Source organism: Stenotrophomonas sp. 96582_Sma (assembly GCF_056480905.1).
In genome coordinates, this window is sequence record NZ_CM151122.1 from 1,519,754 (window position 1) to 1,574,712 (window position 54,959).

Sequence of the window (54,959 nt, forward strand, 5' to 3'; positions counted from 1 at the left end):
CTTGGGCATGCGCTCGATCTGGCGCATCAGGGCCTGGCCGAGCAGGGAGAAATCACGTCCCTGAACCGCACTGAGTGTGTTCATCTCGGCGATGTCGGCCCCGGCCACGAAAGCCTTCGGACCGGCACCGGTCAGCACCACCACGCGCACGTCCGGGGCGGCGGCGGCGGCGCTGAACGCCTCGGTCAGCGCCTGCAGGGTCGCGGCATTCAAGGCGTTGAGCTTGTCCGGGCGCTGGACGGTCACGGTGCGGATGGCGCCGTCGTCGGCGACAGCGATCAGGGCATCGGCCACGGGGAAACTCCTGAAACGTTAAAAAAAAGTGAGATTGAACTCCGCCAACGCAGACGGGTCTTAGCCTGCGTCGTGAGTAGCGGTTACACGTTGTGCCCGTTATCCTAACCCGTCGCCTCAGGGCGGCGCAGAACGTCCCTGAGTTACCACCCCTGGAGAACTGTTTGATGAAGTTGCGTTCTATCGCGGTCGCCGTCGCGGCCCTGGCCCTGACGGGCAATGCCTTCGCCCAGGACGTCTCGTCCGAAAAGGGCAAGCTGAGCTACTACTTCGGTTACGACTACGGCAACAACCTGGCGGAGCTGACCGGTCGTGGTGAGCAGCTGGACATCAACTCGGTGGTGAAGGGTCTGCAGGACGCCTACGCCAAGAAGCAGCCGGCGATCACCGCCGACCAGCTGAAGCCGGCCGTTGAAGCGTTCCAGAAGCGCGAGCAGGGCCGTGCCCAGGCTGCCAAGGCCGAGTACGAAAAGGCTGCTGCCGAAAACAAGACCAAGAGCGATCAGTTCATCGCGGCGAACAAGGCCAAGGCCGGCGTGCAGTCCCTGCCGAGCGGCGTCCAGTACCGCGTGATTGAAGCCGGCAAGGGCGCCAAGCCGACCCAGGCCAGCACCGTGCAGCTGGAAGTGGCCGGTCCGTTCCCGTACGGCCAGCGCCCGACTGAAGCCCGCCCGGCCCAGCAGATTCCGTCGATCAAGGTCAGCGAAGTCGAAATGAAGGCCATGCGCGAGACCCTGCTGCAGATGCCGGCTGGCTCGAAGTGGGAAGTCACCCTGCCGCCGGACCAGGCCTACGGTGCCGACCCGCGCACCCCGTTCCCGCCGAACGTGGCTGTGCAGTTCGAGATCAAGCTGGTCAGCGTCAAGTAAATCGAAGCGGTAAACGAAACGCGCCGGTGATCCCACCGGCGCGTTTTTGTTTGCGCGGAGCGCGACGCTGCCGTGCACTGCATATTGACCCCGCGCAAATTCAGCCCGATCGCGCTACTGTTGTCGGGTGCAAACAATGGAAAAAACGGCGCGTGTTGTCGCAAGTCCCTGCATCGGAGTGTGCACGCTGGATCCGCACCGGCAATGCACCGGCTGCGGGCGGCATATCGATGAGATCGCGCGGTGGTCGTCGATGAGCAACGAGGAACGCAGCCGCATCCTGCATCGCGTGCAACCTCTGCGTGAACAGCTGCAGCAATCACTGCGCGGCTCGCTGGCTGATCACGAGCGCCTGATGCGCGCGCTGCATCCACTGGCCGAGCCGCCGGCCGGCGACGGCTGGAACCGCAGCGAACTGAGTGACCTGCTGCCGCCGGGGCCACCCGTGGAAGCTGCCGTACTGGCCGGCATCGTGCCACGCGCCAACGGCGCACAGGTCATCCTCACCCGTCGCACCGAAACCCTGCGCCAGCATGGTGGCCAGGTCGGCTTCCCCGGTGGCCGCACCGAACCCGATGACCGCGATGCGTTGGCCGCTGCACTGCGCGAGAGCCAGGAGGAAATCGCATTGGCGCCCGGCCAGGTGCAGGCGCTGGGCTATCTCGATCCCTTCGTGACGATCACCGGCTACCGGGTCACGCCGGTGGTGGCCGTGGTCGATCCGGACTTCGTGCCGGTGCCGCAGCCCAGCGAAGTGGCCGAAGTGTTCGAAGTGCCGCTGGCCTACCTGATGGCCGCAGACAATCTGCGCCAGGTCGAAATCAATCACCGCGGCCGCATCCGCCACGTCCTCGAGTACGGCTGGCCCGGCCAGCGTATATGGGGCGCAACCGCCGCCATTCTCTACAACCTGCGTCGCCGACTGGAGCAAGTGCAATGAAGCCGATCGATCCGCCGTGGACCACCCTGGTCGATGTCACCACCCTGGCCGCAGTGTTGGGCGAAGGTGTGCGTGTGGTCGACGCACGTGCCACCGCCAGTACCGCCGTACGCGTGGTCGATGCACGTTCCTCGCTGGCCGATCCGCAGGCGGGTAACGGCCAGTATCTGGCGGGGCATGTTCCGGGCGCGGTGTATGCCGACCTCAATCGGGACCTGTCGGATCTGACCCGCAGCGGCCACGGCCGTCACCCGCTGCCGGACAGCGATGCCTTCGCCGCGAAGCTCGGCCAGTGGGGCATCGGTCCCGACACCCAGGTGGTGGTCTACGACGGCAGCGATGGCAGCATGGCCGCCTCGCGCCTGTGGTGGCTGCTGCGCCTGATCGGGCACAGCAAGGTGGCCGTGCTTGATGGTGGTATCGCCGCATGGCAGGGCGCAGGGCATCCCTTGGCGACGGGGCAGGATGAGGTGACCGCGCTGCCGGCTTACCCAGGCCGTTTCGACACCACTCAGATCGCCAATGCCGAGGAAATCAGCGCACGCCTGAAGCACGCGCCGGGCTGGTTGGTCGACGCACGCGCAGGCGAGCGCTTCCGCGGCGAAGTGGAGCCGCTGGACCCGGTCGCCGGCCACGTGCCGGGCGCGGTCAACCGTCCGTTTGCGTTGAACGTCGCCGACGGCCGCCTGCGTGATGCACAGGAACTGCGCGCCGAACTGCAGGGCGTGATCGGCAACCGTGATCCGCAGCAAGTGGTGCTGATGTGCGGCTCCGGCGTGACCGCCTGCCACCTGTTGCTGGCGATGGAAGCGGCCGGTCTGTCCGGCGCACGCATCTACGCCGATTCCTGGAGCGGCTGGGTCAGCGACAGCAGCCGCCCGGTGGCGACCGGCGCCTGAGGCGCGCGGGGGCGGATCCGTTTTCCAACGGAAAACGGCTCTGACCCCCCTCGTGCCCGATTCGCACGCAAAGAGCAGTCGAGCGTGGCTCGACTCTACAAAGGCACCCTCCGATCGATTCGATCCCGTGCCGACCAACGGTCGGCACCCACCAACAGCAGCGGGAATCTGTCGAAGGCGGGGTGGGTCCGGTTGCGGGGGCGTGAGCGCCATGGATGGCGCGACCGAGCTTACATGGGTGAGGGCGCTCTGTTTGCGAAGCACTGCTTCGCAAGCGCCCGAACGCCCAGCCGCCAGCGGCTGGGCCGGGCCCCGGAGGGGGGACTTGCAGCGCCCCCCGCAACCGGACCCACCTCGCCTCCCCTCAGGAAGTCAGGTTCTGCTGTTGCTCTGGCTTAGGCTTCTGCAGGTGCAGGGCGCAGCCCTGCAAACCCTCACCCAACCGGCTGCAACGGCACCTTCGCCAGGATCCGCGCCCACGGGAACAACGGCCCCGGATCACGCTTGCGTGCCACCGTCAGCGTCGCATCGTCGCTGGCCGGCACCTGGTCCAGGTCCAGCTGGTCATGCCCGGCAATCCGCCGCAGCGACGGATAGTGCGCCACCAGCGCCTGCAGCAGGCCTTCCAGCGCCTGCAGCTGTGCCTCGGTGTAGGGCTCGTCCATCGCCTGTTGGCGGCTGTCGAACCAGTGCGGGTAGCGCCCGGTGTTGACCAGCTCGATGCCCAGCGTATACGCGTTCATGCCGCGCACGTGATGCGCCACGCGCTCCGGCGCCACGTACTGCACCACGCTGCCATCGCGGTCGATGTAGAAGTGGCCGCTGTTGCCGGCACCGCTGTCGTACAGCACACGCTCACCGTACTCGCGGGCCATCGCCAGGTCGGGCAGCTCGGTGCAGTGGATCACCACCATCTCCAGCGTGGCCGGGTCGCGCAGTGGCAGACGGTCTTCGTAGGGCAGGGGCTGCAGTTGCAGGCCGGGCAGGAGCGGGTTGGGCATCTGGCGATGCTAGCATTGCGGCATGAACCTGCCTTCCCTTTCCTCGTTGGCCCGCGCCCACGGAGCACGCGCATGAGCCGCGGCCACTGCATCCTGTCCCATGGCTTCGAGAGCGGCCCGGAGGCGACCAAGGTCACCGCGCTGGCCGACGTGGCGCAGCGCCTGGGCTGGACTCATGAGCGCCCGGACTATACAGACCTGGACGCGATGAGCGAGGTCAGCCGCGTAGGTGACGTGCCGACCCGCCTGCGCCGCCTGGTTGAACGCACCGCCATCGCCGCCCGGCAGGGTCCGGTGGTGCTGGCCGGTTCCAGCCTGGGCGCCTACATCTCCGCCATCGCCTCGTTGCAGGTCCCGGTCGCCGGCCTGTTCCTGATGGTGCCGCCGACCACGATGGGCCCGATGCCGGCGCTGGACGCCGCCGCCGTGCCGACCACCGTGGTCCAGGCCTGGCATGACGACGTGGTGCCGGCCGCTGGAGTGATCGCCTGGGCCCAGGCGCGCTCCGCGCAGCTGCTGCTGGTCGACGACGGCCACCGCCTGGAGCACCACGTGGAGGCCTCCGCGCAGGCCTTCGAGCGCCTGCTGCGGCAACTGTGAAGCCCGGGCGCACGGCGCGCCCGCCCGCATTGACTACAATGGCAGCCCCGCCGCCCCCGGCGCGGGCTTGCCGGCCGTGCCTACGGCCCTCCTTTCCGACTGGCCCGGCCCCAGTGCCGCGCCCGACCACCTGCGAACCGATCCTGTGAAATTCTTCGTCTCCTGCGCCAAGGGCCTGGAATACCTGCTTGCCGATGAACTGTCGGCCCTGGGCCTTGGCAAGGCCACTGCCACCATTGCCGGCGTCAACGCCGAGGGCGAACTGGAGCAGGCGCTGCGGATCGTGATGTGGTCACGCCTGGCCAGTCGCGTGCTGTGGCCGATCGACGAATTCGAGTGCCCGGACGAGCAGGCCCTGTATGACGGCGTGCGTGCGCTGCCGTGGCACGAGCACCTCAAGCCGGAGATGACCCTGGCGGTGGACGCGCACGTGTCGGGCGACAAGATCACCCATGCCCGCTTTGCCGCGCAGCGGATCAAGGACGCCATCGTCGACCGCATGCGTGATGAAGGCCTGGAGCGCCCGTCGGTCAACACCGACCTGCCGGATGTGCGGGTCAACCTGTCACTGCGCAAAGGCCGTGCCTCGCTGTCGATCGACCTCGGCGGCGGCCCGTTGCATCGCCGTGGCTGGCGCGGCGCCGCTCACGAGGCACCGCTGAAGGAAAATCTGGCCGCCGCGCTGCTGCTGCGCGCGCAGTGGCCGCGGCTGCACGCCGCCGGTGGCGGCCTGCTGGACCCGATGTGCGGCAGTGGCACGCTGCTGATTGAAGGCGCGCTGATGGCCGCCGACGTTGCTCCCGGCCTGATGCGCCACGGCAGCCTGCCGCCGAGCCGCTGGCTGGGCTTCGACAAGGCGGCCTGGAAGACCATCCAGAGCGAAGCACGCGATCGCGAGGCCGCTGGCCTGGCCGCGCTGAAGCCGGTCATCCACGGCAGCGACATCGACCCGACCGCGATCCAGGCGGCACGCGAGAATGCCGAGGTGGCCGGTGTCGCCCACGCGATCCGCTTCACCCGCGCCGATGTGGCCGACCTGGCCGCGCCGGAGCAGGAGATCGGTGCGGTGGTCTGCAACCCGCCGTATGACGAACGCCTGGCCGCCGACCCGGCGCTGTACCGCGCACTGGGCAATGCCCTGCAGAAGGCGGTGCCGCAGTGGCGCGCCAGCCTGCTGTGCGGCAACGACGAACTGGCCTTTGCCACCGGCCTGCGTGCGGGCAAGAAGTACCAGATGTTCAACGGTGCGCTGGAATGCGCGCTGATCGTCTGCGACCCGATCGCCGTGCCGGGCCGTGACCCGGCGCAGCCGCGCGAGCTGAGCGAAGGTGCGCAGATGGTGGCCAACCGCCTGCGCAAGAACCTGAAGAAGTTCAAGAGCTGGCGTGCCCGCGAGGATATCACCTGCTTCCGCGCCTACGATGCCGATCTCCCGGAGTACGCGGCGGCCATCGATGTCTACGAGGAAGACGGTGGCAAGCGCCGTACCTTCCTGCATGTGCAGGAGTACGCGGCACCGGCGGCGATTCCGGAGAACGACGTGCGCCGTCGCCGCAACGAACTGCTGGCCGCTGCACGGGAAGTATTCGGCGTGCCGCCGGAACAGGTGTCGATGAAGTCGCGCGAGCGCGGCAAGGGCGGCAGCAAGTACGGCCGTTTCGAGCAGCGTGACGAGTTCATCGTGGTGCGCGAGAACAACGCGCTGCTGCAGGTGAATCTGTTCGACTACCTGGACACCGGCCTGTTCCTCGACCACCGCCCGCTGCGCCGGATGATGGCCGAGCAGGCGCGTGGCAAGCGTTTCCTCAACCTGTTCTGCTACACCGGCGTGGCCAGCGTGCAGGCCGCCGTGGCCGGTGCGGCCAGCACCACCAGCGTCGATCTTTCGGCGACTTACCTGCAGTGGTGCTACGACAACCTGGCGTTGAACGGGCAGGGCGGCAACCAGCACCTGCTGGTGCAGGCCGATGCGATGGCGTGGTTGGAAGGCGACCGTGGCCAGTACGACGTGATCTTCTGCGATCCGCCGACGTTCTCCAACTCCGCACGCGCCGATGACTTCGACGTGCAGCGCGAGCAGTTGAAGCTGCTGCGCGCGGCGGTTGCGCGGCTGGCACCGGGCGGCGTGCTGTACTTCTCCAACAACTTCCGCCGCTTCAAGCTGGAAGAGAACGCCATCGCCGAATTTGCCCAGTGCCGCGAGATCACCGCACGCACCATCGGCCCGGATTTCGAGCGCAACGCGCGCATCCACCGCGCGTGGGAACTGAAGCGGTTGGGGTAAGTCCGGTAATGCCGGCCGCTGGCCGGCAACGGTGTCAGATCCGCAGAGGGTTCATGGGATGCCGGCCAGCGGCCGGCACTCCCCATCTCTGGCCGGTACATCCACGCCATGCGTGGAGGGCTGTTCAGTAGATCCACGCCATGCGTGGATGGCGGTTACAGCAACGCCACCAGCAGCCCGGCCACGGGCAGCGCGATCGCCAGCGGCGCGATCCATTTCGGCCGGTACGGGTACAACCCGAACGACAGCACCACGCCGCCCACGGTCATCACGCCCAGCCACAGCACCGGGCCCATCGCCCAGCCGTGGTCGACCACGCACAGTGCGAACGCTATCGTCAGCAGGGCCCAACCCAGCACCCGCCACTGCGTGCGCCGTGCCGGGGTGGCTGCAGCCTTGCCGTGCAGGTCGTGCTGGTGCTTCTCCATCGCCAGCGACAGCGCGGTGAACGCAGAGAACGACAGGGTCAACGCGAGCAGCATCATGCGCTGGCCTCCGCTTCGGCGGTTTCTGCAGCGTCCACCGGGGCCTTGGGCGCCGCCGCCGCCGCTGCACGCTTCTTCTTCTCGGCCGCGCTCAGCGGTGGTGTCCAGCGCTGCATGCGCCAGCCGCACAGCGCCAGCATCGCGCCGAACGCGATCATCGACAGATCAAAGCCAGCCAGCACCCAGTCCCCGTTGCGCAGGGTGTTGCCCAGATGCGCATGCGTGGTCAGCGCATTGACCACCGGCACCAGCGCGAACGCGGCTGCGCCCAGGTACAGCTGCCAGGCCCACATCATCCGCTTCGGCCAGATGAAGGCGGCCAGCAGTGCCGCGCCCCAGGCGTAGAAGAACACGTTGGCCTCGGCGCTGGAGCGCTCGGCGATGTCCAGCGGCAGCAGGCGGTTGCCCCAGAAGTACGCTGCAAAGGCGATCGGCAGGCCGGCCACGGTACCGATGTTCAACGCATCGACCAGGCGCAGGCCGAAGCCTGTGCGGCCACTCTTGGCGTGCTTGGGCCGTTCCTTCACCGCCCACAGCACCACGCCGCTGGCCACCATCAGGCAGCCGACCAGTCCGGACAGGAAGAACAGTGCACGCAGGCCCCAGTCGGCGAAGCGCGCCAGGTGCAGGCCGTACAGCACGCCGCGGGTGGCGGTGGCGCCACCGGAAGGCGGTGTTTCTTCCAGCAGCGTGCCGTTGACCATGTCGTAGCGCACGGCCGGGGTGTCGGTGGACAGGCGCTTGCCGTCACGCTGGCGGATGTCGATCACTGCATTGGCCGCGCCCGGGTTGGACACGGTGAAGCCGGCCACTTCCACGCCGTGCCAATGCGCTCGCGCGCTGTCCAGCAGCTGCGCGATCGGCAGCGGCGTGGCGCGGCCTTCGGCCGGCGCGGTCACCTCCGGCATGCCGCCGAATGCTTCGCTGAAGAACTTGTCCTCGTCCTGAGGGTAAGCCACCTTCACGCCCCACGGCAGGTACATGATCATCAGGGTGACGATGCCGGTGTAAGTGATCATCGCGTGGTAGGGCAGGGCCATCACCGCGCTGACGTTGTGGAAATCGAGCCAGGAACGCAGGCCCTTGTCCTTGCGGAAGGTGAAGAAGTCCTTGAAGATTTTCTTGTGGGTGATGACGCCGGTGATGATTGCCACCAGCATGAACATCGCGCAGAAGCCGACCAGATAGCGCGCCCACAGCACCGGGATGTAGTGCAGGTCGAAATGCAGGCGGTAGAAGAAATCACCGCCGCGGGTCTCGCGGGCCTCCAGTGCCTGCCCGGTGTTCGGGTCCAGTGTTGCGTCGCCGAAGCCCCCTCGACGGCCACGGCTGGGGTCGGCCAGCTCCGGCGGCAGCCGCCAGAACATCTGCATGGCGGGGTTGCGCGGTTGTGGCAGGGTGACGAACCAGTTCTCGGCCTGCGCGGCGTCGGCCTGCAGGTAGTCCACGGCACGCTGCGCGGCCACATCGATGCTGACGTTGCTGGAGGGCAGTTCCGGGCGCATCCAGCGGCTGATTTCCTCGCGGTAGTAGCTGGCCGTGCCGGCCATGAAAATCAGCAACAGCAGCCAGCCGACCAGCAGGCCGGTCCAGGTGTGCAGCCAGGCCATCGACTGGCGGAATCCGTTCTTCATGCCCAGGCCCCCAGCATGCGCGCGATGACTGCCATCAGCAGGGTGGGGGCGAGGATGCCGACCCACGCACGCAGCGCACTGCGGGTGGCGAACGCCCACAGCGCCGCGCAGGCGGCCACCAGAATGGCCAGCAGCATGCCGGTCAGCACGGTCTGGCCACGTGCGCCGGGCAGCGCCACCGCGCAGAATACGCTGGTCACAGAAGCCAGCGTGTAGCCGCCGAAGATCGCCGCCAGCGAGCGTGACAGCACGCCCCAGCGCGGGTTGGAGAAGAAGGTGCGGGGGCTGGCGGTTGCGGGCGAGCGGTCCACGGCGTTCCTGCAGGTTTCAGTGAAAAGGAACCGGCGCACCGCAGCGCGCCGGGGTTGGCCATCCGTGGCCGGGCACCGGTCGCAGAACCGGTGCCATCCATCGAGGGTCAGAGCTTCCAGCGCAGTGTCATCGTCACATTGCGCGGTTCGCCCCAGAACACGCCGTCATAGAAACCGACGCGGTTGTAATACTTCTTGTCCAGCAGGTTGTTCACGTTTACCTGCGCGGTGAAGTTCTCGTTGAAGCGATAGCCCGCCGACAGGTTGAGCAGGTAGATGTCGCCCTGTTCGATTGCCACGCGGTCGCGCTTGCCGCTGGTCAGGAAATCCGCACGCGGCTTGTTGCTCAGGCTCCAGATTCCGCTCTGCCAGGTGGCGCCACCGCCCAGCCAGAAGCGGCCTTCAGCACCGCCCGGTCGCCAGCTGGCGTTGAGGCGGAACAGATCGACCGGGACGACGGTGTTCTGGCGCACGCCCTGCGCATTGCGGCTGACGGTGTGGGTGAAGCCGGCCGCCAGGTTCCAGTTCTCACCAAGGCTGCCTTGTGCTTCGATCTCCCAGCCCTTGACCTTGTTGCCCTTGCCGGTGGAGCGGTAGGCACTGACCCCACCCGGCAGCGAGTTTTCCGGCACCGAGTCGTCGAGCTCGGCAACGTTGTCCTTCTGGCCCTTGAACACGGCCGCGGAAGCATTCAGCAGACCGTCGAAGAACTCGGCCTTGACGCCGGCCTCCCACATGTCACCGACCACCGGTTCGAGGTAGTTGTTGTCCCGGTCACGGTAGTTCTGCGGCTGGAAGATGTCGGTGTAGCTGACGTAGCCGCTGAAGTAGCGGTTGAAGTCGTAGATGAAGCCGGCATACGGAGTGAGCGAGTCGTCCGGCTTGTAGCCGCCGCGACGCGTATCGGTCAGGCGACCGGCGGCGTCATGGGTGTAGTTCCAGGTGCGCGTTTCCCAGCTGCCGTAGCGCGCGCCGAGCACCGCGGTCAACGGATCGGCCAGCTGCAGGCGCGTCGCCAGATAGGCCGCGCGCTGGCGCAGTTCGTCTTCAGAAGCCAGATAGCCCAGGCGGGTGACCTGCAGCGGCGCGACGTCGCCGTTCCAGCGATGCCAATCCGGTACACGGGTGTAGCTGTCCGGGTAGGCAGCAGTGTCGGTGGCAGGCACTTCACCCTTGCGCACGGATTGGCCGAAACCGAGCACCAGCTCGTGTTCCCGGCCGAACAGCCGGAACGGACCGCCAACGTTGAAGTCGAACACCTGCATGTCGCCGTTCTCGCCGAAGCTGCCGACGAAGGCGCTGATGCCGCTGCCATCGGCATTCGGGTAGCCGGAGGCCCCGTACCACACCGCACCGTCGGTTTCGCGCTTGGAGCGGGTATAGGCGGCCTTGGCGGTCCAGCCGTTGCCCAACTGCTGCTCAAGGCGTGCGAATGCGCTCTTTTCGATGATCGGCCAACTGCTCCAGCGGGCGGACAGGTTGGTCGAGCGCGGCAGGTTGGCGGGCTGGCCATCGGACCCCCAGTACGGCACCACGCCCCAGGTCACGCCTGTGGTGCGCGGCGACTGGTATTCGTAGCCGGCCTCGAGCAGGGTCGTGTCGGTGATGTCGGCCTGGACGATGCCGTAGAACACGTCCTTGTCCAGTTTGTAGACATCGCGGAACGAGTCACTCTGTTGTTTGGCCGCCACCACGCGCGCGCGGATGCGGCCGTCGAGCGCAACCGGGCCACCGAGGTCGGCCTCCAGGCGCTGGTTGCCCCAACGCCCGAGGGTCAGGTTGGCGCTCATCTGGAAGCTGTCGGTAGGACGCTTGCGCACGAAGTTGATGGTGCCCGAGGGATCGCCGGCACCGGTGGTCAGGCCGGTTGCGCCGCGCACCACTTCGATGCGGTCATAGATCACGCTGTCGGTGTTGGTCTTGATGTACCCACCGAAGGTGTTGAGCATCCCATCGACCTGGAAATTGGTGATGTTGTAGCCGCGCGAGACGTAGTTGATGCGCTCACTGTCGGTAACCGATACCGCCACGCCGGTGACCTGACCCATCACATCGGACAGCGAGAACAAGCCCATGTCATCCAGGCGCTGGCGGGTGACCACGGTCATCGACTGCGGCGTCTGGCGCAGCGACAGGCCGAGCTTGGTGGCCGTGCTGGCACGCTTGACCGTATAGCTGTCGACGATATCGCCGTCAGCGGTGACCTGGACCGTATCCAGCGTGCGCGCGGAAGGATCGGCAGTGCCGTCGGCGTGGGCCAGCGGGGCGATCATCAGTGCGGTCACGGCCAGGGCCAGCAGAGTGGGATGAGGGTGGTTCAGCGGCATTGCCATCGGTGCGATTCCATGCAGAACGAAACAGGCGATGGAATGCGCAGACGCAGCAGCCATGCGCTTCGCGCACGTCGCCCAGCGAGTCCCATCGACGGTGCGCCACCCGCTTGGTGCGGGCGACCCGTTAGTCGGGGGATGTACACGGGCGAAGGGGCGGGTAGGTGCGTGCTTCCGTGCCCCGCTTGGCTAAGCGTACAACCGATCGGCAAATGATAGGCATTCGCATTTCGTTAATCAAGCGTGACGAATTCCGTCTCCACGCAGGGCGTGGATCGACTGCCGGATGGGGTCCTAGAACCTGAACACCACCGTCGCGGCGTGCAGCAGCAGGCCGATCAGGCCGCCCACCAGGGTGCCGTTGAAGCGGATGAACTGCAGGTCGCGGCCCACGCTCAGTTCCAGCTGTTCGACCAGATGCCGTTCGTCCCAGCTCTTCACGGTCTGCGCGATGTGCGCGGTCACGCCTTCGCGCAGGCGGCCGGTGAGGCGCTGGGCGCCCTCCAGCAGATGCTGGTTCAGCGCGTCGCGCAGGGCCGGGTCGGCCTGCAGGCTGCTGCCCAGTGACGCGAGGCTGCGATGCAGGTGGCCGACCAGCGCAGAATCCTCACGCTGCAGGTCGGCACGCAGGCTGGCATGGATGCGCGCCCACAGCCCCTGCACGTACTCCTGCAGGGCAGGGTGGTCGATCATTTCCTGTTTGAGCTGTTCGATGCGCTCGGCCAGGGCCGGGTCCTCGCGCAGGCGCTGCACGTAGTTCTGCAGCCAGCTCTCGTAGTCCTGGCGCAGCGGATGCTGCGGCTCGGCCAGCACCTGCTGCAGTTCTTCCAGCACCGCCCGCGCCAGTCGCTCGGCCAGGCTATCGCCGATCTCGTCGATCGGCTTGACCCAGTTCACCGTGCTCGACAGCGTCGGCCACTCGCGCTGGATGTAACGCACGATCAGCTGCGAGGCGCGCTCCTTCACTTCCGGCTGCTCCAGCCAGCGCCCCAAGCGCTGCAGGCCCTCGTCCAGCACGCGCTGGTGGCGCCCATCGGCGGTCAGCAGGGCCAGCAGCTCACCGGCGGTGGCGGCGGCATTCCACTGCCGCAGTTGCTGCACCACGAAGGCGTGCAGCTGCCGGCGCACCGCGGTTTCGTCGAAGAAGTCCAGTGCCTGCAAGGCCCAGCCGCGGGCCATGTCGGCCAGCATCCGTGAGCGCGCCGGATCGGCCAGCCAACTGCCGAGGCGGCTGGCCGGATCGAACACCTGCAGCTTGGCCAGCAGCACACCCGGCTCCAGGAACTGGTCGCGCACGAACAGCGCCAGGCTGTCGCCGATGCGTTCCTTGCTGCGTGGGATGATTGCCGTATGCGGGATCGGCAGGCCCATCGGCCGCCGGAACAGCGCGACGACCGCGAACCAGTCGGCCAGTGCGCCGACGGCCGCTGCTTCGCAGAAGGCCGAGACCCAGGCCCAGATGCCGCGCTCGCCCTGCCAGTGGCTGACCGCGAAACCGGCGAGCATCAACAGCAGCAGGCCCAGCGCGAGGGCTTTCAGGCGCCGCAGCTGTGCGCGGCGCGGATCGTTGGCAGACGTCATGCCGGAAGTCTAACCGGCAGGGCATGAGCATCTGGTAGTGCCGGCCGCTGGCCGGCATCCGCAACGCACCCGGAACGTCCATGGGGTTGCCGGCCAGCGGCCGGCACTACCCGTTGGTTCAGAGCGCTTCGAGCTGCTTGCGCAACGCAGCCAGCTGCGCGCGCAGGGTGTCGTTCTCGCGGGTCAGCGCGACCACGCGGCGGCGCAGCGCCGGGGCATCCTCGCCCAGCTGCTCCAGTGCCGACAGCACCTCGGCGTCGCGGCTGGCGATCTGCTCTTCGTCCGCTTCCTCGAAGTCCATCTCGGCTGCTTCCGGCTTCGGTGCACGCGGCTTGCGCTTGGACTCGCGCACGCGCTTGGCGGCCTGCTTCAGCTTATCCTTGCCACCGGCGGCAGCGGCGCGCTGCTCGTCTTCCGGCAGGTCGGCCACGGCAGCAGCAGCGCTGATCGAGATCACGCCGGCCTTCACCGCTTCCACCACCTCGGCCGCGGCCTGGGCGTGGATGCGTTCGATCATGCCGACCTGGCTGGTGCTCAGCTTGGCCTCGCGGGCCAGCTCGGCGCGGCTGATCTTCGGTGCCGGTTCCCACGGCGGGCTGTCCTCACCCGCGTCCTCGATGGCTTCGGCGGTGCCGTCGCTCTCGCGCTGCAGCTGCGCCTGCTCGATCTGCTTGCGGGCGGCCAGGATGTCGCGCTTGCGCAGCGCCAGCACGCCGCGCTGGAAGTCGGACACGCTGCGGCGGCCCAGGTGCTGCTCGATCATCCACAGGTGCACGTCTTCCATGCTCTGGAAGCGGGTGTTCTGCACGGTATTGAAGGGCAGGCCATGCTTCTGGCAGATGCCGAAACGGTTGTGGCCATCGACCAGCACATCACCCCACAGCACCAGCGCATCGCGGCAGCCTTCGGCCAGGATGCTGCGCTCCAGCGCGTCATGTTCGTCCGCGGTCAGCGGGTCGATGTAGGCCTTGAGTTCTTCTTTGACGACGATATCCATGGGCACGGCAGCGAGCAGGAGCGGAACCGCCCATTGTACCCGCTCGCCACCGCCGGCCCGGGCTCAGGCGGTGGCCCGGATCATCTCGCCCAGGGTGCCGGTGATCTGGTCGATCTGTGCCTTGTCCACGATCAGAGGTGGCGACAGCGCGATGATGTCGCCGGTACAGCGCACCAGCAGCCGGCCGTCCTGGAAGCAGCGCCGGAACACCTCGTAGCCACGGCTGCCGGGGGCATCGCGGCGCGGCGCCAGCTCGACCGCGCCGACCAGCCCGAAGTTGCGGATGTCGATCACGTTGGGCAGGCCCTGCAGCGCGTGCAGCCGTTCCTGCCAATATTCGCCCAGTTCGATGGCACGCTCGAACAGGCGCTCCTCGGCATAGACCTCCAGCGTGGCCAGCGCTGCGGCGCAGGCCAGCGGATGGCCGGAATGGGTATAGCCATGGAACAGCTCGATGGCCTGCGGCGGTGCCTGCATCAGGGTTGCATGCACGGCGTCGCTGGCCAGCACGCCACCCAGCGGTACCGCGCCGTTGCTGACCGCCTTGGCGAAGGTCAGCAGGTCCGGGGTGACCCCGAAGCGCTGCGCGGCGAAGGGCATGCCGACCCGGCCGAAACCGGTGATGACCTCGTCGAACACCAGCAGGATGCCGTGGTGGTCGCACAGCTCGCGCAGGCGCTGGAGGTAGCCGGGCGCGGGCAGGATCACCCCGGCCGAACCGGCAATGGGCTCGACGAACACCGCCGCGATGGTCGAGGCATCGTGCAGCGCGATCAGCCGTTCCAGGTCGTCGGCCAGCTCCGCGCCCTGGCGTGGCAGGCCCTTGCTGAACGCATTGCGCGGCAGGTCCAGGGTATGCCGCAGGTAGTCCACGCCGCCCAGCTGCAGGCCGAACGCCCTGCGGTTGTTGGGCAGCCCACCCAGCGCCATGCCGCCGAAACCGACCCCGTGGTAAGCCTTCTCGCGGCTGATGAAGCGGGTGCGCTGGCCCTCGCCACGTTGGCGGTGATAGGCCAGCGCGATCTTCATCGCGGTATCCACCGCCTCGGAGCCGGAGCTGGTGAAGAACACATGGTTGAGCGGGGCAGGCGCCAGTGCGGCCAGCCGCTGCGCCAGCGCGAAGGCCGGCGGCGAGCCCATCTGGAAGGCCGGCGAGTAGTCGAGGGTACGTGCCTGCTCGACGATGGCGTCGACGATGCGTGGGCGGGCGTGGCCGGCGTTGCAGCACCACAGGCCGGCAGTGCCGTCGAGGATCTGGCGGCCGTCGACGTCCTCGTAGTGCATGCCTTCGGCGCGTACCAGCAGGCGCGGCGCGGCCTTGTACTGGCGGTTGGCGGTGAACGGCATCCAGTACGCGTCCAGTGACTCGGGACGCTGGGTGGCCAGGTCGTGCAGGTCGCTTTCGGGACGCTTCATGCCAGCTCCATCGGGTCCGATGCGACGAATGTAGCGCAGCCGCGTCACGGTGGAGTCGCGGCGGTCCCGGTATAACCAAAGCTCGTTGACCGCTGGAGCTTCCCATGGCCGATTTCCCCGACCGCAGCCACTGGCAGGCGCTGTCCCTTCAGCTCTCGATGCCGGGCCAGGCCTTCATCGATGGCCGTTATGTCGATGCCGCCAGCGGCGCCCGCTTCGACTGCATCAGCCCGATCGATGGTCGCGTGCTGGGCGCGGTTGCCGACTGCGACGCGCAGGATGTCGAACGCGCGGTACTGGCCGCGCGGCGCAGCTTCGAGGCGGGCCACTGGTCGCAGGCGAGCCCGGCGCATCGCAAGCGCGTGTTGCTGGCGCTGGCCGCGCTGGTGGAGAAGCACGCCGATGAGCTGGCGCTGCTGGAAACCCTGGACATGGGCAAGCCGGTGCGTGACGCACGCCGTATCGACCTGCCCGGCGTGGTGCGGTGCCTGACCTGGACCGCCGAAGCGGTGGACAAGCTGTATGGCGAGATCGCGCCGACTGGCCCGCACGAACTCGGACTGGTCACCCGCGAAGCCGCGGGCGTGGTGGCGGCCATCGTGCCGTGGAATTTCCCGTTGCTGATGGCCTGTTGGAAGATCGCGCCGGCGCTGGCGATGGGCAACTCGGTGGTGCTCAAGCCTTCGGAGCGGTCGCCGCTGAGTGCGCTGCGGCTGGCGGCGCTGGCCGCCGAGGCGGGCCTGCCGGAGGGCGTGCTGAACGTGCTGCCGGGCCATGGCGCGCGCGTTGGCGAACCGCTGGCCCTGCACATGGACGTGGATGTGTTGGCGTTCACCGGTTCCACTGCCACCGGCGCGAAGTTGCTTGAGTATTCCGGGCGATCCAACCTCAAGCGGGTCTGGCTGGAATGCGGCGGCAAGAGCCCGCACGTGGTGTTCGCCGACGCTCCCGATCTGGACGCGGCGGCCAAGGCCGTGGCGCAGGGCATCTTCTTCAACCAGGGCGAAGTCTGTACCGCCGGGTCGCGCTTGCTGGTGCAGCGCTCGATCCGTGAGGATTTCGTGCACCAGGTGGTTGCTTATGGCCAGCACATGCAGCCGCAGCATCCGCTGGACGCCGACGCGCCGATGGGCGCGCTGGTGGACGCCGCGCATCTGGACAAGGTGATGCGGGATATCGCACGCGCCGAAGCTGAAGGTGCCCGCCTGCTGCTGGGGGGGCATCGTGCCGAGGTGGAGGCGGGTGGCAGCTATGTGCAGCCCACGGTGTTCGACCAGGTGCGCCCGGAGCAGGCCTTGGCACGCGAGGAAGTGTTCGGGCCGGTGCTGGCGGTGCTTGGCTTTGACGACGAGGCCGAAGCGGTGCGCCTGGCCAACGACAGCCGCTACGGACTGGCCGCCGGTCTCTGGACACGCGATCTGGGCCGCGCGCATCGGGTTGCGCGCCAGCTGCGCGCCGGCAGCGTATGGGTGAACGGCTGGGATGGCGGCGACATGACCGCACCGTTTGGTGGTTACAAGCAGTCCGGCAACGGCCGGGACAAATCGCTGCACGCCTTCGATAAGTACAGCGAGATCAAGGCCACCTGGATCCAGTTGTAACGACGTGGCTGCTTGACCGCTGTTCGCTCTTTGTAGAGTCGAGCCTTGCTCGACTACTTTTCGTTCTTCGGTAGAGCCGAGCCATGCTCGGCTGCTTCTCGCGAAGAGCAGTCGAGCATGGCTCGACTCTACAGAAGGCAGACAGCTGTCGAGCTACCGGCAGCGGGTACTCACCTGCAGCACTGCCGCACGCAGCATGTCGCGGTCGGCTTCTTCGACGGCGTTCTGGAAATACTCCATGTCCTGCTTGCCCAGCTCGCAGGGGTCGACAATGTACCCCGGTGGCCACAAACCCAGCAGTTGCGCTACGCCATGCACGATCTGCTCCGGCGTCATCTGCCGGCGGATCCGGAAGTAATTGCGGCGCGGCGCGAATGCCGGGTGTATCTCGCGGCGACCAATAAGGCGCGGAGCGACACCCGCAGCGCTGATGCCGTCGCCACCGTCGATGCTGCCCGCCGGGAGGCCCAGGATCAGCGGCGCCGCAACGGCCGTTTCCTCTGCGGCTGGTAGGGTGGAATCTGTCTGGGCAGCCGGGGCAGGACGTGGCATCGCCGAAGCGGCCGGACGCGTCACCTGTGCGGAGCGCAGGGTAGGCTGTTGAGGCGCCAGCGTCGGCGGTTCCGGCGGCAGCCAGCGCAGCGAGATCCTTGCGTCGTCGTTACTGCGCAGCATGATCCTGCCGCTGCCCAGCAGCCACACTGCCATCAACCCATGCACCAGCAGCACCACCAGCCATGCCGCCATGCGCGGCAGCTTCGGCGAATCGGACCACGACAGCGCGACTGCAGTCATCGGCAAAGCATCCATGCAGGGACCGGTGGCGCAGCCTAGCGGGTGGCCCGAAAAATTCCGTTGGCATCGGTGTCGGCTGAAACCATCGCCCCGTGCGGCCACCGGCCCGTGGCAGAATCGGGCGATCCGCCGTTACCCGTGTTGCCGATGTCGACGATCACCGCTGCCGCGCCGTCCGTGAATTCCCCCAGTCGAGTCCTGCTGGCCAGCCTGATCGGCACCACCATCGAGTTCTTCGATTTCTACATCTACGCCACGGCCGCGGTGCTGGTGTTCCCGCACCTGTTCTTCCCGGACAGCAGCGAACAGGCGGCGCTGCTGCAGTCACTGGCAACGTTCGCGGTCGCGTTCATCGCGCGTCCGGTGGGCTCGGCAGTGTTCGGCCACTTCGGTGACCGTATCGGCCGCAAGGCCACGCTGGTGGCCGCGCTGCTGACCATGGGCCTGTCCACGGTGCTGATCGGTTTGCTGCCGACCCACGCGCAGATTGGCCTGTGGGCCCCCGCGCTGTTGGCGCTGTGCCGCTTCGGCCAGGGCCTGGGGTTGGGCGGCGAGTGGGGTGGGGCAGTGCTGCTGGCCACCGAGAACGCACCGCCGGGCAAGCGCGCCTGGTACGGCATGTTCCCGCAGCTGGGTGCGCCGCTCGGCTTCCTGCTGTCGGCCGGCATTTTCCTGGTGCTCGGCCGCTGCCTGAGCCAGGACGACTTCCTGCAGTGGGGCTGGCGTATCCCGTTTGTGGCCAGCGCACTGCTGGTCGGCCTCGGCCTGTGGGTGCGCCTGAACATCCACGAGACGCCCGATTTCAAGAAGGCGCTGGAGCGCAAGGCGCCGGTGCGGCTGCCGATGTGGACGGTGCTGCGTGACCATCCGGTACCGATGCTGCTGGGCACGCTGGGCGCGTTCGCCACCTTCGTGCTGTTCTACCTGATGACGGTGTTCAGTCTCGGCCATGGCACCGCGGTGCTGGGCTACAGCCGCGAGCAGTTCCTGCTGATGCAGATGGCCGGCATGCTGTTCTTCGCGCTGGGTATCCCGCTGTCGGCGCGCTATGGCGACCGTTGGGGCACGCGACGCACGATGATCGTCGCCAGCATACTGATCGTCGGTTTCGGTGTGCTGTTCGCGCCGCTGTTCCAGCCGCACAGCCCGTGGCTGGTCACTGGCTTCCTGTGCCTGGGCCTGTTCCTGATGGGCCTGACCTACGGCCCCTGCGGCACCTTCCTGGCCGAGATCTACCCGGTGGAGGTGCGCTATACCGGCGCGTCGCTGTCATTCAACCTGGCCGGCATCCTTGGCGCGGCACCGGCGCCGTACCTGGCCACCTGGCTGGCCGAACGCTTCGGCCTGGTCGCGGTGGGTTACTACCTGTGCCTGACTGCGGTGGCGACCCTGTGCGCGCTGGTGGCACTGCACCGGCGCGCCCTGAGGCTCAACCAAAGAAGCGCTTGAGCGTACGCCCCAGCCAACCGCCCCCTTGGTGCTCGCGGGCGAACTGGTTCAGGTGCGCCTTGACCTGTTCGGCATAGGCCTGGTCATCACCGCGTATGTGATTGAACAGCCAGCGTGAGAGCATGGTGCGCAGTTCGTCGCTGATGTCCTCGCCGGCCTGGAAGCGCATGCGGTATTCCGATACCCGCTTGATGAAGACCTCATGCACGCGCTTGTGCGCGGCACAGAACGGGTAGCCCGCTTCTTCCATCAACTCTTCTTCGAACGCGAAGTGCGACATGGTGTAGTCCACCACCTCGTCGATCACTTCACCCACCGCCGCACGCTGCATGCTGGCCTGGGCCACGTGCAGGTGGTTGAGCATTTCGATGATGCGGCGGTGTTGTTGGTCGATCACATCGATGCCGATGTTCAGATCGTCCTGCCAGACCAGTAGTGCCATCCCCGGCTCCCCTTCATGCGTATGTCGGGGCCGACTGTAGAGCCGCCGCGCGGGTGCGGCGTTGATCTGGATCAAAGCGGGCCGGTCAGGGCAGGGCCGGCTCGCGCGGGCGCAGCGGGCTGGCCACCGTGGTGCAGCTGACCCGGTTGCGGCCACCGGCCTTGGCCAGGTACAGCTGGCGGTCGGCCTCGGAGATCAGCCGGTGCAGCGCATCACGCTGCGGGCGCAGGCAGCACAGGCCGATGCTGACCGTCATGCGAAGCGTCGCGGTGCCAATGTCCACTTCCAGTGCGGCGATGCGCTGTCGCAGTTCCTCGAAGTACTGCAGTGCCTCGTCCTGTTCCATGTCCGGCACCAGCAGGCAGAACTCCTCGCCACCGAAGCGTGCGATCAGGTCCTGGCTGCGTGCATGCGCGGCCACCGCACCGGCCACCGCACGCAGCGCATCGTCGCCGGCCTCGTGGCCGTGGGTGTCGTTGATGTGCTTGAAGTGGTCGATGTCGATCATCGCCACCGCCACGCACTGGCCATGCAGCTGCAGCTGTGGCAGCTGGCGCTGGCTCTGTTCCAGGAAGCAGCGGCGGTTGGGCAGACCGGTAAGGAAGTCTCGGGTGGCCAGATCCTGCAGGGTGCCGATCAATTCCAGCTGGTCCACGTTCTGCGAGACCCGGCAGAAGAATTCCTCGCGCGAGAATGGCTTGCGCAGGAAGTCGTTGGCACCGTTCTTCAGGAAGCGCGGGATCAGCGAGGCGTCGGTGTTGCCGGAGATACCGATCACCGCCACCTTGTCGCGCGAGCGCAGGGTGCGCAGGCGGCGGGTGAATTCCACGCCCTGCATGCCGGGCATTTCCTGGTCGACCACCGCCAGGCGGATCGCCGGATGCGCCTCGATCGCGGCCAGGCCCTCGTTGCCATCGGCCGCTTCGTGCACCTCATGGCCGTACATGCGCAGCAGGGCGGCGGCATAGCCGCGCGCGGACGGCGAATCGTCCACCACCAGCGCCGCGATGCGGCGGTTGCGTTCCAGCCGCTGCACCAGCCACACCAGGTAGTCGATGCTGCCGGGGGTGTTCTTCAGTACGTAGTCGATGATCTGCTGCTGCAGCACGCGCTTGCGCAGGTCCTCGTCGTACACGCCGCTGACCACCACGGTCGGCAGGTCGCGCTTGAGGAAGAACTCGACCACCGCATCGCGGTCGCCGTCGGCCAGCACCAACCCGGTCAGCACCAGGAACCAGCCGCCACCCTCGCTCAGCAGGCGATCGGCCTCGGCCAGGGTGGAGGCGATCACCACCGGCAGTTCCAGGCGCTGCTCGATGGCCTCGCGCAGCATGCCGGTGAACGCACGGGAGTTTTCGACCAGCAGGATCCGCTGTGGCAACGGATCGGCCAGGTCGCCATCGACGGCGGCCTGCGGCAGGACGGGCATGATGCGGTGGCTCACGAAGGAGGGCTCGGCACGGATAGCGGCGGTTTCGGGTGTAACTTTAGGACGAAAACGTCCGTGCTCGTCGTTTAGCCTATTGCTCAGATGGGAAGCGGTTAGTATCAGCTGGAGGTTCTCGACTTCAACTTCGACCTGGAGGTCACTGTGCGATTTTCATGTTTTGGTGCGGCCACTGGATTTCTGATGCTTGCCGCTGCCCCGGCAATCGCGGGCGGTCCCTCGGATTTTCATGGGAAGCCATTGGCTACGGCTGGGTTGGGGCAGGCCAGTCCGGCTGCAGTCAATCTCAGCCAGGATCCCAGCTGGCAGCTGTATGGATTCCAGCGTGACGGCATCACCTATTTGCAGGTGAACGACCTCCTCGGAAACGTGCAGTTGATCATCGGCAACGCAGGTGGGGCCTACTGGGTGCTGCCGGCAGGCAACAATGTGGCTAGGGTTTCGCTGCCCCAGCAGAAGATCCAGATACCGGCAGGCGCCAGCCGCTCGCAGATCTACAGCGGCAGCGATTTTTCGCTGGTGCGTTATCGTAGTGGCGGCGAAGTCATCTGGTCGGTTGAAACACCGTAAAGGCGCAGAAGTGCGCAGCGGCGTCGGGATCTTCTGCGCCGCTGCGCTTGCCGCGATGAACGCGGGCAGAGGGCGATTATGGTAAGGCCGGCCTTTTGGCGGACACCGGCCATCAGATCTGGGTCTGCGAGTTTCCTTGTCCGGAGGTCGTCACGTGATCCATAGCGTTGAACGACGCAATGCCGATGGCGGCGGAGTCCCCCGTTTCCACCATCGCCATTCGTATCCGATTCCGATGGCACTGCACTGTTCCGCCATAGGCGATCGTTCGGCCAGCCAAGCGCTCGACAGTGGCGGTGACAGTGGACGGCGACAGGCTGCGGTATGAATCCAGCAGTGCGACCGTCATCAGGATGCCGCGGCGTCCTCCTCTCCTGCCGCAACGCACGCGGATGCTGATCTGGCCGGATTCACTGTTGATCAACAGCGAAACGGCATCGGTGAGGGCGCGATAGGCGGCCAGCTGCAGGCCGACACTGAGCTGACAGGGATCGCCGAGCAATCGAGGGCGCATCACGCGATGGCTCAGGTCCCAGGTTTCGCGTACGCCGCCGGCCTGTAGGGCGACGTAGAGCCCAAGATGTTCCAATGCTGCGGGGTAGACCATGCTGGTTTGTTCGCGGAATTGTCGCGAATGGACCGAAGCCATATGCAGGAGACTGTTCGCTATCGTGGGATGGCCATGCGCATTGAGCCAATTCACTACCTCGCCGAGCGAGGTGTCGATGCCGTCCCCCAGCTTCCTCAGGTGCCGCGCGCGCTCACGGAGATCAAGCTCGCTTGCGACCAGTGAATTCCGCGCGTGCTTGAGCGCATCTCTTTCACCCACTTCGCCCAATCGCGAACGGTGGTAATAGTGGGTGATGCGCGACCCTAACACCAGCAGTGCAGCGCCGGTGACCGCCATGATCTGCTGGGTCGCGAACGCAGCTGGATCGAATGCACCCGTATAGGGGCTTGGGGTGGTCAGGCCAATGATCAGGTTGAGCGACGGTACTCCGATCGCCGCACCTCGCCAGCCATACAGACAGGTGAGCACGACGACCGGCAGAGCCATCAGCAGCTGCATCGATGTCTTGGCGTTGGCTTCATCCAGGGGGAGCTGTGCGGCATACAGGCCAATCATCGCCATCAGCGTCAGGGCAGCGAGTGCAGGCGGGGCGAAACCTGATGTCCAACGGGCGTTGCCGGTCCGGCGTGTCCACAGCAACGCAAGCGGTGCAAGGGTTAGTATGCCGATGAAGTCGCCAACGACCAAGCGCGCGATGCTGGCAAGCACCGGCATCTCCGGCGGTGTCGGCCACAGAAGGTGCGCCAACATCAGATTGAGCGCTGTGACGACCATGGCCGAAGCCGCCGCGACTGAAATCAGCCACGCATTCTTCGTGGTCACCATCATTTTCCGGTGCAGATGCACGATCAGCATCACTGCAGGCATCAGCAGTGCCGAACCAAGCACTATCCAGGCCAGTCCATACTTCTCGATCATTGGCACGCGCATCTGTGCAAAGTAGGCGTATTCGCCCAGCAGCAGATACGGCCACCATCGAGGGGGAAACAACAGCACCGCAGCCACGCGGACGCCGGCGGGCAGGTAGAACTGGTCGAGCGACAACTGGCGAGACGCCCAGCATGCGATGGCGTACAACAGCGCAAGGACCAGCCCCGCCGGGCGGATACGCAACTTCAACTGCAGGCCTTCATTCCACCAGTTCAATCGCACATCTCCCTCTAGTACGTTCCCTGTCAGTATCCATTCGCCGCGGGACCCGGTTCTGAGGGACGGTATCGGCATGAAATAGATAATGCAATTGCCGATGCGATCTGCCGATCAAATGAGAATTCCGTCACGCCCTCCTGGATGAGTGCTCTTCACATGCCGTGGAGGACCAGGAATTGCCGGTTCTTCGGAATCTCTCCGTGTCAGCTCACTGCTTCACCACAACGCATCCCGCAATTTGTACCAGGACATCGCCGCCACCAGCAGCGGCGTGCGCAGCAGCCGGCCACCGGGGAAGGGCGCATGCCGCAGGCGCTGGAACACGTCCAGACGCTCGCTCTGGCCGGCAATGGCGGCGGCGATCACCTCGCCGGCCAGCCCGGCGGCGGCCACCCCATGGCCGGAGAACCCCTGCGCGAAGTACAGGTTGCCGTCCAGCCGGCCCCAATGCGGGGCGCGGTTGCGGGTAATGTCCACATAACCACCCCAGACCTGGTCCAGTGCCACGTCGGCCAGCTGCGGGAACACCTGGTGCATGCGCCGCTGCATCACCCCGCGCAGGCCGGGTGGGGGCAGGGCCGAGTAGCTGGCGCGGCCGCCGAACAGCAGCCGGTGGTCGTGGCTGAGGCGGAAGTAGTCCAGAGCCCATGCGGTGTCGGCCACGGCCATGTTGTTGCCGATCAGCGCCCGGGCGCGTTCAGCACCCAGCGGTTCGCTGGCGCCGATATAGGTGCCGACCGGCATGATCCGCCGCTCCAGCACGGGCAGCAGGCCCTGCAGCCAGGCGTTGCCGGCCACCACCAGATGCGCAGCGCGCACGCTGCCCTGAGCGGTATGCAGGGAAGGCTGTGGTCCCCGCTGCACGCGGGTCACCGCGGAGTTCTCGTGGATCACCACGCCGGCGGCGCGCGCCGCATCGGCCAACCCGCGTGCATACGCCAGCGGTTGCAGGTGCGCGCTGAGCGGGTCGAACATCGCGGCGCGGTAGCGTGGGCTGTCCAGCTGCGCGCGCAGGGCATCACGGTTCCACCATTGCATCGGGTAGTCGTAGTGGCGCTGCAGGTGCTCGCAGTTGGCCAGTAGTTCACGCTCATGCCGTTCGCGGATGGCGACGCTGGCATGGCCTTCCACCCAATGGCAGTCGATGCCGTGGCGATCGATGCGGGTGCGCATCGCCTGCACCGCGTCACGCGACCAGTCGAACAGGTGGCGCGCATCGTCGCGGCCGAGCTGGCGCTCCAGCTCGCCCACCTCGCAGCCATAGCCCACCAGCGCCTGGCCACCGTTGCGACCGGACGCGCCCCAACCGATCCGCTGCGCGTCCAGCACCACCACGCGCTGGCCACGCGTAGCCAGTTCCAGTGCTGCGGTCAGGCCGGTGTAGCCCGCGCCAAGCACTGCGACATCGGCCTGCACATTCCCCTGCAGCGAGGGAAGTGCGGGCGGCTCGGGCAAGCTGGCGGCGTACCAGCTGGGCGGGAAGGCGGCGCTCATCGCAGGCCTTGCGGGCGCAGTACGGACGGGCGGAGCGGGGGAGGGCGATCAGCGTTCACGCGCTTAGTTTCGCCGATGCGTGACGGCCATGGTGTGACGGCGACGACTTGCCGCGTTCGCCGGGCGACGGGTAACGTGTCGGCACGCCAAGGAGTTTTCCCATGCGCCGCCTGCCCTGGGTGGGCCTGCCCACCGACAGCACCGTGCTCGGCCATCACCGCTTTGCGGTGGCCGGCGAGAAGTACGTGCGCGCGCTGGCCGAGGCGGCCGAGGTGACCCCGGTTGTGTTGCCGAGCCTGCGGCCTCCTTTGCCGGCTGGCGAATGGCTGCAGGGGCTCGATGGCCTGCTGTTGACCGGCGCGGTCAGCAACATCGAACCGCAGCACTATGAGGGCGGCCGCAGCTGGCCAGGCAATCCGCACGACCCGGCGCGCGATGCCAATGCCTTTGCGTTGCTGCACGAGGCGCTGGCGCTGGATCTGCCAGTGCTGGCGATCTGCCGCGGCTTCCAGGAAGTGAATGTCGCGCTCGGTGGCAGCCTGCATCCGCAGGTGCATGCGGTGCCGGGCCTGGCCGACCACCGCGAAGACCCGCAGGCGCCGGTGGAGGTGCAGTACGGGCCGGCCCACACGGTCACCCTGGCCGCTGATGGCTGGTTGGCGCGGTGGAGCGGCAGTGACCGGACGCAGGTCAATTCGGTACACGGGCAGGGTATCGCCCGCCTGGCGCAGGGGCTCCAGGTCGAAGCCGTGGCCGATGATGGCCTGGTCGAGGCGGCACGCAGCCTGCACCATGGTTTCGTGCTCGGCGTACAGTGGCACCCGGAGTGGCGTGTCATGGATTCGCCGTTCTATCACGCTATTTTCCGTGCGTTCGGCCAAGCTTGCCGGCAGCACCAACAGAACCGACTGGATTCCCGATGAGTTCCCGAACGCGCCCGCGCAAGACGGCTACGCCCCCCGCACCGCAGGAAAGCAGTCTGCTGCGTTGGCTGAAGGAGCGGCGCATCACCGAGGTCGAGTGCCTGGTGCCGGACATCACCGGCAACGCGCGCGGCAAGATCATTCCGGCTGACAAGTTCTCGCACGACTACGGCACGCGGCTGCCCGAAGGCATCTTCGCCACCACCGTCACCGGCGAGTTCCCTGACGATTACTACGACCTGACCTCGCCGTCGGACTCGGACATGATGCTGCGCCCCGATCCGGACACGGTGCGCATGGTGCCGTGGGCGGCCGATGCCACCGCGCAGGTCATCCACGATTGCTACACCAAGAGCGGTGAGCCGCACGAGCTGGCACCGCGCAACGTGCTGCGCCGCGTGCTGGCGGCCTACGCCGAGCTGGGCCTGCGCCCGGTGGTGGCGCCGGAGCTGGAGTTCTTCCTGGTGCAGAAGAACACCGACCCGGACTTCCCGCTGCTGCCACCGGCCGGCCGCTCCGGGCGTCCGGAAACCGCGCGGCAGTCGTACTCGATCGATGCGGTCAACGAATTCGACCCGATTCTCGACCTGATGTACGACTACGCTGATGCGATGAAGCTGGACGTGGACACGCTGATCCACGAATCCGGCGCGGCACAGCTGGAGGTCAACTTCACCCATGCCGATGCGATGGACCTGGCCGACCAGGTATTCCTGTTCAAGCGCACCATGCGCGAAGCGGCGATGCGCCACGGGGTGTATGCCACGTTCCTGGCCAAGCCGATGGAAAACGAGCCGGGCAGCGCCATGCACATCCACCAGAGCCTGGTGCGGGTGAGCGATGGCAGCAATGTGTTCGCCGGTGAGACCCATGCCGAGGGCGAGTTCAGCCCGGTGTTCGGCCACTACCTGGGCGGCCTGCAGAAGTACGTGCCGCAGGCGATGGCCTTCTTTGCGCCGAACGTGAATTCCTATCGCCGGCTGGTGTTCGGCGAGGTCTCGCCGAGCAACGTGCACTGGGGCTATGACAACCGCACCTGCGGGCTGCGTGTGCCGCTGGACACGCCGGAGAACATGCGCGTGGAAAGCCGTTTCGCCGGGTCCGATGCCAACCCGTACCTGGCGATGGCGGCGACCCTGGCCTGCGGCCTGCTGGGCATCCGCGAGCGGCTGGCACCGGATGCGCCGGTGACCGGCAGCGCCAAGGAACTGGGCTACAACCTGCCGCGCTCGCTGGGCGAAGCGCTGGACGGGCTGGAGCAGTGCAGCGAGCTGCAGGCCCTGCTGGGCGAGCGCTTCTGCCGTGCCTACATCTCGGTCAAGCGCAAGGAATACGAGACCTTTTTCCGTGTCATCAGTTCGTGGGAGCGCGAGTTCCTGCTGCTGAACGTCTGAGCATCTGGAATAGAAAAATCCGCCGCCGGGGGGTAGGCTGGCACCCGTTGCCGGCCCCGCCGGCCCCCCTTCCCGCATTCTGGAGCACCCGATGAAGCTGCGTATCCTCACGCTCGGCCTGGCCTCCGCCATGCTCGCCGCCTGCAGCGGTGGCAACGGCGGCGCGCAGGACAGCCAGGTCCTGAACGTCTACAACTACAGCGATTACATCGCCGAGGACACCATCCCGACCTTCGAGAAGGAGAGCGGCATCAAGGTGACCTACGATGTGTTCGACAGTGATGAGATGGTCGAGACCAAGCTGCTGGCCGGCAACAGCGGCTACGACGTGGTGGTGCCGACCCTGAACTTCTTCGGTCGCCAGATCCAGGCCGGCGTGTTCCTGCCGCTGGACAAGAGCAAGATCCCGAACCTGGCCAACCTCGATCCGGCGGTGATGAAGCGCATCGCCACCCAGGACCCGGGCAACCAGTACGGCGTGCCGTACATGATCGGCACCACCGGCATCGGCTACAACGTGGAGATGCTGAAGCAGCGCTTCGGCGGCAGCACCGACATCGCCAACAGCTGGGACCTGGTGTTCAAGCCGGAGAACATCAGCAAGATGAAGGACTGCGGCGTGACCATCCTGGACACGCCGGCGGACATGATTCCGATCGCGCTGCATTACCTGGGCCTGGACCCGCACAGCGGCGACCCGGCCGAGCTGCAGAAGGCGGCCGACCTGCTGAAGTCGATCCGCCCTTACGTGCAGAATTTCCACTCCTCGCAGTACGTGGGTTCGCTGGCCAATGGCGGCACCTGCCTGGTGGTGGGCTGGTCGGGTGACATCATCCAGGCCCGCGACCGCGCCGAGGAAGCCAGCAATGGCGTGCACGTGGCCTACTCGATCCCGAAGGAAGGCGCCCCGCAGTGGTTCGACATGCTGGCGATCCCGAAGGACGCCAAGCATCCGGAAGCCGCGTACGCCTTCATCAATTACCTGCTGCAGCCGAAGGTTGCCGCGGCCAACACCAACTTCATCCACTACGCCAACCCGGTGCCGACCGCGACCCCGCTGGTGGATGAGGCGATCCGTACCGACCCGACCATCTACCCGCCGGCCGACGTGGCCGACAAGATGTTCACCTATTCGATCAATACGCCGGAAACCGACAAGCTCTACACCCGGCTGTGGACCGAGGTGAAGACCGGCCGTTAAGCCGGTCTGGCGCCGCCGGGCCATGCCCGGCGGATTGCTTCATCCTTGGCCGGGCGCGGTACTGCCGCCCTGGTCAAGGTGCCGCAGGATCGCCGGCAACAGGTCACGTGCATCGCGACCGCCGTTGCACAGGAACGACGAACTCATCCGCTGCAGGTTGTGCATGCCGATGAAGAACAGCCCCGGATGCGGTGAAACGCCGAACTCGCCGAGCGGATAGCCATGTGCGTCCAGCACGCCCTGCACGTCGAGCCACGGCCATTCGGCGACGAAGCCGGTGGCCAGCACCACCGAACGGATGCCTTCCGTCCGCAGATCCAGTTCACGCGGGGCGGCGTCCGGCTCCCAATGCAGATAGACCTCGTCGGGAATGTAGCGGGCATCGTCGGTGCGCGGTTCGGGCCGCGTGGCGTAGTACGCGCTGGCCAGCGAATCGAGATAGGCATATTCGGTCCGTGTCGCCTCGATCGCGGTGCGCAGCTGCGGGCGCACATCGGCGAAGCGGGCGACGTTTCCATCGAAGCCCTGCAACCGACCCAGCAGCCTGATGCCTGCGCGGTGCATCGCCAGCAGGCTGATCGAGCTGCCCAGGCCGGCACGCCCCTTGCCGGAAATCAGCGGGAATTCGGCGGTACGGGCCTTGCGCAGCGCATCCGGTTCTCCGGCCAGGACGGCGGCCGCTTCACTCACATGCTGGTGGATACGCCCGGCCATGTCCCACCAGGTCATCGAGTCCTTGCCGCGCAGCCGGCGGGTATGCGAATGCCGCTGGGCCAGTGACCAGTGCACGCTGCGACCGCTGTCGCGCAGGTCCTGGGCGATCTGCGCGCCGGACTGGCCGCCACCGATGACCAGCACGCCGCCGTCGGGCAGCTGGCGGGGGCTGCGGTAGTCGCCGGAGTGCAGCACCGTCAGACCCCGCGCGGGCGCGAACGGGACCCGGGGCATCCGCGCGCGCCGGTACTCGCCGGTGGCGACCACAACCGCCCCAGCGCGGATCAATCCGTGGCTGGTTTCGATGGCATAGCCGCCCGATTCGGGCGTGACCCGCTGAACCGCACAACCTTCGCTGATCGGCAACGAACGTTCGTCGGCATAGTCGCGCAGCCGCCGGATCACCTCCGGGGCCCCCATGAAACCTTCCGGGTCGTCACCCGCATAGGCATGGCCGTGCAGGGCCATCGTCGCGTTGGCGGTGTTGGTCTGGAACGAATCCCAGCGCCGCTGCCAGCTGGCGCCCACGGTTTCGGCCTCCAGCACGCGATGCTCGACGCCGGCTTCCTGCAGGAGCGCGCTGAGGGACAGCCCGGCCTGGCCGGCGCCGATGATGACCAGCGGCAGCGTTGCAGGCAGGGAGCCCGGCATGCGGGGCGGGAAAGGGGAGGGGCGGTCCGGGGAAGTCACCAGGATGGGTCCATGCAGGGGCTTGATCCGGGCCATTGCGCGGGGAATGCCCCGGGCCTTCAACAGATCCGGTTCTGAAAAACGTTGCAGATCGAGGCGTCGCCTGTGGTGTCTGGCCGGGACGACCGCAGGGGCGTCCAGGGGAGCCCGGGCCTTTGCGCGGACAGGCCACCATGGCGGGGGAAAACCGACACTCCCAGGGCCCCCGGGGCTGGCCAGCGGCCGCTTCCGCCTGCCGCCGTCATATCCCCTGGGCCCCCCGGCCGTTAGAATGGCGGCCGCTGTCCACCGCCCGCTCCCGGAGCCCCCATGCCCGTTGAAGCCCAGCCGGTAGCCACCGTCGTCGACACGACCGGTGCGCCCGGCTATCTCTCCATTCGTGACCTGCGCAAGGAATTCGACGGTTTCGTCGCCGTCGACGACGTCAACCTGGACGTGCGCAAGGGCGAGATCTTTGCCCTGCTCGGTGGCTCCGGCAGTGGCAAATCGACCCTGCTGCGCTGCCTCGGCGGCTTTGAGACGCCTACCAAGGGCAGCATCACCCTCGATGGCCAGCGCCTGGACGCGCTGCCGCCGTACCAGCGGCCGGTCAACATGATGTTCCAGTCCTACGCCCTGTTCCCGCACATGACGGTCGAGCAGAACATCGCCTTCGGCCTGAAGCAGGATGGCCTGGGTAAGGACGCGATCAACAAGCGCGTCGGCGAGATGCTGGACCTGGTGCAGATGGGGCACCTGGGCAAGCGCAAGCCGCATCAGCTGTCCGGCGGCCAGCAGCAGCGCGTGGCGCTGGCGCGGTCGCTGGCCAAAGGGCCGAAGCTGCTGTTGCTGGACGAGCCGATGGGCGCGCTGGACAAGAAACTGCGCTCGCAGATGCAGCTGGAACTGGTCAGCATCATCGAATCGTCGGGTGTGACCTGCGTGATGGTCACCCACGATCAGGAAGAAGCGATGACCATGGCCACCCGCATCGCGGTGATGGATGCCGGCTGGATCCAGCAGGTCGGCAAGCCGGACGAGGTCTACGAGCAGCCGGCCAACCGCTTCGTCGCCGAGTTCATCGGTTCGGTCAACCTGTTCGACGGGGTGATCGACGAGGACCTTCCCGAGTACGTGACCGTGCGCTCGCCGCTGTTCCCGGCGCCGATCTACATCGCCCATGGCATCACCGGCTATGAAGGGCAGCCGGTCGCGTTCGCGCTTCGCCCGGAAAAGGTGATGATCGGCAAGGACGAGCCGGAAGGGCACACCAACAAGGCACAGGGCGTGATCGAGGACATTGCCTATTTCGGCAGCCACTCGGTGTACCACGTGCGCCTGCCCAGCGGTGCCAAGGTGCTGGCCAACTTCGCCAACTCGCAGCGCTGGGCCAGTGATGGCCTCACCTGGGGCGACGAGGTGTGGGTGCACTGGCGCGACAACGACGGCGTGGTGCTGACCTCATGAGCGTCGCCGGCCTGAAGCGCTGGTTGCCGGGGCTGCGTGCCACGGTGATCGGCATTCCGTATCTGTGGCTGCTGCTGTTCTTCGCAGTGCCGTTCCTGATCGTGCTGATGATCAGCTTCTCGCTCAGCCGGGTCGGCTCGCCGCCGTACACCTGGCTGCTGCAGTACGCCGATGGCGGCTTCTCGCTGAAGCTGAACCTGGAAAACTACCTGGCGCTGTTCCGCGATTCGATCTATGCGCAGGCGTTCCTGAGCTCGATCAAGATCGCGGCGATCTCGACCTTCCTGACCCTGCTGATCGGCTACCCGATGGCCTATGCCATCGCCCGCCTGTCGCCCGCCGCACGCAACGTGGCAATGATGCTGGTGGTGCTGCCGTCGTGGACCTCGTTCCTGATCCGCGTGTATGCATGGAAGGCGATCCTGGACCGCAACGGCCTGCTCGACCAGTTCCTGCAGTTCACCGGCCTGCAGACGCTGATGACGTCGATGGGCCTGCCGAAACTGCAGCTGATCGACACCCCGACCGCCGCCTATATCGGCATCGTCTACTGCTATCTGCCGTTCATGGTGCTGCCGCTGTACGCCAATCTGGTCAAGCATGACCACCGCCTGCTGGAAGCCGCCTACGACCTTGGTGCCAAGCCGTGGCAGGCGTTCCTGCGCATCACCCTGCCGTTGTCCAAGGCCGGCATCATCGCCGGCTGCATGCTGGTGATGATTCCGGCCATTGGTGAATTCGTGATCCCGGAAATGCTGGGTGGCTCGGAGACGCTGATGGTGGGCCGCCAGCTGTGGAACGAGTTCTTCAACAACCGCAACTGGCCGGGCGCCTCGGCGATGGCGGTGGCGATGATCCTGTTGCTGCTGGTGCCGATCCTGCTGTTCAACCGTTCCCAGCAGCGCCTGCTGGAAGGGAAGCAGGCATGAGTCCGCGTAGCGCAAAGGGCCTGGGGCTGGGCGTGCTGCTGCTCGGCTTCGCCTTCCTGTACCTGCCGATCCTGCTGTTGATGTTCTATTCGTTCAACAGCTCGCGGCTGGCGATGGTCTGGGCCGGGTTCTCCACCCGTGCCTACAGCGACCTGTTCGCCGACCGCGCGCTGATGGATGCGATGTGGACCAGCCTGGTGGTGGCGTTCTGGACCGCTTGTACCGCCACCGTGCTGGGCACGCTGGCGGCGATGGTGATGACGCGCTTCAAGCGCTTCCGTGGCAAGCCGCTGTTCGGCGCGCTGGTCACCGCGCCGCTGGTGATGCCGGATGTGATCCTGGGCTTCTCGTTGATGGCGCTGCTGGCCTCGATGGGCGCGATTCCCGGCTTCCCGGCGCGCGGCCTGACCACCATCTGGATCGCCCATGTCACCTTCACCCTGTGCTTCGTCACCGTGGTGGTGTCCTCGCGGCTGCAGGAAATGGACCTGTCGCTGGAAGAGGCGGCGATGGACCTGGGCGCCAGCCGGTTGACTGTGTTCGGCCGCATCACCCTGCCGATCATCGCACCGGCGCTGGTGGCGGGCTGGCTGCTGGCGTTCACTCTGTCGCTGGATGACGTGGTGGTGGCCAGCTTCGTCGCCACGCCGGGCTCGACCACGCTGCCGATGAAGGTGTTCGCCTCGGTGCGCATGGGCATCAGCCCGAAGATCAACGCACTGGCCACCCTGCTGGTGTCGGCGGTGTCGATCGCCGCGGTGATCGGCTGGTACATCAACGCCCGCGCCGAGAAACGGCGCCAGCGCGACCTGCAGCTGGCGCGGCAGGAAAACGGCTGAGCACACGGTTTGTCGACAGCGTCGGCAACATCCGGCTCACGGCCGGCGGCGCACAATGGGGGTCTTCCAGATGGAGATCCCCCATGACCGTCGAGATTGTCGACCCGGCCACCGGCCAGGTGACCTACCGCCATGAACTGATGGGTGCTGCCGACATCGAGCAGCGCCTGCAGGCTGCTGCCGATGCCTTCCCCGGCTGGGCCGAGCGCTCGCTGCAGGAGCGGGGGGCGATCCTCAAGCAGATCGCTGGCCAACTGCGTGCGCGCCGCGATGATCTGCAGCAGGCGATGACCCACGAGATGGGCAAGCTCAAGGCGGAGGCGCTGGCCGAGGTCGACAAGTGCGCGGCGACCTGCGAGTTCTACGCCGACCACGCCGCTGATTACCTCAAGCCGCAGCTGATCGACACCGAAGCACAGCGCAGCTATGTGCGCTACGAGCCGATCGGCTGCGTGTTCGCGGTGATGCCATGGAATTTCCCGATCTGGCAGGTGTTCCGTTTCCTCGCGCCAGCCTTCATGGCTGGCAACGTGGCCCTGCTCAAGCACGCCAGCAACGTGCCGCAGTGCGCCGACCTGATCCTGGCGGTGTGCCGTGACGGCGGCCTGCCTGATGGCGTGTTCGACGTGCTGCACATCGACAACGACCAGGCCGCCGACGTGCTGCGCGACGCACGGGTGAAGGCGGTGACGCTGACCGGCAGCGAGCGGGCAGGGCGCTCGATCGCCTCCAATGCCGGCAGCCAGCTGAAGAAGTCGGTGATGGAGCTGGGTGGCAGCGATGCCTTCGTGGTGCTCGACGATGCCGACCTCGACAAGACCGTGGCCGCGGCAGTGAAGTCGCGCTTCGACAACAGCGGGCAGACCTGCATCGCGGCCAAGCGCTTCATCGTGGTCGAGGCGGTGGCCGATGAATTCACCCGTCGCTTTGTGCAGGCGGCGGGCGAGCGCCAGTACGGCGATCCCGATGAGCGCGGTACCACGCTGGCGCCCATGGCTCGCGCCGACCTGCGTGACGAACTGCACAAGCAGGTGCAGGCCAGCGTGGCCAAGGGCGCGCGGGTGCTGATCGGTGGTGAGCCGATTGCCGGCACCCATGCCGGCTATCCGGCCACGGTGCTCGACCAGGTCGGCCCGGGCATGCCGGCGTATGACGAGGAGCTGTTCGGGCCGGTGGCCGCAGTGATCCGGGTCAAGGATGAGGCCGAGGCACTGCGCGTGGCCAACGACACCCGCTTCGGCCTGGGCGGCAGCGTGTGGACGCGCGATCCAGTGCGCGGCGAACGTTTCGCGCAGCGCATGGAGTGTGGTGCAGCGTTCGTCAACGCCATCGTCAAGAGCGACGCGCGGTTGCCGTTCGGCGGCAGCAAACAGTCCGGTTTCGGCCGGGAGCTGGCCGACCACGGCATCCATGAGTTCATGAACATCAAGACCGTCTACGTGGCTTGATGCCGCTGCTTCTGTAGAGTCGAGCCATGCTCGACTGCGCTTCGCTCGATTCTACGGAATGCGTCGTATAGCAAGTCGAGCATGGCTCGACTCTACAGAAGGCGGGTCATGCGCCACGGCCAACGGTCGTGGCCTACCTGCGCGGTGGGTATCGACCGTTGGTCGATACGCCCTACAACCACTTCGCGCGCTTGAACAACCGGTACAGCCCCACGCACACACCGCCCACGCCCACGATCATCAGCGGGTACGACCACGGCTCGCTCAGCTCAGGCATGTGGCTGAAGTTCATGCCGTACCAGCTGGTGATCAGTGTCGGCGCCGCCAGCAGCGCGGCCCATGCACCCAGCCGCTTGACCGTCTCGCCCTGCGCCAGCGTCACCAGCGACAGGTTCACGCTCAGCGCGGTGCCGAGCATCTCACGCAGGGTGTCGATCACATCGCTGATGCGTACTGCGTGGTCGTGGACGTCGCGGATGTACAGCTTCACTTCGTCGGGGATCAGCTCGCCCTGGTAGCGGCGCAGCTGCGCCAGCACATCCTGCAGCGGCGCCACCGCCATCCGCATCTTGTTCAGCTCGCGCTTGAGCTCGTACAGCCGCACCACCGTGCTGCGCTTGTAGGTGTCGGCGAAGATGTCCTTCTCCAGCAGCTCCAGGGTGTCGCGGAAGCGGTGCACGATAGGCAGGTAGTTGTCGACCACGAAGTCGGTCACCGCGTACAGGCAGTACGACGGGCCCATCTTCAGCAGCTGCGGCTCGCGTTCCACCCGCGCACGCACCGGGGCATAGGACAGCGACGCGCCATGGCGTACCGTCACCAGGAAGCGCGGGCCGAGGAAGGCATGGGTTTCGCCGTACTGGATGCGCTCGTCGACCATCTGCGCGGTGGTCACCACCACGAACATCGAATTGCCGTAGGTCTCGACCTTGGGCCGCTGGTGCGCGTTGCGCGCATCCTCGATGGCCAGGTCGTGCAGGCAGAACTCTTCCTGCAGTTTCAACAGCACATCGTCGTTGGGGTCGTACAGGCCGACCCAGACGAAGCCGTTGCCACTGGCAATGACATCGCTGATGGCATCCAGGGTGATGTCGTGGCGTTTGCCCTCGTCATCGTAGTGGACGCAGTTGATGACGCAGGCGGGGTTGGCCGAGGCGGGCGCGGCAGCAGAGGCGGGCAATGACATGCCCGCCATCGTGCGTCAGGGCTGTGTTTTGGACAAGTGAGGAGTACGCCCCAGCACCCATGCCAGCGCGACGTGGACGGGCAGCAGCAGCACGATCCACTGCACGTTGTACTGTGCCTGCAGGCTCAGCCAGTGCAGTACCAGCGCGGCCACCGCCTGTACCGCCAGCAGCCACAGCACGATCCTGAACATGCGGCCCGGCACGCGACGACGCAGCAGGGCGATTGCACCCGGCAACAGCAGCACGGCCAGCGGCGAAAGCAACAGCAGGTTGCGATTGGCCCACGCGGCGTAGTGGATGCTGAAGCCCCACAGGAACACCAGCACGCCACCAAACAGGGCGCACAGCAGCCAGAACGGCAGGGCCAGCCCGGCCAGCAGGCGCGGGCGGTTGCGCAGCTCCAGCACGCCGCCGGCCACGATCAGCCCGAGCAGCAGCCACGGCCACCAGCGGCGCGCGAATTCCTTCGGCTCCGGATCGATACGATGCGGCAGCAGTTCCTGTTCGGACTGCACCAGCGGACGGCCATCGCTGTTGCGTGCCTGGCGCAGCGCATCGGCCAGGCGCATCGGCACGAAGGCTTCCTGCCAGCGCGACAGCGGCTGGTCGGCGAACGGCCCAAGGCCGACATCGAAGCCCAGCCACATCCACGGTGCCGGCGACGCCAGGCGGACCGATTCACTGCGGTAGGTGTTGCCGCGCGAGCGCCCCGACAGCTGCGACTGCAGGCCGCCACCCAATGCCTTGTCCACCGTGTCGCGCACCATCGTGGCGCAGTTGGCGGTGTAGTAATCGTAGTGGTAGCGCGCGTTTTCCGGCTTGGCCCGCTCGGCCAGGTCGGCGGCCAGCGCACGCGCCTGGTCCGGGCGCAGGTCCAGCCACTGCACGCTGGCGCCACGGCCGGTCTCGTCGTAGTAGGACAGGTCCTGCTGCAACGGCAGCGCCACCAGGTAATACATCATGTCGCCGCGTGCGAAGCGGCTGATGAAATCGTCCTCGGACGGATCGAAGTAGCCGAAGTTGTACGAGGTTGCCTCGCCGCTGACCGGATCGACCACGACGATGGCGTCGTGGCCGAAGCGTTCGAAGAACACGGTGCCCGGCTGCATGGTCACCACGCCGATGCGCGGGGCAGGGGCTTCAGCGTTGGTCGCGGGTACGGCAGGTGTGGCTGCGACCGGCTGCGCGAAGGCGGCCAGCGGCAGGGCCATGGCCAGCACGCACAGTGCCAGCCACACCATGAGGATCAGGCCGCGGCGCTTCAAGCGTCGTCCTGCGCGTCCGGCGGCAGCACGGTCACGTGGAAGGCCTGTACCCGGCGCGCATCGGCGCGGGCCACGCGGAACATGAAGCGATCCAGCGCCAGCTCGTCACCGACTTCCGGCAGATGGCCCACGGCCTCGGTGACCAGGCCGCCGATGGTGTCGTAGTCCTCGTCGGAGAACGTCGCGCCGAAGCGCTCGTTGAAGTCGCCGATCGGGGTCAGCGCGTCGACCACGTACTGGCCGTCGGACTGGATGGCGATCTGCGCCGAGGGATCTTCAGCCTCGTCATGCTCATCGTCGATCTCGCCGACGATCTGTTCCAGCACGTCCTCGATGGTGACCAGGCCGGCGACACCGCCGTACTCGTCCACCACGATGGCCATGTGGTTGCGCGACAGGCGGAATTCCTTCAGCAGCACGTTGAGCTTCTTCGCTTCCGGGATCAGCACCGCCGGGCGCAGCAGCTCGCGCACGTTGGCCGGGCCGTTGTCGGCAACCACGCCGCGCAGCAGGTCCTTTGCCAACAGGATGCCAAGGATGTCGTCCTTGTTCTCGCCGTGTACCGGGAAGCGCGAATGGCCGGATTCGACCACCTGCTTCATCAGTTCCAGGAAGGGCGCTTCAACCGGCAGCGAGACCATCTGCGAGCGCGAAATCATCACGTCGCCCACGGTCAGCTCGGCCACCGAAATGGCGCCTTCCATCATCTTCAGGGTATCGGCGGCGATCAGACCCTCTTCCTGCGCGGTGTGCAGGACAGCGACCAGCTCGTCGCGGGTATGGGGTTCGCCGGAGAAGGCGGAGGTCAGGCGTTCAAGCCAGCCGCGCTTCTTTTCACTGTGCTCCGCAGGGGAGCTACTACTGTCGTCTTCTGACATCTCTGGAAAAAAGGCACCCGGCAGGCCGGGCGTTGACCCAAGTCTAGCAGGATGTGACGGCCTGTCAGTGACTGCCGGTGGCCGGGGTTGGGGCGGCCGGGGCCGGCTCCTCCTCGGGCAGGTCCAGGCTGTAGGTGCAGCCGGCCAGGGTCTTGCCGGGGTGGGAGGCCACGGTGGAGACGCTGAGGATGATCGACTCGATCTGGGCCTCGCCGGTCTTCGGGTCGGTCACGTCGCGGCTGACCAGTTCGCGACCGGCCATGAACTTGCCGTCCTGGTCGTAGCCGGTCTCCAATTCCAGCCGTTTGGCCAGCGGGCGTGGGTCGGCCTGGTCGAGCACCGCCATGATGCTGGCGCCGGCCACCGCCACCCGCTCGGTCTGTTGGCCGAAGACGGTGATCGGGCTGGCCAGCCGGAACTCGCTCATGAACTGGTTGCCCTGCGGCAGCGGCTGCAGGCCCTGGGCCACGGCCTTCAGCGGATCGGCCAGCAGCGGCGCCAGCGCGGCCTGCTCGGCCACGCCCTGGCGGCATTCGATCAGGGCCGGCAGGTCCAGGCTGGTGGCGAAGGCGGCGGGAGCGGCGAGGGCACAGAGCAGGGGCAGGCAGCAGCGCAGTGACACGGTCGGTTTCCGCAGGCGAAGGGCCGCCATCATAGCCCCGGCGAGCGCCTGAACAGCCCGGTGAGAAGGCGCAGGAAACCAGTCATGGCACGCCGCACGACCATCAGTGAGAGGGTCAGCACGACCGCAAGCATGGCGACCTGCATCGATTGCCCCGCGATGCGCGCCACCGCCGGCCATAGGCCCGGGCTGGTCAGCCAGGGCATCAGTTCCGCTGCGGCGGTCCTGCCCACTTTCATGTAGATCACAGCCAGCACGAACAGCACCAGCAGCGAGGTACGGCTGGCGTGGAAGAACGGGAGTGCGTTCACGGAGCGGCCCAGGCGGCGGTGCACGATCATCCGCCACAGGAGCGGAAGGGTCAGTGCACCCACCAGCGTCAGCACCATCGACGTTTCAAGCAGACCGGGGAGATGGGCCGGTTCCAACCGTCCGCTGAGGTGCGGGCCGATCATGCCGATCGCCAGCCCGGCCAGCAGGCACACGGGCGAGAGCAGGGCCAGGCTGCGCAGCAGCCAGTGCCTGCCGCTGGGTTCGTGGGCGCTGATGCGGCGCACGGCATACGCGCCCAGCACCAGCAGCATGGCGAACAAAGTGGCGCCGATCACAAACATCATTGAGCTGTTTCCCGAGGTCATCCTTGTTCCTCTCGTGTTCCTGGCGACGGGCGGTGGCCCGCTCAGCGCTCGCCCGCGTATGGATCGTCGATGCCCAGCTCGGCCAGGATTTCCCGCTCCAGCTGCTCCATCGCCTCGGCTTCCTTGTCGTCCTCGTGGTCCCAGCCGAGCAGGTGCAGCACGCCGTGCACGGTCAGATGCGCGTAATGGGCATTGAGCGCCTTGCTCTGTTCGTCGGCCTCCCGTGCCACGACCGGAGCACAGATCACCAGGTCACCCAGCAGCGGGAACTTGACGCCCTTGGGCAGGCCTTCGGGCACTTCGGCCGGGAAGCTGAGCACGTTGGTGGCGTAGTCCTTGCCGCGGTAATGGCGGTTCAACGACTGTCCTTCCTTGGCATCGACCACGCGGATGGCCAGATCGGCCTCGCGGATGCGGCCCTTCAACGCGGCGGCCACCCACTTGCGGAAGCTCACTGCCGCCGGCAGGCCGGCGCGCGGCAGGGCATAGCTGACGGCGACGTCCAATCGCACGGGACCACGGGTCATGGAGTTGCTCCAGGTTGGATCTGATGCAGGTCGCGGCGGTCGTACGCGCTCACGATGCGCGCGACCAGCGGGTGGCGGACCACGTCACGGGATTCGAAGAAGGTGAAGCTGACGCCCTCGACCTCACGCAGCACGTCGATGGCGTCGCGCAGGCCGGACTTCACGTGCTTGGGCAGGTCGGTCTGGGTCAGGTCACCGGTGACCACCGCAGTGGAACCGTAGCCTAGGCGGGTCAGGAACATCTTCATCTGCTCGATGGTGGTGTTCTGTGCTTCGTCCAGGATCACGAACGCATCGTTGAGCGTGCGGCCGCGCATGTAGGCCAGCGGCGCGATCTCGATGACGTTCTTCTCCAGCAGCTTGACCACCTTTTCCACGCCCATCATCTCGTACAGGGCGTCGTACAGCGGTCGCAGGTAGGGATCGACCTTCTGGCTCAGGTCGCCGGGCAGGAAGCCAAGCTTCTCGCCGGCCTCCACCGCCGGGCGCACCAGGATCAGGCGCTGCACCCGCGATTCATTCAGGGCTTCGACCGCGCTGGCCACGGCCAGGAAAGTCTTGCCGGTGCCGGCCGGGCCGATGCCGAAGTTGATGTCGTGGGTGGCGATCTGGTGCAGGTAACGGCCCTGGTTGGCGCCGCGGCCGCGCACTGTGCCGCGCTTGACCTTGATCGCAACCTCCTGCGCTTCGTAGGAGCGCTCGGCGATCTGCTCGACATTGGCCTGCGCCAGGCGCAGGTGGATGGCGTGGTTGTCGAAGGTCGTTTCGCCGGCTTCGGCGTACAGCGCTTCAACCAGCTTCTGCGCCTCGACGATGGCTTCGTTGGGGCCGCTGATGCGGAACACGAAGCCACGATTTGCGATCTCCACGCCGAGCTTCAGCTCGATCTGGCGCAGGTGCCCGTCGAAGGGGCCGCACAGGTTGGCCAGTCGCTCGTTGTCTTCCGGCGACAGGGTGAAGTCTCGATGATCGATGCTTTTCATTGCTTGGGGTGGGGCGGACGCCTTCCACCGCAGTGTATTCAGGGAGGACAAGGGTAGCGCGCGTGCGGGGCACACGGCCAGCAGACGGTCGATACAGCGTTTTCCACACCCGGTGTGGACGGGGCACGCGGAAACCTGTGGATAGACCTTCGCAATGCTTGTGCCACAAGGCCCATGAGGTCCTGGTGAAAAAAGCGTCATGGTCGCCGGTCGCTACGGCAGCACTGCCACGGGTGGCCTGCGCGGGGGGCATTCATCGTGATGGCAGTGCAGGTTTCGTTGCCCGGCGAGCAACAGCGCCAGGTCGTGCCGGATTTCCACAACGGTTGTGGAATGATGCCGAATCAACCTGTGGATAGGTGGTGGGGAGCCTTGCAGCAAAAGGCTTGCCCACGCGTGGTGAAAAAACCGTCAGGGCTGATTGGAATCATTGAGGGTGCACGGGGCACATGGCACCGTGTCGCCGTCGCAGGAGGGGATGGCATGGGCATCGGCAACGGGATGCGTGGAATCGGACTGGCGGGCATCGGCCTGCTGGTGGGGTGTGGGCAGTCAACGCCGACTGCGCTGGGCACGCTGGAGTGGGACCGGATCACGGTGCCGGCACCGGCGGCCGAAGTGATCGCCTCGGTGGAGGTGCGCGAGGGCCAGCAGGTCAAGGCCGGGACCGTGCTGATGCAGCTGGACCCGGCGCGGGGAGACGCGCAGTTCGCCGCAGCGCAGGCTGATACGGCGCGTGCGCAGGCGCAGCTGGAAGAACTGCAGATCGGCCCACGCCAGGAGCAGATCGCTCAGGCCCAGGCACAACTGGTCGCGTTGCGCGCACAGGCTGCCGAAGCAAGTGCCTATTACCGACGGGTCCAGCCGTTGGCACAGCAGCGCTTGATTGCCGCCGCTGAACTGGATCGAGCACGCGCCGCCGCCGGCAATGCCGAAGCCAGCGTGCGTGCTGCCGAGCAGGCCTGGCTGGAGCGGGTGCACGGCAGCCGTGTGCAGGATATCGCCCAGGGCCAGGCGGCCGCCGATGCCGCACGGGCACAGCAGGTGGTACAGAGCGTGAACCTGCAGAAGCTGCAGTTGCGTGCACCGCGCGACGGGGTAGTCGATGCATTGCCCTACCGGCAGGGTGACCAGGCACCGATCGGTGCGCCGCTGGCAGTGATGCTGGTCGGCGAGCGCCCCTATGCGCGCGTCTACCTGCCGCAACCGCTGCGTCTGCAGGTCAAGGTCGGGCAGGCCGCGCAGATACAGCTGGAAGGCGGCAACACCGTGCTGAAGGGGCATGTACGTGCGATCCGTAGCGAACCATCGTTCACGCCGTACTACGCACTGACCGGCGATGACGTCGAACGGCTGAGCTATCTGGCCGAGATTGAAGTGGACGGGAACAGCGACATGCAGAAACTGCCAGCGGGTCTTCCGGTACAGGTGCGCTTCTGAACACCGGTGCGGACATCGCGGTGCATGCGCAGGGCCTGACCCGCCGCTTCGGCGAGCTGCTGGCCGTGGACAACGTCGACCTGACCGTACCGCGCGGACAGGTATACGGTTTTCTGGGCCCGAACGGGTCTGGCAAGTCGACCACCATCCGCATGCTGTGCGGCCTGCTGGAACCCAGCGCAGGGCAGATCGAGGTGCTGGGGTTGGCGGTGCCGGAGCAGGCAGAGGCGCTGCGCCGGCGCATCGGCTACATGACCCAGCGCTTCTCGCTGTACGAAGACCTGTCGGTGCGCGAGAACCTGGAGTTCCTCGCCGCTATCCAGGACCTGCCGCGTGCGCAGGCCCGGCAGCGGATCAAGGCGCTGCTGCAGCAATACCGGCTGCAGGACCGCCAGCCACAACTGGCTGGCACGCTCAGTGGTGGCCAGAAGCAGCGCCTGGCCCTGGCCGGTGCCGTGGTGCATTCGCCCGAACTGCTGTTCCTGGACGAGCCGACCAGTGCGGTCGATCCCGAATCGCGCCGCGATTTCTGGGAAGCCCTGTTCGAGCTGGCCGATGCCGGCACGACGGTGCTGGTGTCGACCCACTACATGGACGAGGCCGAGCGTTGCCACCGGCTGGCGATCCTCGATCGAGGCGCGCTGGTCGCCGACGGCACGCCGGCCGAACTGTGTGCACGGCTGGACGGCCGCACGCTGCAGGTCACCTCGACGCAGCCGCGCCAGGCCAGCCGCGCACTGTCTGAGCTGCCCGGCGTGCTGAGCGTGGCGCAGATCGGCACCCAGCTGCGGGTATTGTGCAGCGAGGATGTCGCGGACGCCGCCGCATTGCGGCGCGCGCTGGCCAGCGCCGATCCGCAGGCCCGCATCGAGGCGGTGGCACCGAACCTGGAAGACGTGTTCGTGGCGGCCACCCGCGGCCGTGGCCGGGAGCCGGCGGCATGAACCTGCGCCGCCTGTGGGCGATCATGCTCAAGGAGCTGCGGCAGCTGCGCCGCGACCGCATCACGCTGGCGATGATCGTCGGCATTCCGGTGATGCAGCTGCTGCTGTTCGGCTACGCGATCAATCTCAACCTGCGCCATCTCAACGCCGGTGTCGCCGACCAGGCCAACAGCGCGGCGTCACGCGCGCTGGTGCAGGACATGGTCGCCACCGGCGTGATCACGCCGCGCAGCGAGGCGTACACGCCCGATCAACTGATGCAGGCGCTGCGCCGTGGCGAAATCAGTGTCGGCATCGTGGTGCCGGCCGACTTCGAGCGTCGTCGCTTCGATGGACGCGAGGCGGTGCAGGTGCTGGTCGATGGCAGCGACACCGTGGTGCAGAGCGCGGCGATCCAGCTGGCGCAGGTGCCGCTGGATACGCGCCCGACCAGCAACACGCGGCCGCTGCGCGAAGGCAGCATCGCTGGTGGTCCGATCAGCGTGACCAGCTTCTACAACCCGCAGCGGCGTTCGGCGGTGAACATCGTGCCGGGCCTGATCGGGGTGATCCTGACCATGACCCTGGTGATGTTCACGGCCGTAGCGGTGGTGCGCGAACGCGAGCGCGGCAACATGGAACTGCTGATCGCCACACCGGTGTCGCGCAGCGAACTGATGGTCGGCAAGGTGCTGCCCTATGCGGCCATCGGTCTGCTGCAGACCACGCTGGTATTGGTGCTGGGCACCTGGCTGTTCCAGGTGCCGATCCGCGGCAGCCTGCTGGACATCTATCTGGCCGCGGTGCTGCTGGTGCTGGCCAACCTGGCGCTGGGCCTGCTGATCTCAACGCGCGCGCGCTCGCAGTTCCAGGCGATGCAGATGACGTTGTTCCTGTTCCTGCCGTCGATCCTGCTGTCGGGCTTCATGTTCCCGTTCGCCGGCATGCCACGGCCGGTGCAGTGGCTGGCCGAAGTGCTGCCGCTGACCCACTTCCTGCGCCTGGTGCGCGGCATCATGCTGCGCGGCGCCTCGCTGTGGGAGCTGTGGCACGATGCACTGGCGCTGCTGGCCTTCATCGTGGTGATGATGACCCTGGCGATCCTGCGCTTCCGCAAACGGTTGGATTAGGGCATGCCATCCGGTAGTGCCGGCCGCTGGCCGGCATCAACTCCGGTGGGTGCCGACCGTTGGTCGGCACACCCTAACCTTATTCCGCCACCACGCGCGCGCGCAGCGAATTGGTCAGCGCTTCGGTGATCACCACGTCCACGAACTGGCCGATCAATCGTGCCGGCGCCGGGAAGTTCACCGAACGCATGTTCTCGGTCTTGCCGGTCAGCTCGTTCGGGTTCTTGCGCGAAGGGCCTTCCACCAGCACGGTCTGCACGGTACCGACCATCTTCTCGGAGATGCCGGCGGCATGCGCATTGATGCGTTCCTGCAGGCGCGACAGGCGCGCGTGCTTCTCGGCATCGCTGATCGTGTCCTCCAGATCCGCAGCCGGTGTACCCGGGCGACGCGAATAGATGAAGGAGAAGCTGTGGTCGAAGCCGATGTCCTCGATCAGCTTCATGGTCTTCTCGAAGTCGGCATCGGTCTCGCCGGGGAAACCGACGATGAAGTCCGAGCTGATCGAGATGTCCGGGCGCACCGCGCGCAGCTTGCGGATCTTCGACTTGAATTCCAGTGCGGTGTAGCCACGCTTCATCGCCGACAGCACGCGGTCGCTGCCTGCTTGTACCGGCAGGTGCAGGAAGTTGGCCAGCTGCGGCACGTCGCGGAACGCGTCGATCAGCGAATCGCTGAACTCCAGCGGATGCGAGGTGGTGAAGCGGATGCGGCCGACGCCATCGATCTCGGCGATGGTGCGGATCAGCAGGCCGAGGTCGGCGAACTCGCCGTCCCCATAGGGCCCACGGTAGGCGTTGACGTTCTGGCCGAGCAGGTTGATCTCACGCACGCCCTGTGCAGCCAGCTGCGCCACCTCCACCACCACGTCCTCGAACGGGCGGCTGACTTCGGTACCGCGGGTGTAGGGCACCACGCAGAACGAGCAGTACTTGGAACAACCTTCCATGATCGAGACGAAGGCCGAAGCACCTTCGGCGCGTGGCTCGGGCAGGCGGTCGAACTTCTCGATCTCAGGGAAGCTGATGTCCACCTGCGGGCGCTTCTGCTCGCGCCGTGCACGGATCAATTCCGGCAGGCGGTGCAGGGTCTGCGGGCCGAACACCAGGTCGACGAACGGCGCGCGCTTGATGATTGCCTCGCCTTCCTGCGAAGCGACGCAGCCGCCCACGCCGATGATGACCTCGCGGCCCTTGTTCTTCAGGCTCTTCCATACGCCCAGCTGGCTGAATACCTTCTCCTGCGCTTTCTCGCGGATGGAGCAGGTATTGACCAGGATGACGTCGGCGTCGTCCGGGCTGTCGGTCAGTTCCAGCCCATCGCTGGCGGCAAGCACGTCGGCCATCTTGGCCGAGTCGTACTCGTTCATCTGGCAACCGTGGGTCTTGATGTACAGCTTGCCTTTCACCTGGTCGGGCTTGCGCGGACCGGCGGGCAGGGCAACGAGCGGGGTACCGCCCGGCGTGGCGGGCGGAAAGACGTCTGGCGTCCCGGTCATGGCGCTTAATCCATTCGGGTGGCGGGAAAGCGGGCAATTCTACCCGCATCCCAGCGCGCGCGCCGGCCCAGTAGAGCCAGGCCATGCCTGGCTGCTTTCCGTCCCGCAGGCACGGCGGGCGGGTCATGCACGCATGGCGTGGATCTACTGGAATTCCGGGTCCCCCCCGGTAGCGCCCGGCCGCGCCCGTCGGCATGCCTCAGGCCGCTGCCAGCTCCGCATCGATCTGCCGCGAACGGTCGAAAGCGGTCATCGCACTCATCCGTGCAATGTAATCAGCCGTTGCCGGCGCCGGCTGCACCAGGCCAAAGGCGGTGGTCCAGGCCAGCGCATTGCCCCACAGCACGTCGGCGGCGCTCATCGTCTCGCCGAGCAGGTACGGCCCCTGCGCCAGCTGGGCTTCGATCACCTGCAGCACCGTCTCCGCGTCGTTGTAGGGCGACATCAGGCGCGGCGGCGGCTCGCGATGCATCGCCTTGTCGATCATCGCCGGCTCGAAACAGGCGCCGTAGAAGGCCATCCAGCGCAGGTAGGGGCCGCGCAGGGCGTCGCCGATCGGCGGGGCCAGCCCGGCTTCCGGGTACAGGTCGGCCAGGTACAGGTAAATCGCCACCTGCTCGGTCACCAGTGCGCCGTTGTGGACGATGGCCGGCACCTTGCCCATCGGGTTGATGGCCAGGTAGGCCGGGGCCAGGTTGGCGCCGGCCTTCAGGTCCAGCACCTGCATGCGGTAGTCGGCACCCAGCGCTTCGAGCAGGGCCACGGCGCCGCTCGAGCGTGAACGGGCGGCGTGGTACAGGGTGATCTGGCGGGATGTCATGGCATTGCTCCTTGCGGTGGGTGGTGAACTGGAGCTCATCCTGGGGCACTATTGCGGACGACTTCTGTCCTCGATCCTTCATGCGCCATACCGCCCATCGACTGTTGCGCCTGATCGCCCTGCTGCAGGCCCGCCGCCAGTGGTCCGGGGCCGAACTGGCCGAGCGCATGGGTGTGGACCGGCGCAGCATCCGCCGTGACATCGAGCGCCTGCGCGAGCTGGGTTACCCGGTACAGGCCTCGGCCGGCGTTGGTGGCGGCTACCAGCTGGGGTCCGGCGCGCCGGTGTTGCCGATGCTGCTGGACGAGGAGGAGGCGACCACCCTGGCCATCGCGCTGCGTGCGGCCTCGGCCACCGTCGCCGGGATCGACGACACCGCGCGTGGCCTGCTGTCCAAGCTCGACCCGCTGGTGCCGGCCCGCCGTCGCCAGCAGGCAGGCGAGGTGCATGCAGCGACGGCTACCCTGTCCGATCTTCCGTCAACCGATGCACGCCTGCTGGGCCGGCTGGCCCTGCATTGCCGGCAGGCGGCGCGGCTGGCCTTCGAGTACCGCAGTGCGCAGGACGCGGTGACCCAGCGCGAGGTCGAGGCCCAGCATCTGGTCAATTACGGGCGGCGCTGGTACCTGCTGGCCTGGGATCTGGGCCGCCAGGACTGGCGCACCCTGCGCGTGGACCGGATGGGCGCGGTACGCGAATGCTCCGAGCCGGGCATGCACCGACGCACCCCGGCACCGCCGGATGTAATGGTGCGGCAGGCAGTCAGCCAGGCCCCGTTCGCGCTGCAGGCGATCCTGCGCCTGGCCGGCAGCCGCGCCGAGCTGGAAGGGCGCATTCCGCCCTGGTGCGGGGTGCTGGAGGCGGACGGCGCCGAGCACTGCCTGCTGCGCATGGGTGCTGAGAGCCGGGGCATGATGCTGGCGCAGATCCTGAGCCTGGACCGCGTGCCGGTGGCGCTGTGGACCACGCCGCCAGGCCTGCGCGACGAACTGGCCCAGCGCCTGGCCGGGCTGGGCCAGGTGCTGGCTGTGCCGCCGGTCACAGGCTGAGCCACATCGCTTGGCAAGCCCCGGCGAAGCTGGGACACTCGCCGCCATGAAGGGGATACTGGGGACAACGGCGATCATCATCGCTGCGCTGACCGCTGCGCTGACCGCTGCGCCGGCCAGCGCCGGAACCCTGTACAAGTGCCAGGGCCCTGACGGCGTCACCAGTTATGTGAGCAAGCGGGTGGCGGGTGCGCGCTGCAGTACCATCAGCTACAGCCGCGACCCCCGTCCGGCGCCGCGCCCGGTGGTGGCCGCGCCAAGGCCGACGCCGACCGCAGTGGCCAGCATCGAACGCAATCCGGTGGCCGTTGCCGCCAGCGCCGCAACGCCGGCAACGGTCGCACCTGCGTCCGTACCCGCATCCGCACCCGCAGCTGCTCCAGCACAGCCGGTCGCCCTGCGCGCCGGACGCATGGTCAGCGGCCAGGTCTATTCCTTCATGAAGGACGGCGTGCGCCACTACACCAGTGCGCGCCCGACCCAGGTCGCCAATCTCGGCCCGGTGCGGACCATCCGCTACAGTTTCATGGAGCGCTGCTACGCGTGCGGGGTCAATCCACGCGTGGACTTCGGCACCGTGCGCCTGAACACCTCGGCCTTCCAGGCCGAGATCACCTCGGCCGCGCGCGAGTTCGGCGTGGAAGAGGCTGTGGTGCGCGCGATCATCCACGCCGAGTCGGCCTACAACCCGACCGCGCTCAGCCGCGCGGGTGCGCAGGGCCTGATGCAGCTGATGCCGCCAACCGCCGCGCGCTTCGGGGTCAGTGATTCCTACGATGCCGGGCAGAACATCCGTGGCGGCGTGCAGTATCTTGCGTGGTTGTTGAAGCGCTTCAATGGCGATCTGACCCTTGCCGCAGCTGGCTACAACGCTGGCGAAGGCGCGGTCGACCGCCACGGTGGCGTACCGCCCTACAGCGAAACCCAGTACTACGTGCGCCGGGTCGGGCAGCTGGCCGAGCGTTACCGCACCGCATTGACGCACCAGTAGTGCCGGCCGCTGGCCGGCAACCCCTGGGCAATGGCCGGTACCGACCGGCCGCTGGCCGGCAACCCCGCAATCAATGTTGTTGCAATGCGTTGTGTGGCGCGCGACGGTTCCGCTACACTCGACCGTGATTCAATGCGGCTCTGGCCCCCACCGGATCCGCTGGCAGCCTTAAAGCTACCTAATCAATATCGGAGTGCCGGATGGCCAACGATGGGGTACACGATCCAGTCAACACCGGACGTCGGCGTTTTCTTTCTGCCACCACAGCCGTGGTGGGCGCCGTCGGCGTCGGATTCACCGCAGTTCCTTTCATCAAATCCTGGAACCCCAGTGCCCGCGCCAAGCTTGCCGGCGCACCGGTGGTGGCCGACATCAGCGCCCTGCAGGAAGGCCAACGCCTGATCGTGGAATGGCGTGGCCAGCCGATCTGGATCGTCAAACGGTCCAAGGCGATCCTCGATGCGCTGCACGGGCTGGACGGCCGTCTCAAGGACCCCGAGTCCGGCGAGAAGGACCAGCAGCCGGAGTACGTGCTGAAGCAGAACCCCGAGCTGCGCTCGATCAAGCCGGACATCTCCGTGCTGGTCGGCCTGTGCACGCACCTGGGCTGCTCGCCGGAAATGGTCGCCGAGATCCGGCCTGAACCCTACGACCCGCAGTGGAAGGGCGGTTACTTCTGCCCCTGCCACAAGTCGCGCTTCGACATGTCCGGCCGCGTCTTCAAGGACGTGCCGGCGCCGATCAACCTGAAGGTGCCCGCGCACCACTACCAGGACGACAACACCATCATCATCGGTGTCGATCCGCAGGGGGCTGCCTGATGGCCAATATCCTCAGCCGTACCGCCAGCGGCGTGGCCGACTGGGTCAATGCCCGGGCACCGGGCCTGATGCCGGTGTACCGCAAGCACGTCAGCGAGTACTACGCGCCGAAGAACTTCAACATCTGGTACTACTTCGGTTCGCTGGCGCTGCTGGTGCTGGTCAACCAGATCGTCACCGGCATCTTCCTGACGATGCACTACAAGACCAACGCCGCCGAGGCGTTCGGTTCCATCGAATACATCATGCGCGATGTGGAGTGGGGCTGGCTGATCCGCTACATGCACTCCACCGGGGCCTCGCTGTTCTTCATCGTGGTCTACCTGCACATGTTCCGCGGCCTGCTGTACGGCAGTTACCAGAAGCCGCGCGAGCTGGTGTGGATCCTGGGCATGCTGATCTACCTGGTGCTGATGGCCGAAGCGTTCATGGGCTACGTGCTGCCGTGGGGCCAGATGTCGTTCTGGGGCGCCAAGGTGATCATCTCGCTGTTCGGCGCCATACCGGTGATCGGCAACGGCCTGACCGAGTGGATCATGGGCGACTACCTGCCCAGTGACGCCACGCTCAACCGCTTCTTCGCGCTGCATGTCATCGCTTTGCCGCTGGTGCTGTTGCTGCTGGTGGTGCTGCACCTGGGCGCGCTGCACGAAGTGGGGTCGAACAACCCAGACGGCGTGGAGATCAAGAAGGGGCCGAAGGGCAACCGCTGGTCGCCGAACGCGCCGGCCGACGGCATCCCGTTCCACCCGTACTACACGCTCAAGGACGGTGTCGGCGCCGGCTTCCTGCTGATCATCGCCGCCTTCATCATCTTCTTCGCGCCCGGTTTCGGCGGCCTGTTCCTGGAGCACGACAACTTCACCGAGGCCAACCGCCTGGTGACCCCGGAGCACATCAAGCCGGTCTGGTACTACACGCCGTACTACGCGATGTTGCGCGTGGTGCCGAACAAGCTGGGCGGCGTGCTCGTGATGTTCTCGGCCATCGCGATCCTGTTCCTGGTGCCGTGGCTGGACAAGGCGAAGGTGAAATCGGTGCGCTACCGCGGCTGGATCTCGAAGGTGATGCTGGGCGTACTGGCGGTGTGCTTCGTCTGGCTGGGCGTGATCGGTTCCGGCCCAGGCACCGACGTGCACGAGACCTACATCGGGCGGGTGCTGACCTTCCTGTACTTCGCGTTCTTCATCACCATGCCGCTATGGACAAGGTTGGACAGGACCAAGCCGGTACCGGAGAGGGTGACCACCCATGACTGAACGCTGGATGGTCCGGCTGGCCCTGACGGCCGCCTTGATGCTGGGCAGTTTCCTGGCCTCCGCCGCCGAGGGCGGCACCAAGCTGCTGCAGGCCGGCAACGATCTCGGTGACCGCGCCTCGCTGCAGCGCGGCGCGCAGCTGTACATGAACTACTGCTCCGGCTGCCATGCGCTGAAGTACCTGCGCTATTCGCGGATGGCGCAGGATCTGGGCCTGACCGAGGAAGAGGTGATGAACAACCTCAACTTCACCGGCTCGGCGATCGGTGACCCGATTCCGGTGGCGATGCCCAAGGAGAATGCCGAGAAGTGGTTCGGCAAGATGCCGCCGGACCTCAGCCTGATCGCGCGCGTGCGCGGTAGTGACTGGGTCTACACCTACCTCAAGTCGTTCTACCTGGACAGCAGCCGGCCGCTGGGCTGGAACAACGCGCTGTTCGCCAACGCGTCCATGCCCAACCCGCTGTGGGAAATGCAGGGCCTGCAGCATGCCGTGCATGGCAAGCCGGAGGCGCCGGGCATGGACCCGCCGGTGACCGGCCTGCGCCTGGAAACGCCAGGCAACGTCGATGCCGGACAGTACGACCAGGCCGTGCGTGACATCACCAACTTCCTCGAATACGCCGGCGAACCGGCCGCGCTCAAGCGCCAGCAGCTGGGCGTGTGGGTGATCCTGTTCCTGGCCCTGCTGACCTTCCTGCTGTACCTGCTGAAGAAGGAATACTGGAAGGACGTTCACTGAATCTGCCGCCGACCATCACACGGGCCTATTGGCTTTTGTGATGGTCGGTTGCACACTCGGGGAGGAGTCGATCGCTGGCACGGTGCCGGCGGCGCCGATGCGGCAGGCGGTCTCCTGTCGTGGGAGAGCCTTTGATGGCGGCGAGCGTACGCATGCGCAATACACTGACGCTGTTTTCCTCGAACGACGACGTACTGTGCCACCGTGTACGCCTGGTCCTGGCGGCCAAGGGTGTGACCTTCGACTTTGTTCCGGTCGATCCACAGAACCCGCCTGAAGACCTGATCGACCTCAATCCGTACCACTCGGTGCCGACCCTGGTCGAACGCGAACTGGTGCTTTACGCCGCGTCGGTGGTCAGCGAATACCTCGATGAGCGCTACCCGCATCCGCCGCTGATGCCGGTCGATCCGCTGTCGCGTGCCCGCATCCGATTGGCCATGCTGCGCATCGAGCACGACTGGGTGCCGCAGGTGCAGGCCATCCAGCTGGGCAACAAGACCCAGGCCGAGGCCGGTCGCAAGCGCCTGAAAGAACTGCTGACGGCCTCGTTGCCACTGTTCAAGGCCAGCAAGTTCTTCCTCAACCCGGAAATGAGCCTGGCCGACTGCGCGATGGCGCCGATCATCTGGCGCCTGCAGTCGCTGGATGTGCCGCTGCCGAAGGACGGCAAGGCGATTGAAGACTACGGCAACCGCATCTTCCGCCATCCGGGTTTTGTCCGCAGCCTGACCGACCAGGAAAAGAAGCTGCGCGATCTGCCGGGCTGATCCCGTCTTGCTTTACCCGTCTGCACGCCGACCGGCGTGCAGACGATCTGCCCCGGCGGGGCGCCGGGCGCGTACACTTCACGCATGACCGAAGACTTCTTCCACATGACCAGCCACCGCCCGTACCTGCTGCGGGCGCTGGTGGAATGGATCAACGACAACCAGCTGACTCCGCACATCCTGGTCGACGCCGGCGTCCCCGGCGTGCAGGTCCCGCCTTCGGCGGTCAAGGATGGCCGGGTTGTGCTCAACATCGCCGAACGCGCTGTCGTGCGGCTGATGATCGACAACGAGATGGTGAGCTTCTCGGCGCGCTTCTCCGGCACCAGCTACCCGGTGCAGGTGCCGATCAGCGCCGTGCTGGCCGTCTACGCCCGCGAGACCGGGCAGGGCATGGCACTGCCGGATGACATTCCGGGCAGCGAAACTGCGCCGACCAGCGACGAACTGCTGCACGAGGAAGGCACGCCGCCGGACGATACCCCGCCGGCCAGTCCGCCGCCCAAGGGTCGCCCGAACCTGCGCGTGGTCAAGTAATCCCTCTGACGCCGCCCCGATGGGCGGCGTTTTCCTTTACAGGATTTACCGGCGGGTGCCGACCGTTGGTCGGCACTCAAAGCCCTTAGACATCCTCGGCATCCTCCGCATCCGGCCGGATCTGGCTGATCCGCGCCGCGCCCGGGCCAGTGAACGAGATCAACTGGTCGCCGCGCAGCACCATGCGGCCCACGTGGCGATCGATGCCATCGTAGGAATACTCGAACTTGAACGTGCGCTCGAAACCGAGCCGGCCATCCTCGCCGCGCGACAGGCGCAGGCCGGTGGCATGCACCGCCTGGTCCAGCCATTGCACGTCGGCTGCGCGGCAGGCATTGCGTCCCAGCTCGACCGCGCGCTCGGCGGCCGAACGCGCAGCGTTCCAGAAGAAGTAGATGATTCCGCCGGCAATCAGCAACAGCAGCAGGGTGGGCATGGCGTCAGCCGTCAGAGGTCGATTCCGCAAAGATGGCGGCGAACGTGCGCTGGATCAAGCGCTGGATTCACCGCCGCGGCTGCGGTTCGCTGGATACCGGTTGCGCGGGCACGATGACCGGTTGCGGTGTCGGGGCGGGCTGCATCGGCGTCGCAGTGGGAGAGGGCATCACCAGCGGTGATGTGGCGATCAACTGCAGCAGCGCTGCCCAGTCCTGCCGGTTGAAGCTGCATTCGTCCTCGCGGCCCGGCGTGCAGCTGGGGTCGATGCCGGTGCTGTTGCGTTCGCGCGCGGGCGGCAGCTTGATCAGCCCGGTGCGGTCCAGCGGCAGCAACCGCATCGCCACGGTGTTCATCACGTTGCCACCGACCAGGTACAGGGTCTGGTCGCCGCCAAGATTGGCCGCTACCACCACTTCGCAATGTGATTTCCAGTGGCCCACCGAGCCATTGCCCAGTGCCTGCACCAGCCCGCTGTAGCTGAGCGTGGTGCTGCGGTCGCGCAGGAAGCACAGCAGGTCGCCCGGTGCGGGTTTTGCGGACGCGGGATCGACCAACCGGTACGGCACGCCCGAGGGGCCGCCCTGGTACGCGCCACGGATGTAGTCGATGTGGCGTGGCGAGGTGTTGAAGCCAGGAACGCCGGACTGCACCATCACCCAGGAAATGAACGCGGCTGACCACGGGTTGTCGACCAGGAAGGCGCGGCAGTCGCTGTCGGTGTAGCGCGTACCCAGCGGTGCCAGGCAGCTGCTGGCGCCGGCGATGCTGCCCATTGCGTTGAGCGTGCCGCTGTTGCGCCAGTAGCCGGCCACGCGCTGCCAGGCGATCAGGCCGTTGTCGGCCAGGTGATCGCTTTCGGCCTCGGTGACACTGAGGCTGGCGGCGCGGCCATCGCGATCAATGAAGGGCCGGAACCACAGCCGGTGCTCGTTGCAGGCGGTATTGCGGATGGCCACCGCCAACGGGCTCAGGCCGAAGCGGGGCGGCACATCGCAGGCTTCGGCGGCCGCTGCGGACAAGGGGGCTGCGGCCAGCAGCAGGCAGGCAGGCAAGAGCATCCGGCGCATGCGCGGCTCCTGTGGGGGATGACCGCAGCGTCGCAGCGCTGTCGTGAACGCCGGGTGTGAGAACCGGGTCAGGCCTCAGCCCGGCGGCGGGCCCAGCTTCAGCGACAGATCAATCGCCTGCACGTGCTTTGTCAGGCCGCCAATGGAGATGCAGTCCACGCCGTCCTCGGCGATCGAACGCAGGCCACCCAGGCCCACGCTGCCGGACACTTCCAGCGGAATGCGGCCCGCCGTGATGCGCACCGCCTCGCGGCGCAGGTCGGGGCTGAAGTCATCCAGCAGGATGCGTTCGCAACCAGCTTCCAGCGCCTGGCGCAGCTGCGCAAGATCCTCGACCTCGACCACCAGCGGCAACCCAGGCCATTGCCGGCGTGCGGCAGCCACGGCTGCGGCCAGTGAACCGGCAGCGCGGATGTGGTTTTCCTTCAGCATCACCGTGTCGTACAGGCCGAAACGATGGTTCTCTCCACCGCCGCAGCGCACCGCGTACTTCTGCGCCAGGCGCAGGCCGGGCAGGGTCTTGCGGGTGTCGAGGATGCGCGTGCCGGTGCCGGCCACGGCCGCCACGTAGCGCGCGGTGGTCGTGGCGGTGCCGGACAGCGTCTGCAGGAAGTTCAGCGAAGTGCGCTCG

52 protein-coding genes (2 of these 52 running past the window's edge) are annotated in these 54,959 nt (G+C 66.8%); 25 read left to right on the forward strand and 27 right to left on the reverse strand.

Translation table 11 applies throughout. The features are described 5' to 3' along the window. On the reverse strand, window positions 1–294 hold the 5' portion of the coding sequence (locus tag ACZK2R_RS07030) for an enoyl-CoA hydratase-related protein (RefSeq protein ID WP_180838442.1). Its footprint begins 489 nt before the window's first position; 294 of the gene's 783 nt are visible here — the first part of the coding sequence; its start codon is at window positions 292–294; its stop codon lies beyond the left edge, outside the window. 167 nt (window positions 295–461) lie between these two features. Between ACZK2R_RS07030 and ACZK2R_RS07035 the strand changes: the two genes are divergently transcribed. The 3 genes from ACZK2R_RS07035 to ACZK2R_RS07045 all read left to right on the forward strand — a co-directional run bounded on the left by ACZK2R_RS07035 (window position 462) and on the right by ACZK2R_RS07045 (window position 3,002). Beyond that, a complete protein-coding gene (locus tag ACZK2R_RS07035) occupies window positions 462–1,163 on the forward strand; it encodes an FKBP-type peptidyl-prolyl cis-trans isomerase N-terminal domain-containing protein (protein WP_032127896.1) in 702 nt (233 codons plus the stop codon). 136 nt (window positions 1,164–1,299) lie between these two features. Then, complete coding sequence (locus ACZK2R_RS07040) at window positions 1,300–2,103, forward strand: CoA pyrophosphatase (protein WP_125893469.1); 804 nt, start codon at window positions 1,300–1,302, stop codon at window positions 2,101–2,103. After that, window positions 2,100–3,002 (forward strand): sulfurtransferase, encoded by a 903-nt coding sequence (locus ACZK2R_RS07045; RefSeq protein ID WP_125893471.1) that lies wholly within the window; start codon window positions 2,100–2,102, stop codon window positions 3,000–3,002. The genes ACZK2R_RS07040 and ACZK2R_RS07045 overlap by 4 nt, the downstream gene beginning before the upstream one ends. A gap of 434 nt (window positions 3,003–3,436) precedes the next feature. Here ACZK2R_RS07045 and ACZK2R_RS07050 read toward each other — a convergent pair whose 3' ends face one another. After that, window positions 3,437–4,003: an N-acetylmuramoyl-L-alanine amidase gene (locus ACZK2R_RS07050; protein WP_180838443.1), complete on the reverse strand. Its 567-nt coding sequence runs from the start codon at window positions 4,001–4,003 to the stop codon at window positions 3,437–3,439. Between the two features lie 72 nt (window positions 4,004–4,075). On the opposite strand from ACZK2R_RS07050, the gene ACZK2R_RS07055 reads away from it, so the two are divergent. Both ACZK2R_RS07055 and rlmKL read left to right on the forward strand, forming a co-directional pair. Further along, a complete protein-coding gene (locus tag ACZK2R_RS07055) occupies window positions 4,076–4,603 on the forward strand; it encodes an alpha/beta hydrolase (RefSeq protein ID WP_014036558.1) in 528 nt (175 codons plus the stop codon). Window positions 4,604–4,748: 145 nt separating this feature from the next. Beyond that, on the forward strand, window positions 4,749–6,887 hold the full coding sequence (rlmKL, locus tag ACZK2R_RS07060) for a bifunctional 23S rRNA (guanine(2069)-N(7))-methyltransferase RlmK/23S rRNA (guanine(2445)-N(2))-methyltransferase RlmL (RefSeq protein WP_180838444.1): 2,139 nt from the start codon (window positions 4,749–4,751) through the stop codon (window positions 6,885–6,887). A 155-nt stretch (window positions 6,888–7,042) separates the two neighbouring features. Here rlmKL and ACZK2R_RS07065 read toward each other — a convergent pair whose 3' ends face one another. The 7 genes from ACZK2R_RS07065 to aptA form a co-directional block, all read right to left on the reverse strand. Further along, the gene (locus ACZK2R_RS07065; RefSeq protein WP_032127891.1) at window positions 7,043–7,372 is read right to left on the reverse strand and encodes a DUF3325 domain-containing protein; all 330 of its coding nucleotides are present in this window, start codon (window positions 7,370–7,372) and stop codon (window positions 7,043–7,045) included. Beyond that, the gene (locus ACZK2R_RS07070) at window positions 7,369–9,006 is read right to left on the reverse strand and encodes a PepSY-associated TM helix domain-containing protein (RefSeq protein ID WP_180838445.1); all 1,638 of its coding nucleotides are present in this window, start codon (window positions 9,004–9,006) and stop codon (window positions 7,369–7,371) included. Before ACZK2R_RS07070 ends, ACZK2R_RS07065 begins: the two co-directional genes overlap by 4 nt. Next, window positions 9,003–9,317 carry a DUF3649 domain-containing protein gene (locus ACZK2R_RS07075; RefSeq protein WP_125893479.1) on the reverse strand — a complete coding sequence of 105 codons (315 nt, stop codon included), beginning with the start codon at window positions 9,315–9,317 and terminating at the stop codon, window positions 9,003–9,005. Before ACZK2R_RS07075 ends, ACZK2R_RS07070 begins: the two co-directional genes overlap by 4 nt. A 107-nt stretch (window positions 9,318–9,424) precedes the next feature. Then, window positions 9,425–11,650 carry a TonB-dependent siderophore receptor gene (locus ACZK2R_RS07080; RefSeq protein ID WP_180838446.1) on the reverse strand — a complete coding sequence of 742 codons (2,226 nt, stop codon included), beginning with the start codon at window positions 11,648–11,650 and terminating at the stop codon, window positions 9,425–9,427. Window positions 11,651–11,941: 291 nt separating this feature from the next. Continuing rightward, window positions 11,942–13,228 (reverse strand): DUF445 domain-containing protein, encoded by a 1,287-nt coding sequence (locus ACZK2R_RS07085; RefSeq protein ID WP_180838447.1) that lies wholly within the window; start codon window positions 13,226–13,228, stop codon window positions 11,942–11,944. Between the two features lie 118 nt (window positions 13,229–13,346). After that, the gene (locus tag ACZK2R_RS07090; protein WP_180837453.1) at window positions 13,347–14,225 is read right to left on the reverse strand and encodes a plasmid replication/partition related protein; all 879 of its coding nucleotides are present in this window, start codon (window positions 14,223–14,225) and stop codon (window positions 13,347–13,349) included. Between the two features lie 63 nt (window positions 14,226–14,288). Next, entirely contained in the window at window positions 14,289–15,641 is a 1,353-nt protein-coding gene (gene aptA / locus ACZK2R_RS07095; RefSeq protein ID WP_253143307.1) for an omega-aminotransferase AptA, read from the reverse strand. A 104-nt stretch (window positions 15,642–15,745) separates the two neighbouring features. Between aptA and ACZK2R_RS07100 the strand changes: the two genes are divergently transcribed. Continuing rightward, window positions 15,746–17,242, forward strand: coding sequence for an aldehyde dehydrogenase (locus ACZK2R_RS07100; protein ID WP_180837455.1), 1,497 nt, complete (start codon window positions 15,746–15,748; stop codon window positions 17,240–17,242). A 153-nt stretch (window positions 17,243–17,395) separates the two neighbouring features. On the opposite strand, the gene ACZK2R_RS07105 is transcribed toward ACZK2R_RS07100, so the two are convergent. Continuing rightward, on the reverse strand, window positions 17,396–18,037 hold the full coding sequence (locus ACZK2R_RS07105; protein ID WP_125893489.1) for a hypothetical protein: 642 nt from the start codon (window positions 18,035–18,037) through the stop codon (window positions 17,396–17,398). A gap of 147 nt (window positions 18,038–18,184) precedes the next feature. On the opposite strand from ACZK2R_RS07105, the gene ACZK2R_RS07110 reads away from it, so the two are divergent. Further along, the gene (locus ACZK2R_RS07110; protein ID WP_219630841.1) at window positions 18,185–19,486 is read left to right on the forward strand and encodes an MFS transporter; all 1,302 of its coding nucleotides are present in this window, start codon (window positions 18,185–18,187) and stop codon (window positions 19,484–19,486) included. Here the strand turns inward: ACZK2R_RS07110 and ACZK2R_RS07115 are convergent. Together ACZK2R_RS07115 and ACZK2R_RS07120 are read right to left on the reverse strand one after the other, a co-directional pair. Next, complete coding sequence (locus ACZK2R_RS07115; protein ID WP_004151683.1) at window positions 19,467–19,928, reverse strand: bacteriohemerythrin; 462 nt, start codon at window positions 19,926–19,928, stop codon at window positions 19,467–19,469. The two genes, ACZK2R_RS07110 and ACZK2R_RS07115, sit on opposite strands and share 20 nt — an antisense overlap. 85 nt (window positions 19,929–20,013) lie before the next feature. After that, the gene (locus ACZK2R_RS07120) at window positions 20,014–21,357 is read right to left on the reverse strand and encodes a diguanylate cyclase (protein ID WP_032127881.1); all 1,344 of its coding nucleotides are present in this window, start codon (window positions 21,355–21,357) and stop codon (window positions 20,014–20,016) included. Window positions 21,358–21,558: 201 nt separating this feature from the next. On the opposite strand from ACZK2R_RS07120, the gene ACZK2R_RS07125 reads away from it, so the two are divergent. Then, complete coding sequence (locus tag ACZK2R_RS07125; protein WP_258015752.1) at window positions 21,559–21,945, forward strand: hypothetical protein; 387 nt, start codon at window positions 21,559–21,561, stop codon at window positions 21,943–21,945. 112 nt (window positions 21,946–22,057) lie between these two features. Here ACZK2R_RS07125 and ACZK2R_RS07130 read toward each other — a convergent pair whose 3' ends face one another. Further along, a complete protein-coding gene (locus ACZK2R_RS07130; protein ID WP_343205448.1) occupies window positions 22,058–23,668 on the reverse strand; it encodes an MASE1 domain-containing protein in 1,611 nt (536 codons plus the stop codon). Window positions 23,669–23,881: 213 nt separating this feature from the next. After that, window positions 23,882–25,159, reverse strand: coding sequence for an NAD(P)/FAD-dependent oxidoreductase (locus tag ACZK2R_RS07135; RefSeq protein WP_180837458.1), 1,278 nt, complete (start codon window positions 25,157–25,159; stop codon window positions 23,882–23,884). Between the two features lie 161 nt (window positions 25,160–25,320). On the opposite strand from ACZK2R_RS07135, the gene ACZK2R_RS07140 reads away from it, so the two are divergent. The 3 genes from ACZK2R_RS07140 (at window position 25,321) to ACZK2R_RS07150 (ending at window position 28,677) form a co-directional block, all read left to right on the forward strand. Then, on the forward strand, window positions 25,321–26,082 hold the full coding sequence (locus tag ACZK2R_RS07140) for a gamma-glutamyl-gamma-aminobutyrate hydrolase family protein (RefSeq protein ID WP_180837459.1): 762 nt from the start codon (window positions 25,321–25,323) through the stop codon (window positions 26,080–26,082). Further along, complete coding sequence (locus ACZK2R_RS07145; protein WP_049423285.1) at window positions 26,079–27,476, forward strand: glutamine synthetase family protein; 1,398 nt, start codon at window positions 26,079–26,081, stop codon at window positions 27,474–27,476. The genes ACZK2R_RS07140 and ACZK2R_RS07145 overlap by 4 nt, the downstream gene beginning before the upstream one ends. A gap of 91 nt (window positions 27,477–27,567) precedes the next feature. Continuing rightward, window positions 27,568–28,677 (forward strand): polyamine ABC transporter substrate-binding protein, encoded by a 1,110-nt coding sequence (locus ACZK2R_RS07150; RefSeq protein WP_032127877.1) that lies wholly within the window; start codon window positions 27,568–27,570, stop codon window positions 28,675–28,677. Window positions 28,678–28,716: 39 nt separating this feature from the next. Here ACZK2R_RS07150 and ACZK2R_RS07155 read toward each other — a convergent pair whose 3' ends face one another. Then, entirely contained in the window at window positions 28,717–30,117 is a 1,401-nt protein-coding gene (locus ACZK2R_RS07155) for a flavin-containing monooxygenase (RefSeq protein ID WP_180837460.1), read from the reverse strand. A 273-nt stretch (window positions 30,118–30,390) separates the two neighbouring features. Here ACZK2R_RS07155 and ACZK2R_RS07160 point away from each other — a divergent pair, with 273 nt between their 5' ends. From ACZK2R_RS07160 to ACZK2R_RS07175, 4 genes are all read left to right on the forward strand, one after another. Further along, window positions 30,391–31,527, forward strand: coding sequence for an ABC transporter ATP-binding protein (locus ACZK2R_RS07160; RefSeq protein WP_180837461.1), 1,137 nt, complete (start codon window positions 30,391–30,393; stop codon window positions 31,525–31,527). Next, entirely contained in the window at window positions 31,524–32,456 is a 933-nt protein-coding gene (locus tag ACZK2R_RS07165) for an ABC transporter permease subunit (RefSeq protein WP_049399899.1), read from the forward strand. The genes ACZK2R_RS07160 and ACZK2R_RS07165 overlap by 4 nt, the downstream gene beginning before the upstream one ends. Beyond that, window positions 32,453–33,295, forward strand: coding sequence for an ABC transporter permease subunit (locus ACZK2R_RS07170; RefSeq protein WP_032130237.1), 843 nt, complete (start codon window positions 32,453–32,455; stop codon window positions 33,293–33,295). Before ACZK2R_RS07165 ends, ACZK2R_RS07170 begins: the two co-directional genes overlap by 4 nt. 83 nt (window positions 33,296–33,378) lie before the next feature. Continuing rightward, the gene (locus tag ACZK2R_RS07175) at window positions 33,379–34,743 is read left to right on the forward strand and encodes an NAD-dependent succinate-semialdehyde dehydrogenase (RefSeq protein ID WP_180837462.1); all 1,365 of its coding nucleotides are present in this window, start codon (window positions 33,379–33,381) and stop codon (window positions 34,741–34,743) included. 172 nt (window positions 34,744–34,915) lie between these two features. Here the strand turns inward: ACZK2R_RS07175 and ACZK2R_RS07180 are convergent, their stop codons facing one another. The 7 genes from ACZK2R_RS07180 to ACZK2R_RS07210 all read right to left on the reverse strand — a co-directional run bounded on the left by ACZK2R_RS07180 (window position 34,916) and on the right by ACZK2R_RS07210 (window position 40,843). Beyond that, window positions 34,916–35,938 (reverse strand): magnesium and cobalt transport protein CorA, encoded by a 1,023-nt coding sequence (locus ACZK2R_RS07180; protein ID WP_012510579.1) that lies wholly within the window; start codon window positions 35,936–35,938, stop codon window positions 34,916–34,918. Window positions 35,939–35,944: 6 nt separating this feature from the next. Then, entirely contained in the window at window positions 35,945–37,195 is a 1,251-nt protein-coding gene (locus tag ACZK2R_RS07185) for a lipoprotein N-acyltransferase Lnb domain-containing protein (protein WP_180837463.1), read from the reverse strand. After that, window positions 37,192–38,073 (reverse strand): HlyC/CorC family transporter, encoded by an 882-nt coding sequence (locus ACZK2R_RS07190; RefSeq protein WP_005408827.1) that lies wholly within the window; start codon window positions 38,071–38,073, stop codon window positions 37,192–37,194. Before ACZK2R_RS07190 ends, ACZK2R_RS07185 begins: the two co-directional genes overlap by 4 nt. Window positions 38,074–38,137: 64 nt before the next feature. Then, window positions 38,138–38,725 (reverse strand): hypothetical protein, encoded by a 588-nt coding sequence (locus ACZK2R_RS07195; protein WP_180837464.1) that lies wholly within the window; start codon window positions 38,723–38,725, stop codon window positions 38,138–38,140. Then, complete coding sequence (locus tag ACZK2R_RS07200) at window positions 38,725–39,333, reverse strand: hypothetical protein (protein ID WP_180837465.1); 609 nt, start codon at window positions 39,331–39,333, stop codon at window positions 38,725–38,727. The genes ACZK2R_RS07195 and ACZK2R_RS07200 overlap by 1 nt, the downstream gene beginning before the upstream one ends. 41 nt (window positions 39,334–39,374) lie before the next feature. Continuing rightward, window positions 39,375–39,860: an rRNA maturation RNase YbeY gene (ybeY, locus tag ACZK2R_RS07205; protein WP_049399905.1), complete on the reverse strand. Its 486-nt coding sequence runs from the start codon at window positions 39,858–39,860 to the stop codon at window positions 39,375–39,377. Further along, the gene (locus ACZK2R_RS07210; RefSeq protein WP_019337148.1) at window positions 39,857–40,843 is read right to left on the reverse strand and encodes a PhoH family protein; all 987 of its coding nucleotides are present in this window, start codon (window positions 40,841–40,843) and stop codon (window positions 39,857–39,859) included. The genes ybeY and ACZK2R_RS07210 overlap by 4 nt, the downstream gene beginning before the upstream one ends. A gap of 483 nt (window positions 40,844–41,326) precedes the next feature. Between ACZK2R_RS07210 and ACZK2R_RS07215 the strand changes: the two genes are divergently transcribed. Genes ACZK2R_RS07215 through ACZK2R_RS07225 form a run of 3 tightly spaced genes read left to right on the forward strand, consistent with a single transcriptional unit; the run spans window position 41,327 to window position 44,336 of the window. Then, the gene (locus ACZK2R_RS07215) at window positions 41,327–42,283 is read left to right on the forward strand and encodes an HlyD family secretion protein (protein WP_180837467.1); all 957 of its coding nucleotides are present in this window, start codon (window positions 41,327–41,329) and stop codon (window positions 42,281–42,283) included. Between the two features lie 20 nt (window positions 42,284–42,303). Continuing rightward, window positions 42,304–43,227, forward strand: a complete 924-nt coding sequence (locus tag ACZK2R_RS07220; protein WP_125893517.1) for an ABC transporter ATP-binding protein — start codon at window positions 42,304–42,306, stop codon at window positions 43,225–43,227. Then, entirely contained in the window at window positions 43,224–44,336 is a 1,113-nt protein-coding gene (locus tag ACZK2R_RS07225; RefSeq protein WP_049399908.1) for an ABC transporter permease, read from the forward strand. The genes ACZK2R_RS07220 and ACZK2R_RS07225 overlap by 4 nt, the downstream gene beginning before the upstream one ends. A 79-nt stretch (window positions 44,337–44,415) precedes the next feature. Here the strand turns inward: ACZK2R_RS07225 and miaB are convergent, their stop codons facing one another. Both miaB and ACZK2R_RS07235 read right to left on the reverse strand, forming a co-directional pair. After that, complete coding sequence (miaB, locus tag ACZK2R_RS07230) at window positions 44,416–45,834, reverse strand: tRNA (N6-isopentenyl adenosine(37)-C2)-methylthiotransferase MiaB (protein WP_125893521.1); 1,419 nt, start codon at window positions 45,832–45,834, stop codon at window positions 44,416–44,418. 199 nt (window positions 45,835–46,033) lie between these two features. After that, the gene (locus ACZK2R_RS07235) at window positions 46,034–46,654 is read right to left on the reverse strand and encodes a glutathione S-transferase family protein (RefSeq protein ID WP_012510589.1); all 621 of its coding nucleotides are present in this window, start codon (window positions 46,652–46,654) and stop codon (window positions 46,034–46,036) included. 80 nt (window positions 46,655–46,734) lie between these two features. Here ACZK2R_RS07235 and ACZK2R_RS07240 point away from each other — a divergent pair, with 80 nt between their 5' ends. The 7 genes from ACZK2R_RS07240 (at window position 46,735) to ACZK2R_RS07270 (ending at window position 52,823) form a co-directional block, all read left to right on the forward strand. Next, window positions 46,735–47,703 (forward strand): helix-turn-helix transcriptional regulator, encoded by a 969-nt coding sequence (locus tag ACZK2R_RS07240; RefSeq protein WP_180837468.1) that lies wholly within the window; start codon window positions 46,735–46,737, stop codon window positions 47,701–47,703. Between the two features lie 46 nt (window positions 47,704–47,749). Continuing rightward, on the forward strand, window positions 47,750–48,694 hold the full coding sequence (locus ACZK2R_RS07245) for a lytic transglycosylase domain-containing protein (protein WP_478487921.1): 945 nt from the start codon (window positions 47,750–47,752) through the stop codon (window positions 48,692–48,694). Window positions 48,695–48,894: 200 nt separating this feature from the next. Further along, entirely contained in the window at window positions 48,895–49,515 is a 621-nt protein-coding gene (gene petA, locus ACZK2R_RS07250) for a ubiquinol-cytochrome c reductase iron-sulfur subunit (protein ID WP_010486121.1), read from the forward strand. Next, complete coding sequence (locus ACZK2R_RS07255) at window positions 49,515–50,774, forward strand: cytochrome b (RefSeq protein WP_032128877.1); 1,260 nt, start codon at window positions 49,515–49,517, stop codon at window positions 50,772–50,774. Before petA ends, ACZK2R_RS07255 begins: the two co-directional genes overlap by 1 nt. Next, window positions 50,767–51,516 carry a cytochrome c1 gene (locus ACZK2R_RS07260; protein WP_032128878.1) on the forward strand — a complete coding sequence of 250 codons (750 nt, stop codon included), beginning with the start codon at window positions 50,767–50,769 and terminating at the stop codon, window positions 51,514–51,516. Before ACZK2R_RS07255 ends, ACZK2R_RS07260 begins: the two co-directional genes overlap by 8 nt. A gap of 134 nt (window positions 51,517–51,650) precedes the next feature. Then, on the forward strand, window positions 51,651–52,286 hold the full coding sequence (locus ACZK2R_RS07265; RefSeq protein WP_032128879.1) for a glutathione S-transferase N-terminal domain-containing protein: 636 nt from the start codon (window positions 51,651–51,653) through the stop codon (window positions 52,284–52,286). Between the two features lie 84 nt (window positions 52,287–52,370). Continuing rightward, window positions 52,371–52,823, forward strand: coding sequence for a ClpXP protease specificity-enhancing factor (locus ACZK2R_RS07270; protein WP_019659028.1), 453 nt, complete (start codon window positions 52,371–52,373; stop codon window positions 52,821–52,823). An 85-nt stretch (window positions 52,824–52,908) separates the two neighbouring features. Here ACZK2R_RS07270 and ACZK2R_RS07275 read toward each other — a convergent pair whose 3' ends face one another. The 3 genes from ACZK2R_RS07275 to nadC all read right to left on the reverse strand — a co-directional run. Continuing rightward, entirely contained in the window at window positions 52,909–53,259 is a 351-nt protein-coding gene (locus ACZK2R_RS07275) for a DUF3301 domain-containing protein (RefSeq protein ID WP_049423257.1), read from the reverse strand. Window positions 53,260–53,326: 67 nt separating this feature from the next. Beyond that, the gene (locus tag ACZK2R_RS07280; RefSeq protein WP_180837470.1) at window positions 53,327–54,328 is read right to left on the reverse strand and encodes a DUF2272 domain-containing protein; all 1,002 of its coding nucleotides are present in this window, start codon (window positions 54,326–54,328) and stop codon (window positions 53,327–53,329) included. A gap of 75 nt (window positions 54,329–54,403) precedes the next feature. Continuing rightward, window positions 54,404–54,959 carry the 3' portion of a carboxylating nicotinate-nucleotide diphosphorylase gene (gene nadC / locus ACZK2R_RS07285; RefSeq protein WP_049463565.1) on the reverse strand. 296 nt of this gene lie beyond the right edge of the window, so only the last 556 of its 852 coding nucleotides appear in the window; its start codon lies off the right edge, out of view; its stop codon occupies window positions 54,404–54,406.

What these genes read in the sequence shown, in the direction of transcription:
- ACZK2R_RS07035 (WP_032127896.1), top strand. Translation starts at nt 462, where the DNA reads ATGAAGTTGCGTTCTATCGCGGTCGCCGTCGCGGCCCTGGCCCTGACG.
- ACZK2R_RS07040 (WP_125893469.1), top strand. Translation starts at nt 1,300, where the DNA reads ATGGAAAAAACGGCGCGTGTTGTCGCAAGTCCCTGCATCGGAGTGTGC.
- ACZK2R_RS07045 (WP_125893471.1), top strand. Translation starts at nt 2,100, where the DNA reads ATGAAGCCGATCGATCCGCCGTGGACCACCCTGGTCGATGTCACCACC.
- ACZK2R_RS07050 (WP_180838443.1), bottom strand. Translation starts at nt 4,003, where the DNA reads ATGCCCAACCCGCTCCTGCCCGGCCTGCAACTGCAGCCCCTGCCCTAC.
- ACZK2R_RS07055 (WP_014036558.1), top strand. Translation starts at nt 4,076, where the DNA reads ATGAGCCGCGGCCACTGCATCCTGTCCCATGGCTTCGAGAGCGGCCCG.
- ACZK2R_RS07065 (WP_032127891.1), bottom strand. Translation starts at nt 7,372, where the DNA reads ATGATGCTGCTCGCGTTGACCCTGTCGTTCTCTGCGTTCACCGCGCTG.
- ACZK2R_RS07070 (WP_180838445.1), bottom strand. Translation starts at nt 9,006, where the DNA reads ATGAAGAACGGATTCCGCCAGTCGATGGCCTGGCTGCACACCTGGACC.
- ACZK2R_RS07080 (WP_180838446.1), bottom strand. Translation starts at nt 11,650, where the DNA reads ATGGCAATGCCGCTGAACCACCCTCATCCCACTCTGCTGGCCCTGGCC.
- ACZK2R_RS07085 (WP_180838447.1), bottom strand. Translation starts at nt 13,228, where the DNA reads ATGACGTCTGCCAACGATCCGCGCCGCGCACAGCTGCGGCGCCTGAAA.
- ACZK2R_RS07090 (WP_180837453.1), bottom strand. Translation starts at nt 14,225, where the DNA reads ATGGATATCGTCGTCAAAGAAGAACTCAAGGCCTACATCGACCCGCTG.
- aptA (WP_253143307.1), bottom strand. Translation starts at nt 15,641, where the DNA reads ATGAAGCGTCCCGAAAGCGACCTGCACGACCTGGCCACCCAGCGTCCC.
- ACZK2R_RS07100 (WP_180837455.1), top strand. Translation starts at nt 15,746, where the DNA reads ATGGCCGATTTCCCCGACCGCAGCCACTGGCAGGCGCTGTCCCTTCAG.
- ACZK2R_RS07105 (WP_125893489.1), bottom strand. Translation starts at nt 18,037, where the DNA reads ATGACTGCAGTCGCGCTGTCGTGGTCCGATTCGCCGAAGCTGCCGCGC.
- ACZK2R_RS07110 (WP_219630841.1), top strand. Translation starts at nt 18,185, where the DNA reads ATGTCGACGATCACCGCTGCCGCGCCGTCCGTGAATTCCCCCAGTCGA.
- ACZK2R_RS07115 (WP_004151683.1), bottom strand. Translation starts at nt 19,928, where the DNA reads ATGGCACTACTGGTCTGGCAGGACGATCTGAACATCGGCATCGATGTG.
- ACZK2R_RS07120 (WP_032127881.1), bottom strand. Translation starts at nt 21,357, where the DNA reads ATGCCCGTCCTGCCGCAGGCCGCCGTCGATGGCGACCTGGCCGATCCG.
- ACZK2R_RS07125 (WP_258015752.1), top strand. Translation starts at nt 21,559, where the DNA reads ATGCTTGCCGCTGCCCCGGCAATCGCGGGCGGTCCCTCGGATTTTCAT.
- ACZK2R_RS07135 (WP_180837458.1), bottom strand. Translation starts at nt 25,159, where the DNA reads ATGAGCGCCGCCTTCCCGCCCAGCTGGTACGCCGCCAGCTTGCCCGAG.
- ACZK2R_RS07140 (WP_180837459.1), top strand. Translation starts at nt 25,321, where the DNA reads ATGCGCCGCCTGCCCTGGGTGGGCCTGCCCACCGACAGCACCGTGCTC.
- ACZK2R_RS07145 (WP_049423285.1), top strand. Translation starts at nt 26,079, where the DNA reads ATGAGTTCCCGAACGCGCCCGCGCAAGACGGCTACGCCCCCCGCACCG.
- ACZK2R_RS07150 (WP_032127877.1), top strand. Translation starts at nt 27,568, where the DNA reads ATGAAGCTGCGTATCCTCACGCTCGGCCTGGCCTCCGCCATGCTCGCC.
- ACZK2R_RS07155 (WP_180837460.1), bottom strand. Translation starts at nt 30,117, where the DNA reads ATGGCCCGGATCAAGCCCCTGCATGGACCCATCCTGGTGACTTCCCCG.
- ACZK2R_RS07160 (WP_180837461.1), top strand. Translation starts at nt 30,391, where the DNA reads ATGCCCGTTGAAGCCCAGCCGGTAGCCACCGTCGTCGACACGACCGGT.
- ACZK2R_RS07165 (WP_049399899.1), top strand. Translation starts at nt 31,524, where the DNA reads ATGAGCGTCGCCGGCCTGAAGCGCTGGTTGCCGGGGCTGCGTGCCACG.
- ACZK2R_RS07170 (WP_032130237.1), top strand. Translation starts at nt 32,453, where the DNA reads ATGAGTCCGCGTAGCGCAAAGGGCCTGGGGCTGGGCGTGCTGCTGCTC.
- ACZK2R_RS07175 (WP_180837462.1), top strand. Translation starts at nt 33,379, where the DNA reads ATGACCGTCGAGATTGTCGACCCGGCCACCGGCCAGGTGACCTACCGC.
- ACZK2R_RS07180 (WP_012510579.1), bottom strand. Translation starts at nt 35,938, where the DNA reads ATGGCGGGCATGTCATTGCCCGCCTCTGCTGCCGCGCCCGCCTCGGCC.
- ACZK2R_RS07190 (WP_005408827.1), bottom strand. Translation starts at nt 38,073, where the DNA reads ATGTCAGAAGACGACAGTAGTAGCTCCCCTGCGGAGCACAGTGAAAAG.
- ACZK2R_RS07195 (WP_180837464.1), bottom strand. Translation starts at nt 38,725, where the DNA reads ATGGCGGCCCTTCGCCTGCGGAAACCGACCGTGTCACTGCGCTGCTGC.
- ACZK2R_RS07200 (WP_180837465.1), bottom strand. Translation starts at nt 39,333, where the DNA reads ATGACCTCGGGAAACAGCTCAATGATGTTTGTGATCGGCGCCACTTTG.
- ybeY (WP_049399905.1), bottom strand. Translation starts at nt 39,860, where the DNA reads ATGACCCGTGGTCCCGTGCGATTGGACGTCGCCGTCAGCTATGCCCTG.
- ACZK2R_RS07210 (WP_019337148.1), bottom strand. Translation starts at nt 40,843, where the DNA reads ATGAAAAGCATCGATCATCGAGACTTCACCCTGTCGCCGGAAGACAAC.
- ACZK2R_RS07215 (WP_180837467.1), top strand. Translation starts at nt 41,327, where the DNA reads ATGGGCATCGGCAACGGGATGCGTGGAATCGGACTGGCGGGCATCGGC.
- ACZK2R_RS07225 (WP_049399908.1), top strand. Translation starts at nt 43,224, where the DNA reads ATGAACCTGCGCCGCCTGTGGGCGATCATGCTCAAGGAGCTGCGGCAG.
- miaB (WP_125893521.1), bottom strand. Translation starts at nt 45,834, where the DNA reads ATGACCGGGACGCCAGACGTCTTTCCGCCCGCCACGCCGGGCGGTACC.
- ACZK2R_RS07235 (WP_012510589.1), bottom strand. Translation starts at nt 46,654, where the DNA reads ATGACATCCCGCCAGATCACCCTGTACCACGCCGCCCGTTCACGCTCG.
- ACZK2R_RS07240 (WP_180837468.1), top strand. Translation starts at nt 46,735, where the DNA reads ATGCGCCATACCGCCCATCGACTGTTGCGCCTGATCGCCCTGCTGCAG.
- ACZK2R_RS07245 (WP_478487921.1), top strand. Translation starts at nt 47,750, where the DNA reads ATGAAGGGGATACTGGGGACAACGGCGATCATCATCGCTGCGCTGACC.
- petA (WP_010486121.1), top strand. Translation starts at nt 48,895, where the DNA reads ATGGCCAACGATGGGGTACACGATCCAGTCAACACCGGACGTCGGCGT.
- ACZK2R_RS07255 (WP_032128877.1), top strand. Translation starts at nt 49,515, where the DNA reads ATGGCCAATATCCTCAGCCGTACCGCCAGCGGCGTGGCCGACTGGGTC.
- ACZK2R_RS07260 (WP_032128878.1), top strand. Translation starts at nt 50,767, where the DNA reads ATGACTGAACGCTGGATGGTCCGGCTGGCCCTGACGGCCGCCTTGATG.
- ACZK2R_RS07265 (WP_032128879.1), top strand. Translation starts at nt 51,651, where the DNA reads ATGGCGGCGAGCGTACGCATGCGCAATACACTGACGCTGTTTTCCTCG.
- ACZK2R_RS07270 (WP_019659028.1), top strand. Translation starts at nt 52,371, where the DNA reads ATGACCGAAGACTTCTTCCACATGACCAGCCACCGCCCGTACCTGCTG.
- ACZK2R_RS07275 (WP_049423257.1), bottom strand. Translation starts at nt 53,259, where the DNA reads ATGCCCACCCTGCTGCTGTTGCTGATTGCCGGCGGAATCATCTACTTC.
- ACZK2R_RS07280 (WP_180837470.1), bottom strand. Translation starts at nt 54,328, where the DNA reads ATGCGCCGGATGCTCTTGCCTGCCTGCCTGCTGCTGGCCGCAGCCCCC.